Source organism: Kordiimonas lipolytica, from assembly GCF_001550065.1.
The window spans coordinates 169,770-226,462 of sequence record NZ_LRUB01000024.1; the positions used below are offsets into that span (position 1 = coordinate 169,770).

Sequence of the window (56,693 nt, forward strand, 5' to 3'; positions counted from 1 at the left end):
ACGCCGCCGGCGCTACTGCCAATGTTGAGGATAGCACCTGGCATCCTCGCTTCGGACTAAGTTTGCCTAGCCAATGCTTGTCCCTCGCTTTCACCGGGGACTTGACCTTCGATCTCACCTTTGACCCTGACTTTGCCTGATGCATATTCTATTTCTGACCGATAATTTTCCACCAGAAACCAACGCTCCGGCTAGCCGCACCTTTGAGCATGCATGCGAATGGGTGAAGGTCGGGCACCGAGTCACGGTAATTACCTGCGCTCCGAACTTTCCGAAAGGCCAGATTTTTGACGGTTATCGTAACCGTTTCTGGCAACAGGAAGAAATGGCAGGCATCCGCGTTATTCGCGTCTGGAGCTACGTGACAGGCAACGAGGGCTTCGTCCTGCGCACGCTTGATTTTATAAGCTTCATGCTTTCCGGGTTTCTCGCCGCGCTTTTTGTCAGAAAGCCGGACGTGATCATAGGCACCTCTCCTCAATTTTTCACGGCAGTAGCAGCTTGGGCGGCTTCTGCCGTGAAGCGCAAACCATTTGTTTTTGAGCTGCGTGACATCTGGCCGGAATCGATCCGAGCCGTAGGCGCAATGAAAAACAGGCGTATACTGGGCTTGCTTGAAAAGCTGGAGGTCTTCCTATATAGCCGCGCTTCAGCGGTGATTTCGGTTACCCACTCATTCAAGAGAAATCTGATGGCGCGTGGTATCGACGGCGATAAGATTTTTGTAGTAACCAACGGTGTCGACAGCCGCCGTTTCCATCCACTGTCCAAGGACCCCACTTTAAGCCAGAAACTTGGTATCGAGAACTGTTTTGTCGCCGGCTATATTGGAACGCATGGAATGGCGCATGCGCTAGACACGCTACTTGATGCGGCCGCAATCCTTATGAACGACCCAGCATCGGCAAATATCCGTCTCCTATTGCTAGGGGATGGCGCTGAACGCGAAAGATTGAAGGCACGAGCGAAACAGCTGGGTCTAAGAAATGTTATTTTCTGCGCTTCAGTGACAAAGGAAGAAGTGGTTCGCTATTGGTCAGTGCTAGATCTCGCAATTATTCATTTACGCCGATCAGATCTCTTTACTACAGTGATTCCTTCTAAGTTGTTCGAGTGCATGGGCATGGGCATTCCGATCATTTTGGGAGTTGAAGGCGAGTCTGCTGAAATCGTCCGTCAGGCCGGGGCTGGAATAACCATCGAACCAGAGAATGCCAAGCAGCTTGCAGACCAAATTAGAATCTTGGACAAAGAACCTTGCTCACTTCAGCAAATGTCTTCGGCGGGGGTTGCTTCGGCAAAGGGTTTTGATCGAGTGGCACTAGCTCAATCAATGCTGAACTTCATTCACAAAGTCGTTAAATGATTAGATCTCACTTTTATAAAATTTCTGGTAGTTAGAATCCGCAAGTAACACTGCTTTTTCCCTTCCTGCCCAATAGATCACATGGAGTTCCGCTTTCCTAGCCTTGTTGGGCAACCCTTGTGTACCCGCCCATAAATTAGAGTCACCAGCGACTTTTACTTCACCAATCGTTTTCAGCTGGCCACCTGCATCAAATCGATCAATCAGGAGGCGCTGCTAGCAACTGGGATCTCGTCGATACCGCGCCCATTCCTCAAGCTTACCCGCCGCTAGATGGCTGAACCTAGGGGTCACCGTATTCATGCGGTATCCGTCGACATAGAGAACGAACGCGGCCGTCAACCAACTTGATCAAGGCATGCTGACTACCTAGGTCACTGTGATTGTTAAAGCCACCTCCATATGCAGACCAGTTCCACCCTATACCCAGTGCGAACCAATAAAGCTGATCAGCATCTCAGTGGGCGCTCGAGCTCCATCTCGGCAAAATAGCAGGACCTTTTGGCTTGTCTCAGTTCTATGTTCTTGCTTTCAAGCACCTTCAGTCTGTCGGCAACCTTGGTCGGGAGACCAGATCTTTGGCGGCTATCAACCTCAGCCTACGTTATCTAACCATTCAAGGTTTGGGATACACGGCCAATCTTGCTGGAAATGAATACAATTGCTGCCAATAGGAACGAATTCTCGCCTTATGGCAAAAATACCATGAGGACCTGTATGATCACGGACTTTTGGTGCCTGCAAATCTAGCGGAGTGAGACAGAGACAAAATTTGTTTGGGTTTTGCCCATAATGGTCCTTCTTATTCAGAAGTTGGAGCTTCTAGCAATCCCAGGGCGGTTAAATTGATAGAGAGTGGGAGGAGACGCCGTTACTTAAAAAGGTATGAATAAGGGGAAGTACCGCTGATTTTCGTCGAAATGTGAAATGATTTTGCAGATAATTCGGTTGCATCTATTAGGAGACAAGCGATAGATGGATCGGATAAATGTAGTAGAGGTTCAAATGGTGCTTGGTAGTGGTGACACAAGTTGGTTTCTAGCACAGCTGAAACCAAACAGCTCCAAAATAGCCGAAAGGAATCTTAACCAACAAGGGTTTAAGACTTTCTTGCCAATGGAAGAACAAACACGGCAGTGCAATGGCAAGTTTGTCACCACTTTACGGCCTTTGTTCCCTGGTTATATCTTTGTGGCTTTTGATTTAACTCAGGGCCTTTGGCAGGCCGTTAATTCGACTTCAGGTATCACGAAACTAGTAAGGTTTGGAGAAAAACCAGCTGCAGTACCGCTAGATTTGGTCTCACAGCTCCTGCTTCGGTGTGACGACCAGGGAAAATTGCTACCTTTACAATCACTAACGCCAGGTGACCAAGTGACCCTTACTAAGGGGCCATTTGCTAACTTCCTTGCAGAGGTTGAAAAAATCTCCCCTAACCAGCGAGCTTGGGTTCTATTGGATGTTATGGGTAGCCACACCAAAGTTTCTGTAAGGTTGGATCATTTACGTTCAGCATGAGGGAGCAACAAAGCTGCTCCATGCACACAATTGGCAATCCATGCGCGTTCGAAGCTAGCGGACCGAAATCCGTTGGAGGGGGTGCCAAATAAATTCTTCTCTTGACTACAAAGGTTCAGTGGCAGTTAACTTGGGCTCGTTATGCGGGCAGCCTGCTATCATATATTTCAGAAAACAGACTGTTAGAATTTAGAATGAACCCTACGGCAGGTTAATAGGCCTGAATGCAAAAACATCAACAACTAGCTGACCTGAATAGTTCTTGTGATGCAATTTCTTTGTCTATTGTTAATACTTAGTCCCTTGCCCTTCGCAAGTGCCCGGCCAATTTGGCAATTGAGCTTTGTTTTACTCATGGGAATCACTTGTGTAATCTATTGCCTCTTCTTTAAGTCAACTGATGATCGCAAGTTGGCAAAGATATTCTACTTGCCAGTTGCTGCACTTCTTTGCGTGAGCTTCTGGGGTTGCGTGCAGGTCTTGTTTGGATGGTCCATTGCGCCCGAAAGTACGATCCGAACTACTATCTATTTGCTTAGTTATGTAGCTTTTTTCTTACTGGTTTTCTTAAAAATAAAAGGTACTTCTGCCGTGCCTATATTCTTCCGCTTTATAGGGCTGATCGTAACCGTTTACTGTCTTTATGGGCTAATTTTATATTTCACAGGCAATGAGAAAATATTATGGTATGATAGGTGGGCATTTAGTCAAGCGCTCTCGTCTACTTTTGTCAACAGAAACAGCTTTGCAGCGTACGCAGGCCTAGGACTGAATTGCTTAATAGCCTATTCTTTCTGGTTATTTAATGTGTCTACTCCCAAATTGTTTGGATTAAAGTCTAAACTCCTTGGCTTTTTCGCTCGACACCCGCATCAAGTTGTAATTCTCAGTCTAAGCTTGATAATTGTGTTTACTGCACTTCTGTTGACAGGATCCCGCGCGGGTATAATCAGTGTAGCTATAGCAATTATTTATCTTACGTTGAATCTGTCTTTTCGAGATATAGGCAAACGAGAACACATCGGTAACGTAAAATCCGTTAGCTGGGCTTTGCCGATTTTTTTTATAAGCTTCCTTGCTATTTTTGCGTTCAGCGGAGATATGTTCAAATACCGGATGAATGCAGGATTAGAAAATGACTATCGCTTCAAAATCTATCCTTTTCTGATGGAACTCACTCAAGAGGGCCCTCTCGTTGGGACCGGGCTTGGAACTTTTCCTGAAGTGTTTTCCGAGCACAGGAAGCCGGACCTTCATCGACATGTCGTAAGAGCTCATAATGACTATTTGGAAATTCTGTTAACCGCAGGCCCACTAGTTGGAGGACTGTTCATCATGCTTTTTTCTTTTTTTATTGTGAAACTAGCCTTCAATAGAAATATGTCTTTTACAATGGAGGTTTTCTCTGTTTGTTTTGTCAGTATAATGCTGCAAATAGCGCTCCATTCCAGTGTGGATTTTCCTCTGCAAATCCCGGCAATTGCTATAACCTTGTGCGGAGTTATGGGTGCGACAGCAGTGTTATGGTGCGAGCATCGACGTTAGAAGTACCCTAAAATAATTCTAGGCCCACTCTCTGGCCTAACTTGAGTTTTTTTAAAAGTGGCGGGAGCATTTGCGTACGGTTCAAAATATGCCACTGACCTCCTCCCCATAAATAGGGCCGTTTCTAAAGTTAGGATTTTCTGTAAAAAGATGATCAGGAGATCCCTTTATGAAGCGCAAAAGATTTAGCGAAGAACAGATCATTACGATCCTGCAGGAGCATGCTGCGGGGATGAAGGTTAAGGACCTCGTCCGCAAGCATGGCATCGCCGAGCAGACCTTTTACCGTTGGAAGTCAAAGTATGGCGGCATGGATGTGTCTGATGCTAGGCAGCTCAAGTCGCTGGAGGCGGAGAACGCTCGACTGAAGAAGTTTCTAGCCGATCAGATGCTCGACAACGCTGCCTTGAAGGAATTGCTTTCAAAGGAGTGGTAAAGCCCGCAGTCAGGCGCAAGCAGGTTCAGCATCTTGTCTCAGGCAAGATGCTGTCTGAGCGCCTTGCCTCTGGGCTTGTCGGCATATCAAGGTCGGCGGTTCAGTATAACAGCCGTCGTCGCTGTGATGCGTCCCTACGTCTGCGCCTCAAGGAACTGGCGGAACGTTACCCTCGCTATGGCTATCTGATGCTGCATGCTTTCCTCAAACAGGAAGGTCTGGTGCAGAATGTCAAACGGACCTACCGCCTCTATACGGAAGAAGGACTTCAGGTGCGGACGAAGAGGCGTCACAAGTTGCCGAACGTGCCACGCCAGCCGATGGCCCTACCATCACGGCAGTCTGAACGCTGGTCTTTGGGTTTTGTGTCAGATCAATTGGCGACAGGCTGGCGCTTCCGCACCCTCAATATTGTGGATGATTACACCCGCGAATGTGTCGGGCAACTGGTTGACACCTCCATCTCAGGCCAGCGTCTGGCGGGCATTCCTGGATGTCCTTGGCAATCAACATGGATTGCCACGGGAGATTGTTCTCGACAACGGCCCTGAGCTTACCAGCAAAGCCATGTTCCTATGGTCGCAGAGGACAGGCGTGAAGCTCAACTTCATCCAGCCAGGCAAACCTGTGCAGAACGCATTCTGCGAGAGCTTCAATGGTACCTTCAGAGACAACTGCCTCAACCAGCACTGGTTCATGAGCCTCAAGGAGGCCAGATCAGTCATCAATGAATGGAGAAGACACTACAATGAAGAACGGCCCCACAGCTCGCTCGGATACCAGCCGCCAGCGACCTTTGCAAAGCTACAGGCAAGGCGCTTCCAGTCGCCCCAAGAAGAGTCGCGGCTCCTTCCGCTAACTTGCCTGTAGCTGAGAAGGCTGTGGCATGATAGCCATCAAGTTCCTAACCTAGGAAATGGCCTCAATCCGGGGGAAAGGTCATGGTATGCTAGGGCATAAATATAGGTGCTGGATCGACTATAGGGATGGGGGCGATGGTGATCCGCCCAGATACCACCGTTATCTGAAATCCGGCCAAAGAATTGATTAAAAAGAAATAAAGTACATATTTCTTTGGGCCTTTACATCTACATCAAGGCGGTGTCCAATGATTGGACGGGCTGCAGAAGGCCAACGCCAATCAAAAACACAAAAAAGGTTCCACAGATAATCAGTTGAACCTAGGGCTCAGGTCATGCTGGAAGTGGCGTAGATTGATCGAAAAATGTTCTAACCAACTAGGTATTCCTTCATCTCGCTGTCTGGTTCCGACAGTATGGCCATCCATAAAATAAGGTCGTTGTCGCGAACATACTGGCGTAGCTTCTGCCTGTCCCACCTGTAAGCCATTCCGAGTTGGTCTTTAAGCAGGTCAACGTCTTCATCGGTCATATCCTGATAAAGGATGACACCCAAGTGGACACGCTGAATTAGAATGAAGGGTTCAAACCGCGCTGTGGCGATAGATGTTCGCCATGTATTTAGGCCTTCTGGGAAATTTCCGAGCATCACATTTGCCGTTGCAACACGAAACCAGGCGAATGTGTTAAGGGGTGCCATTTTGAGGCCTTTTTCCGAAACCTCTATCGTCAGGGCGGCATATTTTTGAGCTTCTTCAGGGTCAGCTGCTGAGCGTGCTCGGTAAAGGTATGAAGATCCCAAGTCCAGATAAGCATCAGGTAGTTCAATAATGCCAAGAGCATCGAGCCTGGAGTTTTCGAGAACCTCTAGGTCTTGCTCAGAGACAGTTTCGCCTGCATTCACCCGGTGCAAGATAGGCGTGCCGGGCACGAGCATCAATTCATGCAGAAAACGGGGTACGCCAATCACAATGAGTGTAATGCTAGACACCAGCATAAACCCAGGAATGAACCAGCGATTAAATTTATCTTTGATTGAGGTCATTGCATTTGAACCGGTATCTTAATGATACATCCCCTCAAGCGTGTCCCTGTATATTTCGCTCACTACATGACGCCTCAGCTTTAGGGTTGGTGTCATCTGTTCATTCTCGATGGTGAAGGCCTCGCCGGCAATCGCAAACTTGCGCACTTTCTCCAGGTTCGATAGGCGCTTGTTCACGCGCGCGACCGCTGCGTCCATCGCTTTCTTCAGGTCCTTGTCGTGCCGCAGCACATCAAGGCCGCCTTCCTTGCCATTTTCCTTCGCCCAGTCCCTGAGCCATTCCGCGTCTGGCACAATCAGGCCCACCAGGTGTGGTTTGCGGTCGCCGTAAACCATCGCCTGCGCGATCTCATCCTCAAGGGCCAGCATGCCTTCAATGCGCTGCGGCGAGACATTGTCGCCGCCGGCGTTGACGATAATGTCCTTCTTGCGGTCGGTGATCTCCAGGTGGCCGTCCTCGTCGAACCGGCCCACATCGCCGGTATGCAGCCAGCCATCAACAATGGTTTTGGCCGTGGCTTTCTCGTCGTGCCAATAGCCCTTCATTACCAGCTCACCGCGTACCAGGATCTCGCCGTCCTCGGCAATCTTGACTTCAGTGTTGCTAAGCAACGTGCCCACGGTGTGAATTTTTGGCGCGGCCGGTGGATTCACGGAAATGATCGGGCCGGATTCCGTCTGGCCGTAGCCCTGCAGGAGCGGCAGCCCCAGGCTCATGAAAAAGGCGCCCACGTCTGGCGCGAGCGGTGCACCGCCCGAGACGAGCGCTTTCAGGCGCCCACCAAACTGTTTCTTCACTTTGCGCCGCACCGTCAGGTCGAGGAACTTGTTTTCAAGCGTTTCCTTGAGCGTCAGGGGCTCTTCGCCTTTGAAGGCCTTGGTGCCAAGCTCAATCGCCCGGTTGAAAAGCGCTGCTTTCCGGCCGCCGCCCTTCAGGATGCCGCGGCTGATACGCGTGCGCAGCATCTCGAAAAGGCGCGGCACCACCACCATGACCGTTGGGCTGGCTTCCGCCATATTGGCCGCCAGCTTATCAAGGTTTTCGGCGTACCAGATTTCTGCACCGATCGTGAGCGGCCAGCACTGGCCAGCTGTGTGTTCATAGGCGTGGCTGAGCGGCAGGAATGACAGGAACGCGTTGTTCTTGAGCCCAAGCTCATCGAAGACGATCGCAGCGGCCTCGCTATTGTGCAGGATGGCGCCGTGGTGGATCATCACCCCCTTGGGCGCCCCGCCGGTGCCGCTTGTGTAAATGAGGCAGGCGATATCATGGCGCGACACGCTTTGCGCCAGGCTGCGGTATTTGGCGATATCCGGCGTTTGGGTGTCTACCACCTGGGCCCAGTGATGCACATTCACATTCACTGCCTGCTCAAGCTTCACCTCGTCGATGGTGATGCAGTGCTCAAGCTCGTCCGACTGGTGGGCGGCCTTGAGGAAGGTCCGCGCGAGCGCTTTTGTGGACACAATCGCCGCCTTGGCTCCTGAGTTTTCGAGAATGTGCAGATAGTCTCGCGCCGTATAGGTGGTGTAGGCCGGCACACTGACAGCGCCAAGCGCCATCACGGCAAAGTCAGCCATCAGCCATTCGGGCCGGTTTTCTGAAACAATCACCACCCGGTCGCCCGCACGTACGCCGAGCTCTTCAAGGGCGCTGGCCAGCTGACAGACTTTCTGGGCCACTTCGCCCCAGGTCTGGGTTTGCCACTTGCCGTCTTTCTTGGCGTGTAGAAGTGGCTTTTTTTCAAGCACACTGGCTTGGTCAAAAAACATTGCTGTCAGGCTTTGCCACTTTTTGATTGGGCATTCTGGTGCTGACATGGCGCGAGTCCCCTTTTTATTGTCCCCCCACAGGTAGCTCTTTGTTGCGCAAAAATTCTATTCCCGCAAGTCTGAACGGCCTCACATCGGCGTCAGAACAGAAGTGACAGCGTTGGCAAGCGGGCTGTTAACGAATAATCTACGAAAAAGTCGTCTACTGAGTCCGATCTTCCTTGCCAGCACAGATTTTGGGTGCCATTAGGGAGGGAACGGGCCGCTGCATATTGCAGGCGGTTTACCTTACGGTTTAGCGAATTGTTGGCCATGAACGGCACACGAAACGACATATCCGATAACGAGCCCAGCGATGCTGGCGTCCAAGACGACTTTCATGGTGAAAAGGGAGCCGATGGCGACGAGCGCCGTCTGCACCTCCGGGCGTTTGACTATTGGCATTCGCTGAAAGGCGATAGTGAGTTTCCCCTGTTCTCGCAGCTGACGCCGGAAGGCCTTGCCCCATACCGCAACAACAGTCTGCTTCTGGAATTTACCGAAGGCGGCGCCACCGTGCGCTATATCGGCAATAACGTGGGCCTGCTTTTGGAAGAACCTATCCTGAAGGGCACCAACCTGAACGCCTTCCCGGATTCCGCTTTTGCAAGCGCGCTTCTTGGCCAGTTCGAAACGGAAGAAGGCCGCACCCGCGCTGCTGAGTTTGAGTTCATCGAAGATCTTCTGGACTGCCGCGGCATCATGCTGCCTTTCAGCCATTCCGGCGATGTGGCGCATTTCGCCATGGTGGTGGTGAACTTCCGCCGCCGCGAAGGCGTGGAGCACGGCGAAACCTATGACATGAGCGAAGCTGTGGGTGCATGCGAGCGCGCAGCCAGCAGCGTCGCGCACCTGGATGGTGGCAGCCGTTCCAGCCTTTATGAAGCGCTTGCGGCCGCGCTCAAGCTCTATGAAGAAGGTCAGGCGCATCCGGATGCTTATACTGCCCTTCTGCGAGAGGCGGGCCTGAAGGCGCAGAAACGTGCGCCCTATACGCCGGCGCTCAAGATCACCTTCGGCAAGGACTATGACAAAACCCGGCTGACGGAATATGCTTCTGCGCTGGCTTATGCCGTGCGCCAGGGTGAAACGTCAGAAACCGTCGCAGCGTTCCTTGAGAATGAGCCCGGCGGCATCAAAGGATGTGTGCGGCGGGAACGTTCTGCCCGGCGCGGCCAGGTTGGCAGTGCCGCAGAGCGTAGGCAGGCGGAGGCCGCAGCCCTGGTGAGTAACGTCCGGGGGGTATCGCTTGATGACCTCTCTTCAGATAAAGAATTCAGCCTTGTGATAGCACGCCCAAAAGAAGGCGGCGGTCTAGAGGCGGTGGGCCTGGCGGATGTCGGGCAAAATACGGTGGACGCCATTATCAGGCGTTTTGCCGACAAAATAAAATAAGACCATGAAACCAGGCCCGGTAGGGTTGTGAAGGGACCAATATAGTGACTACGGATGAGCAACGCGCACAAGTCATGGCGGAGATCGGCCGTTTGGCCATGGAAACCATGCCCGGCGAATCCTTTGAAGAGTTTGAGAAATTTCTGACGGGCTTTTATGCCCAGGGTCCCGACGACCTGATGAGCGCGGATCCGGAGACGCTTTTTGCCATTGCCCACAGCATGTGGGACATGGCAGCGAAGCGCCCCTCAGGCACGCCGCTGATCAAGGTTCTGAACCCGCGCGGCAAGAAGGGCTCCTGGTCCAGCCGCAACACGGTGCTACAGATCGTCAATGATGACATGCCTTTCCTTGTGGATTCGATCACCGGTTGCCTTGCGGTTACGCTTCATTACCGCATCCATATGATGCATCACCCGATCCTGCAGGTTGCCCGCGACGATAAGGGCGTGCGCCTAGCGTCTGGCGAAGATGCTGCCAATGAATCCTACATGTTCATTGAGATCGACGCCCAATCGGATAAAGCTGCGCTGCAGGAAATTGAAGATACGCTCAAAGCCACACTCGCGGACGTGCGGGCGGCAGTGAGCGACTGGCGTGCGATGCTGGCGAAAATCGACGAGACGGTCGCCAGCCTGACGGTGAACCCGCCACCGATTGACAATGAAGAGGTCGAGGAAACTATCCGCTTGCTGCGCTGGCTTGGGTCAGACCATTTCACCTTCCTCGGTTTCCGCGAATACCGGTTTGACGGTGACCCTGCCACCTTCGACTTCAACCGGGTGGATGGGTCAGGCCTTGGTATCCTGCGTGACCCGGCGCGGAATGTCCTGCGCGACAAGGACGGCTTGACGCCTATGTCACCGGAAATCCGGCACTTCCTGACGCATCCTGAGCCGCTCATCATCACCAAGGCGAACGTGAAATCCACGGTGCACCGCCAGTCCCATATGGACTATATCGGTGTGAAAATCTTTGACAGCGAAGGCAGGGCCATTGGCGAACGCCGCTTTGTCGGTCTCTTCACTTCGCTCTCCTATAACCAGTTCACCACCGATGTGCCGATCGTGCGCAAGAAGGTTGCGAATGTGCTGGAGCGGTCCAAGTTTGCCCAGCGGTCCTATGCCGGCAAGGCGCTTGCCCATATCCTTGAGACATTCCCGCGGGACGAACTGTTCCAGGTGTCTGAAGACTGGCTGTTTGAAACATCCATGGGCATCCTGCAGCTGACAGAACGCCCCCGCCCGCGCACCTTTGTGCGCCCGGACAGGTTCGAACGCTTTGTCTCGGCGCTCGTCTATGTGCCGCGTGAAAACTATAACTCCGGCCTGAGGATCGCGATCGAGGAAATCCTGTGCAAGGCCTATAACGGTGAAGTCTCGGTTTATTATGCCAACCTCTCTGAGGAAGCACTGGCGCGCTGGCACTTCATTATCCGGACCCGCCCGGGCGAGGTGCTGAAGCCTTCCGAGGAAGACATCAACGCTGCGATCGCAGAGGCAGCACAAGGCTGGATGGACCGCCTTCATTCCGAGCTTGCGAACCGGATCGGTGAAGAGCAAGGGAACAAGCTGCATCACGAATATAAGAACCGCTTCACCGTTGCCTACATCGAGGCCTTCACGCCGGCACAGGCGGCTTATGACGTTCAGAAGCTCGAAGACGTGCGCGGCAAGGATGATGTGCGGGTTGATTTCTACCGTCACCTTGATGACGGCGCCAATCACTACCGACTGAAAATCTATCACGGCAGCCAGTTGATCGCGCTTTCAAGCTGTATGCCGGTGTTGGAAAACATGGGCTTCAAGGTGCTATCCGAGCACTCCTATGAAGTGTCTGGCAAGGTCACGAGCTATATTCATGATTTCGCGCTCGACCGCCCGGAAGGCAGCCCGTTCGGGCTTGAGCGCCTCAAGCCGCTGGTGGAAGACCTGTTCATCAAGGTTTGGCACGGCACCATCGAGGACGACGGCTTCAATGAACTGGTGTTGACCGCCGGCATGCGCTGGGACGAGATTGTGATCCTGCGGGCTTACGGCAAATATCTGCGCCAGCTCGGCATGGGCTATACCCCGGAATATATCGCTGACACGATGGTGGCCAATGCCGAAATTTCGGCTCAGCTAGTGGCGCTTTTCAAGGTGCAGTTCGACCCGGCTTACGAAGGCGCGGACCGCGAAACCATGGCCCAGAATATCGTGACCGACCTCAGGTCTTTGCTAGAGGCCGTCACGAGCCTGGACGCTGACCGCATCCTCAGGGCCTACGGCAATGTGATCCGGGCCACGCAGCGCACCAACTTCTATCAGGAAGGCGTTGTGGACCGTCAGGACGAGCGCGCGCTTGCTTTCAAGATCCGCTCGCGCGAGGTCAATGAGATGCCGAAGCCGAAGCCTTTTGCCGAAATCTGGGTTTATTCGCCCCAGGTGGAAGGGGTGCACTTGCGTGGTGGCCCAGTGGCCCGCGGCGGCCTTCGCTGGTCTGACCGGCGCGAGGATTTCCGCACCGAGGTGCTTGGTCTTGTGAAAGCGCAGCAGGTGAAGAATGCCGTGATCGTGCCGCAGGGCGCGAAGGGTGGCTTCTTCCCGAAACAGTTGCCGCCGATGAGCGACCGGGAAGCCTTCATGGCGGAAGGTGTGGCCTCATACCGGTCCTTCATTTCAAGCCTTCTTTCGGTCACCGACAACCTGAAGGGCGCCAAGGTGAAGCCGCCGAAAAGCGTGGTGCGCCGCGATGGTGACGACCCATACCTGGTGGTGGCGGCCGACAAGGGTACCGCGACTTTCTCTGATATTTCGAACGGCATTTCCGAAGGCCAGGGCTTCTGGCTTGGGGATGCTTTCGCGTCCGGTGGTTCGAACGGCTATGACCACAAGAAGATGGGCATCACCGCCAAGGGGGCCTGGGAAAGCGTGAAACGCCATTTCCGCGAACTGGGTGTCAACACCCAGAAGGATGAGTTCACGGTTATTGGTGTGGGCGATATGGCGGGTGACGTATTCGGCAACGGCATGCTGCTGTCGAAAACCATTCGCCTGCAGGCGGCCTTCAACCATATGCATATCTTCCTGGACCCCAACCCGGGTGACGCGAAGGCCAACTGGAAAGAGCGCAAGCGTCTGTTTGACCTGCCGCGCTCAAGCTGGGCGGATTACGATACGAAGCTTATTTCCAAGGGCGGCGGCATTTTTGAGCGATCGGCCAAGTCCATCTCCCTGTCACCAGAGGTGAAAGAGTGGCTGGGCGTTGAAGCGGACGCCATGACGCCGACCGACCTGATCAACCGTATCCTGAAGGCGGAAGCCGACCTTCTGTGGTTCGGTGGGATCGGCACGTATGTGCGTGCCACGACCGAGAACAACGCCCAGGTGGGCGACCGCGCGAACGACGGGCTCCGCGTTTCAGCGGATGAGCTAAAGGTGCGGGTGATCGGCGAAGGCGGCAACCTGGGCATGACCCAGAAAGCCCGGATCGAATTTGGTCACAAGGGCGGCCGCCTTAACACCGACTTTATCGACAACTCGGCTGGTGTGGACTGTTCGGACAAAGAGGTGAACATCAAGATCCTTCTGGCCGATGCGATCGCCCGCGGCAACCTGACCCGCGAAGATCGTGACGACCTCTTGGTTTCCATGACCGACGAAGTGTCAGACATTGTCCTCTCGGACAACTATTTGCAGACTCAGGCTATTTCGCTTGCGGAAGTGAATGCCCGCAATGCCCGCGAATATCATCTGGGCCTCATTCGGGCGCTTGAGCGCGATGGTGGGTTGGACCGCGAGATCGAAGTGCTGCCGTCCGACGAGGGCTTTGCGGAACTGGCCGCCAACGACCGCGGCCTGACCCGACCCGAGATTTCGACCCTGATGGCTTACGCCAAGATGTCACTCTTCGATATCCTGGTGAAATCCAAGCTGATTGACGACCCAGTGATGCAGCCAGAGCTTGAGTGGGGTTTCCCGACTGTGCTGCGCGACAGGTTCGCCACCGAGCTCAGTGAACATCGCCTGCGCCGCGAGATTATCGCAACCGTGCTGGCAAACGAAGTGGTCAACTGGGCGGGCCTGACCTTCGTTTACGAAGTGAAGGAAGAAACAGGCCTGGGTGTGGAAGATATCGTTGCCGCCTTTGTGGTGGTGCGCGAAATTTTCGGCCTCAGGGATCAGTGGGAAGCCATCAATGACCTGGACTATAAGGTTACGGCAGGCACGCAGTATGACATGCACCAATCGGTGTCCGACAGCCTGAAGACACAGGTAATGTGGGTGCTCAGGAACATGCCGCGGCCAATCAACATCAGCGAAATGGTTGAAGCCTTCAGGGAGCCGGTCAAGGACCTGTTTGCGATCAACCAGTCGATCCTTTCTGAACCTGCACAGGAAGCTTTTGTCTACCGCCGCGATGCCCTGAAGGCCATGAAGGTGGGTCACGATCTGGCGACCTTCGTGTCCGGTTTTGAGGTGCTGGTGTCTGGCCCGGATATCATCCAAGTGGCCAAGAAGGCCAAGAAGCCGGTTGATTATGTGGCTGCGGTTCACTTCGCGCTCGGTGATGAGCTTGGCTTCGATTGGCTTCGCCAGCGGGCTGACCGTATCACGCCGGAAGATCACTGGGACCTCTTGTCCATCCGGTCCGAGCTTGAAGACCTGTCTGACCAGCAGCGTGATCTGGTGAATGCTGTTTGCATGGGTGCGGGCGATATGACAGCCAAGCAGGCCACCAAGGCCTGGGCCAAGGATCAGCAGACCCGGATCATCCGCGCCAAGCGCCTGGTGGAAGATCTCAGCTCATCTGGTGGCCTGACGGTTGCGAAACTCAGCTTCGCGACCCGTCACCTGCGCTCGATCCTCAGGTAACAGGGCACATAGAGAAGCAAGAAAAAGGGGCTGCCGGTTGTTCCGGCGGCCCCTTAGTTTTCAGCGGGGATATCAGCAGCCTTTGAAGGAAGCGGTGCTGACCTGCTGAGGGAAGTGGTATCAATTGGGGTTCAGGAATCGTCCTTTTCCCCAATCCTCCAAAGTATTCAGGATTTCTTCACGCGTGGTCATCACGAACGGGCCATAGCGCGCAATGGGTTCCCCAATGGGGGCGCCTGCAATCATCAGGAAACGGGCACCCGGCCGGCCTTTAACTGTGACGCTGTCGCCGTCCGATAGGATCGCAAGCGTGCGCGTGGGGAACGATTGCCCTTTGACCGACAAACCACCCTGGATGCCATAGAGAAAGGCTGTGTGGCCCTTTGGCACGGGCAGGGTTGCCTCTTCGCCGGTCAGTGTGATGTCCCCGTAAAAAGGCTTAACCGCAATATCGCGCACGGGGCCCTCATGGCCGTTCAGGTCGCCGGCAATCAGGTGGGCTTCATAGCCGTCGCCAGATACAGTCGGGATCTCGTTCTTCGAGACATCCTGATACCGAGGCGGGATCATTTTTTTCGCCCCCGGCAGGTTGACCCACAGCTGGAAGCCGCGCACGTCCTCGCCGCTTGCCACAGGCATCTCCGAATGGACAATGCCGCGACCGGCGGTCATCCATTGGGCATCGCCCGGGCCGATGACGCCGCTGTTACCGCTTGTGTCGCCATGCCTCATCTTGCCCGACAGCATGTAGGTAACTGTCTCGAAACCCCGATGGGGGTGTTCGGGGAAGCCCGCACCCCGCGCGTCTTTCGGCAATTCCATTTCATCAAGCAGAAGGAAAGGGTCCAGGTTCATCAGACCCTTGCGGCCGATGCTCCGGTGAACTGTCACGCCCTGGCCTTCAGCCATGGCCACGGCCTCAAATAGTGTTTTGATCTTGCGATTCATCGCTTGTCTCCCAGGCCTTCGTTATAATCAGGCCTTCGTTATAGCCAGTCACGGCCATGAGGGGCCGAGAGGTCAATTTCGGGGCCCACGGGCACGATGCCAGTGGGGTTGATGGTTTTATGGCTGGCGTAATAGTGGGTCTTGATATGATCCATATGCACGGTCTCGCGCACGCCTGGCATCTGGTAGATCTCCCGTACATAGGCGGACAGCTCCGGGTATTCCTTCAGCGTGCGGATGTTGCATTTGAAATGCCCCACATAGACGGGGTCGAACCTTACCAGCGTGGTAAAGAGGCGAATGTCAGCCTCGGTAAAGCTGTCGCCGGCCAGATAGCGGTTCTCCGCAAGATGGCCTTCAAGCCAGTCCAGTGTCTCAAACAGCGGTACCACAGCCTCTTCATAGGCTTTCTGCGTTGTGGCGAACCCGGCCTTGTAGACGCCGTTGTTGACTGTGTCATAGATGCGGTCGTTGAGGCTGTCGATCTCGGTCCGTAATGCATCTGGGTAATAGTCGCCTTCCGCCGCACCAAGGCCGTCGAACGCGGTTGAGAACATGCGGATGATATCAGCGCTTTCGTTCGATACGATGGTCTCATTCTTCTTGTCCCACAGCACAGGGACCGTCACCCGGCCGCTGTAGGCAGCGTCGGCGCGGGTATAGATCTGGTGCAGGAAGTCTGCGCCATAAAGCGCGTCGCCCGTGCTGCCGTCACTTCCATCAAACGTCCAGCCGTTCTCCAGCATGGTCATGCCCACAACGGACACGTCGATCATGTCTTCAAGGCCTTTGAGTGCGCGAACAATCAGCGTCCTGTGCGCCCACGGGCAGGCGTAGGATACGTAAAGATGATAGCGCCCGGCCTCTGCCTTAAAGCCGCTATCGCCGGTGGGGCCTGCGGCACCGTCGCTGGTGACCCAGTTCCGGAACTGGCTCTCGCTGCGCTTGAATTTGCCGCCCGTTGATTTGGTATCATACCATTTGTCGTGCCATTCGCCGTCGATCAGAAGTCCCATTTTGTGCCTCCATTGTTGTTAGGGCAAAGATAGGGTTTTCGGTGCATGCCTTGTAGGAGGCTATCGCCCAAGGCAGCGTTGCAAAATTGCGAACGCCGCTGAGGTTGAATCACGGGGTTTAATCATGGGGTTTAACCATGTTCAAAGGATTGCCTGTTAGGTTATGCTGCTGTGATCACATGATAGGGAAGGATGCCTGTGGCCGCATTGTGCCGAAATCTGATCCTGGTGCTGTTGGCCTGGGCCTTTTGTATGCCTTTGGCTTCGGGCGCGGCGCAGGCAGACACTTCTTGTCTGCGCATGGGCGTGATCTTCAGGGCGGAAACGGTCTTGCAGGTCAAACAGGCGGCCCAGCGAATTTTCGACAAGGCAGGCCTGTGCCTGGAGCTGGTTGAAATGCCGGTACGGCGTGCCGAACAGATGGTCCTGCATGGAGGACTGGACGGCGAAATACTGCGCACCGCCCTGTGGGTAGAGCAGCACAAGGAAGATGTTATTGCCGTCCCGACACCGTTTTTCGAAGACCATATGATGGCAATAAGCCTTGAGGCGCGGCAGCTTCAAATTCAGGAGATGAATGACCTGCGGCCCTACAAGGTGGTGATTGCGGGTGGTCATCGCTGGGCGGAAGCAAAGCTGGCGGCGCTGGGCATTGAGCCGGTGAAAACAAGTTCCGCCAGCCGGTATCTGGAGCTTTTGCACATTGGCCGTGTAGATGTAGGCTTGATGGAAGAAAGCCTCGTGGCGCTCATTTCCAATAAGCAGGGCATTGCCCTGCAGCGTCTGGAGCGTCTGCCCTACTATACGGTGCTGCGCCGCGACCATGAGGCATTGGTGCCCCGGCTCGATGCGGCGCTCAGGTGGGCGCGGGGGACCTCACAGTCTGATGCGCGGGATCAAACCTCGCAGTGATTTTCAGGGTCGGCGAACCAATCGGCCATGAAGTCGATGAACAGCCGCACCTTGAGCGGTAGCAGGCGGCGTTCGGGGTAGAGTGCGTAAAGGAATGATGGGGCCCTTGGGACGTCCTCAAAGAGTTTGACCACCTTGCCGTCCCGGACGGCGTCTTCAAGGAAGAAATCCGGCAGGGTTGCGATCGCCACACCTTCAATCGCCGCCGCGAGTTGCATGAGGCCGGAATTCGATGTCACCTGCCCGGTAACGCGTACGGCGCGGGCATCACTGCCTGTGCCGAACCGCCACTGTTTGGCCGCCTCCACGTTCGAATAGAAGACACAGTTATGGTCCTTCAGGTCTTCGGGTGTTTTGGGCGTGCCGTGTGCCTCAAGATACGCGGGGCTTGCCACCACATGATGGCGAATATCGCAGATATTGCGGGCGATCAGGCTGGTGTCTGAAAGCTCTGGCGCGATCCTGAGGCCAAGATCAAACCCGCCCCCAATGATATCCACCCGTTCGTCGGTCAGGCTCATCTCAAGCTTCAGGCCCGGATGCTGCCGGGCAAAAGCCATCAGCGGGGAACCCAGCTTGAGGTCGGCGAAACTTCTGGGGGCTGTGAAGCGGAGCGTCCCCACCAGATTGTCGCTGGTGTGCTTCACCGCCTGGGCGGCGTCTTCCACATCATCCAATATTCGGATGCCGCGTTCATAGAACAGAGCGCCCTCGTCTGTGGGCGTCACGCCCTTTGTGTTGCGCGCCAACAGCTTGACGCCAAGCCCGTCCTCAAGCGACTGGATGCGCCGGCTCGCGACCGATTTGGTGATATGCAGCGCCTTGGCGGCGGCCGTCAGGTTACCTGCCTCAACGGCGCGGCAGAAGGTGCGGATGGCTTGCAGGTCCATGATGGTCTCGTTTGTTATTGCGAAACGATTTGCTTCTGATGGTGCAGAAATGTTGCGTACGGCGCAACAACAAACCCGGTTGTCGGGGAAGAATTATTGAGAGGCTTTCTTGCTGCTATAGATCGCAAGACCTGCAAACAGGCCAGCGACCCCAAGTGCCGCGAGGGCCGCACCGATGCCCACCAACATCTGATTGCGGTTGCCGAGCCTCTCCGTGCTCTCGTGGGTGAAATCATATCGCCGTCTGCCACCTTCCACGGGGACTACAAACATCGTGCCGCGCCGCTCGATTGTTTTGATGAAATCATAGTCGAGGCGTGCCGATATTTCCGAAATGTTATAGACGGTTTGGTCTTGATCCCGAAAAGCATAGTCGAACAGATTGAGCGACTCCCCGTCCCGGATAACGCCGTAGGACCGGTAGTGTTGGTAATGATAGGTAATTGTCTCAGGCGCTATCAGTTCATGGGTGATGAGCCCGGTGCCAATGGCTAGTGCTGCAGAGGCTGCAATAGCAACATGCATGGCCAGCTTGGATTTGCGTCTTGTGTGCTGCGCTAATCTGTCCCGTACCTGCTTGATCTCTTTCAGGCGCAACAGCTCTGCATCATCGACCTCACTACACAGGGTGGAAAGATCGATAGCGTAGACCTTTAGGATGGCATCGAAGACATCCTCTGCTGGATAGTTCCGGCCATTCTCCAGTTTAGACAGATAGGACTGTTCCACACCGATCGCTTTGGCAGCCTCCGGCTGGGTCCAGTTCAGCCGATCCCGTGCGACTTTGATATAAGCACCGAATTTCATTGTTTCCCCCAATCGATAACATCATGAAAATACGGCCTTATTCTTCCGCAGTCGTTCCATGAATGCGAGGCGAATATAGACGAATTACCATGCATAATCCAAGAAAGCTGACGGCTATCCGGGGCGGGATACAAAAAAACCGCCCCGGATGAGGGCGGTTTTCTGAATTCTTGGGACTGGAAGGTGCGCTTACTTGGGCGCGATCACCATGATCATCTGACGGCCTTCCATTTTTGGCCGCGCCTCGATCTTGGCTTCTTCTTCCATCTCACCGGCTACCTTGTTGAGGACTTGCATCCCCAACTCCTGGTGCGCCATCTCACGGCCACGGAACCGGATGGTTACTTTCACCTTGTCGCCCTTGGCGATAAACTGGTGAATCTTCTTCATCTTGGTTTCATAGTCATGGACATCGATGCCGGGACGCATCTTGATTTCCTTGACTTCCTGGGTCTTCTGGTTCTTCCGTGCAGCGTTAGCTTTCTTCTGCTGCTCGTACTTGAACTTGCCGTAGTCGAGAACCTTACATACAGGGGGTTCCGCATTTGGCGAGATTTCAACCAGGTCAAGCCCGCTGTCGCGCGCGATATCCATCGCCTGCGCTGTTGAAACAACACCGTGGTTTTCACCTTCTGCTCCGATCAAGCGTACTTCGCGTACCCGGATTTGATCGTTCACGCGCGGCCCTTCCTGTTTGGGTGGCGCCGCAAATTGCCCTCTACGTATGGTCAGTTCTCCTATATCTCGTTAACCATTCATGTAACTTTGGCGAGCCAGGATGACTCGCCAATGTCGCTATTATAGCTCTTCTTTTATGTCCTGCAAAGCCTTGAAACGCTTAGCGTTTGCTAATCAGGCCTTGCCAGACGGCATTTCTGCCTCTGCCGTCAGGCCTGCGACAACTTCCGCAAGCGGTGCAACCGACTGATCGTTCGACCCAAGGCGCCGCACGCTGACGGTCTTCTGTTCCGCCTCGCGGCCACCAACAACAAGGATTGCAGGCACTTTTGCGTGGCTGTGCTCGCGGACCTTATAGTTGATCTTCTCGTTCCTCAGATCCAGCTTTGCGCGGAGACCTGCAGCTTCGAGCGCATCAAACACTTCTTTTGCATAGTCGTCTGCATCGGACGTGATCGGCGTCACTACAGCCTGCGTTGGCGCGAGCCAGAGCGGCATCCGGCCGGCGTAATGCTCGATCATGATGCCGATGAAACGCTCCAGCGTGCCAAGGATCGCGCGGTGCAGCATCACAGGACGGTGCTTGTTGCCGTCTTCGCCAACGAAGCTTGCGTCCAGGCGCTCAGGCAGCACGAAATCAAGCTGCAGCGTGCCGCACTGCCAGGTCCGGCCGATGGCGTCACTGAGGTGGAACTCAAGTTTCGGCCCATAGAAGGCGCCTTCGCCCGGTGCGTAATCATACTCAAGGCCTGCGGCCTTCAGCGCCGCCTCCAGCGCACCTTCGGCCTTGTCCCAGGTTTCGTCTGTGCCGGCGCGGGTTTCAGGCCTTGTCGCCAGCAGCACCTTGAATTCCGGGAAGCCGAGGTCGCGGTACACGCTTGCCAAGAGGTCACAGAAAGCCACGCTTTCAGACGTGATCTGGTCTTCGCGGCAGAAGATGTGCGCGTCATCCTGCGTCATCTGGCGCACGCGCATCAAGCCGTGCAGCGCACCGTGCGCTTCGTTCCGGTGGCAGCAGCCAAACTCGGCGAAGCGGATCGGCAGGTCGCGGTAGCTTTTGATGCCTTGCTTGAACACCTGCACGTGGGCTGGGCAGTTCATCGGCTTCAATGCCATCAGCCGCGCGTTTGCGGATACAACAGGCGCGTCTTCTTCCGTCGACGGGATCTCGTCCGGCACCACGAACATATTCTCGCGGAACTTGGACCAGTGGCCCGACTGTTCCCAGAACTTGCTGTCCAGAAGCTGTGGCGTCTTTATCTCGTTATAGCCCGCGCCCTGAAGGCGACTGCGGATGTATTTCTCCATCTGCAGCCAGATGGTGTAACCCTGCGGATGCCAGAAGACGCTGCCTTGCGCTTCTTCCTGCAGGTGGAACAGGTCCATCTCGCGCCCCAGCTTCCTATGGTCGCGTTTTTCCGCTTCCTCCAGCCTGTGCAGGTAGGCTTTCAGCTCTTTCTTGTCGGTCCAGCAGGTGCCGTAGATGCGTGTCAGCATGGCGTTCTTGCTGTCGCCGCGCCAGTATGCGCCCGCCACCTTCATCAGCTTGAAGGCATCGCCCAGTTTGCCGGTGGACGGCAGGTGCGGGCCACGGCACAGGTCAAGCCATTCGCCCTGGCGGTAAACCGTGATCGGCTCACCTTCCGGCAGGTCGGAAATAATCTCGGCCTTATAGTGCTCGCCAATCTTCTTGAAGTAGGCGATTGCCTCGTCACGGTCCCACACTTCGCGGGTGATGTCTTCATCGCGCGCCACAATCTCGTGCATGCGCTTCTCGATCACCGCCAGATCATCTTCGGTGAAGGGCTTGTCGCGCGCGAAATCATAGAAGAAGCCGTCCTGGATGTTCGGGCCGATGGTGACCTGGGTGCCGGGGAACAGTTCCTGCACGGCTTCGGCCATCACGTGCGCGCAGTCGTGGCGCAGGATGTCGAGCGCGTCTTCCGTGTCGCGCTTGGTCACGATGGAAACATCGGCGTCGGCTTCGATCTCGCGGGTCAGGTCCCACATCTCGCCATTCACTTTGATGGCAAGCGCGGCCTTCAGGAGACCAGGGCCGATATCGGCCGCGAGTGTGGTGCCGGTCACCGGGCCATCAAACGTGCGCACGCTGCCGTCTGGCAGGCGCAGGTTGACCGGGTTTTGGACACTCACATTCTCGTTCATTGTTCTGGTTTCCTTGAGATAAAAAAATAGTGAAGTGGCGAGTTAACTACGGTCCACGCGGAAGTCAAGCAAAGCCTAGGCTTTTGTGTACTTGAGCGCGAAAAAGAGGCCTGCTAGGGTCACCCAAACGTCACAGCGTCTTATCCGGGGGAAATTTTCCATGACACAGCCGTCCTTCCTGAAATCCGATCATGGCACCAGGATCGCCTATCACAAGAGCGCGGGCTTTGGCCCCGGCGTAGTGTTCCTGGGCGGCTTCATGAGCGATATGGAAGGCGGCAAGGCGCTCGAGCTTGAGGCCTACTGCCGCCGTGTGGGGCGGGCGTTCGTGCGCTTCGATTATCAGGGCCACGGCCAGTCGTCCGGCGAGTTTGCTGACGGCACCATCGGCCTGTGGCTCAAGGACGCGCTCGCGGTGATCGACTGGCTCACCGAAGGCCCGCAAATCTTGGTCGGCAGCTCCATGGGGGGCTGGATATCCTTGCTGGCGGCCAAGGCGCGCCCGGGGCGGGTGAAGGGGCTGGTGGGCATTGCCGCCGCACCGGATTTCACCGTCTGGCACTGGGACGCCATGACGGAAGAAGAGCAGAAAACCATCATCGAAGATGGCCGGCTGGAGGTCTATTCCGATTATGGGCCGGACCCCTATGTGTTTACCAAGGAGCTGTTCGACGACGGTTGGCAGAACCGCATCAACAACGGCCCGATCCATCTGGATATCCCCGTGCGGCTCATTCAGGGCACTGATGACGCGGACGTGCCGTGGCAGACAGCCATGAAGATCGCCGACAACATCACCGGCGAGGACACGGAAGTGATCCTGGTGCCGGGCGGTGACCACCGGCTGTCGCGCGACGTGGACCTGAAGCGCCTTGTGCGCGTGGTCGATAGCCTCGCGAGGGACATCTGATGGCCGGGAAATACAGCAAGCTGAATCGTCAGCAGATTTTCGAGTTTTTCGCACGATTGGCGGAAGACAACCCGAACCCTGAGGGCGAGCTTGAGTATGTGAATGACTTCACGCTGCTGGTTGCCGTGGTCTTATCCGCGCAGGCGACCGACGTGGGGGTGAACAAGGCCACGCGCAGCCTGTGGCCGGTGGCCGACACGCCGGAGAAGATGCTGGCGCTTGGCGTTGACGGCCTGAAGGAGCATATCAAGACCATCGGGCTTTATAACTCCAAGGCCGAAAATGTGATCAAGCTGTGCCGTGACCTGATCGACAAGCATGGCGGCAAGGTGCCCCAGACGCGGGAAGAACTGGTCGCGCTCGCGGGCGTGGGCCGCAAAACCGCCAATGTGGTGCTGAATATCGCTTTCGGTCAGCCCACCTGCGCGGTGGACACGCATATTTTCCGCGTGTCGAACCGCACCGGCCTCGCGCCCGGCAAGAATGTTGACAAGGTTGAGGAAGCGCTGATGAAGGTGATCCCCGATCCCTTCAAGCTGCACGCTCACCACTGGCTGATCCTGCTGGGCCGCTACATCTGCAAGGCCCGAAAACCCGACTGCGCCAAATGCAAACTGACGGATATTTGCCTTTATAAGGAGAAGACCCTGTGAGGTGGCTGATTCCAGTTCTGGCGATGCTGCTGTCCAGTTGTGCAGCCAAGCCGGCTTTGCTCTGGCAAGAAGCGATAGACGGCAGGGTAGGAGAGGAAGCAGATGGGCTTGCTCGATACTTCAGCGATGATGGGTATGGAAGTACTGCGGAGTTTCTATTCCCTGGCGGCAGAGGTGTCTCGCAATCCAGTTTTCCAATGCCATCCAAAGTCTGGAAGGCCAAGGATGCAAGCTTGTGGCAGGAAATTGCGGCAATTGTTCGCGAATTTGGCGGACAGAACATTGAAAAAACAGAGACATGTGGGCCGGAATTGCGCATGAGCCACGATTATTCAAACAGTTTGTACATCAAAGTTGGCGAGGGTCGGGGCTTTATCTCCAGTGGAGCATCTGGCGAATGCCATTTTGGCGAAAGCGACGAAGCAGGTCGAAGAGTGCAGGCCTTGCTACGCGAAAAGAAGTGGTAGGATTAGGCGCCACTAATTTGACGGGCGTAGAATGTGCTTTAGCTTCCATATGAAATTCGCAAGGGGGGAACGGTATGCGTATTTTGGGATATCTGGTTGTGGGCCTTGTGGGGCTCGTCATCTATATGGTGGCGAACACGATGGCGATGCTGCCGGCGGGAGAGGCAAAAAGCCTGAAGCCCGCTGAATATGACGCCGCAGACGCCCGGCGCATGGCGGAAAACCTGGCGGGCGCGGTGCGGTTCGAGACCGTGTCCTACAGCCTTGACCGAGCGCCCGATGACGCAGCCTTCAAGGGCTTCCACGATTATCTGGTGACCACTTACCCGAACGCCCATGCGGTGCTCGAGCGCGAAATCGTCTCGGATTACTCGCTGATGTACCGCTGGCCCGCAGCCTCAAGCACGGCCAAAAAGCCCATCGCGCTGGCGGCCCACATGGATGTGGTGCCGGTGCCCGAACGCGGGCTTGCTGATTGGCCGCAACCGCCGTTTGCAGGCGTGATTGACGATAACGGCATCCTGTGGGGGCGCGGTACGCTGGATGACAAGGGCATGCTGATCTCCATCATGGAAGCGGTGGAAAAGCTGGCGCGCGCGGGCTTCGCGCCTGACCGCGACATCTATTTTCTGTTCGGCCATGACGAAGAGCTCGGCGGTGATAACGGCGCTGCTGTTATGGCGGGAATCCTCAAGGATCGCGGCGTACAGCTTTCGTGGCTGATGGACGAAGGCTCCGCCATCCCTGACGGCATCATCCCCGGTGTGAAAAGCCCTGTGGCGCTGATCAGCCTTGGGGAGAAGGGCTCGGTCACGCTCCGCTTCTCCGCCACCGATGATGGCGGGCACTCATCCGCGCCCAAGGATTTCACCGCCGCCTCCCTCGCGGCCAAGGCAGGCGTTGCCGTCACGGAAAACCAGTATCCGCTGGTGCTGGATGAGCATCTGGAGGCCTTCCTCAAGGCCGTGGCACCAGAGCAGCCGTTCCTCAACCGTTTCATGATCGCCAACCTGTGGGCGACAAACGGCGTGATGGCGGGGGAGCTCGCCAAAAGCCCCACGGTGGCGGCCTTCATGCACACCACCACGGCTTTCACCATGATGCAGTCGGGCACCAAGACCAATATCCTGCCGCAGTATGGTGAGGCGGTGGTGAATTACCGCATTCACCCGCGCGATACGGTGCAAGGCGTGATCGACCGCGCGCGGGACGTTGTGGCCGATGACCGGATCAAGATCGAAAACCTGGGCGGCGGGCGCGAAGCCACCAGCCTGTCTGACCCATCGGGCGAAGGCTATCAGGCGATCGCACGCGCCGTGAAAGCCGAGTTCGGCGATATCCCCATCGCCCCCACGCTGACGGTGCAGGGCACCGACGCGCGGCATTATGACGGCGTCGCAGATGGCGTTTACCGCTTTATGCCGCTCGTGGTGGGCAAGGATACCCTCAAACAGATCCACGGCACGGCGGAGCATATTTCCATTGAAGCCCTCGCCCGGCAGGTGAGCTTCTTCGAGACGCTGATCAAAGGGACGGTAGGATGATCGACCAAGTTTGGCTCGTAACATCTCCGAAAAAGAAGACAATTTTCTGGATGTTGGTCGGCAATTTGGCTTTGGTGGTTTTTTTTCTATTCGGGTTTGTCTTCATCAATAGCAGTACTATTCACCATGGGGCACCGATGGGTATAGGTTATTCGCTCTTCTTGCGTTTGATGATGTTTGGGCTGATAAGTTACTTATTGTTTGGTAGTTGGCTTTTGCTGCGGAATTGGTTTCAACAAATTTCCGTTTGCATAACGCCTGAGGCGATCCGGATTAAGTCCCGCTCAGGTACACAGGTATTTCCATTTGATCAGATTGCCCGGATACATATTTACAGAGTTGGAAACCTTTTCTGGTCAGGGGCGCAGGTTTCGGACATGCGGTGTTTCGACCACTCAGGGATAAGGCTGACACTAAGGCACATGTGTTTAGCTTGTGGTACACCAATAGATGACGCACTCGCAGCTTCGGAAAAAGTGAAGCAGAGGTATCCTCATATCGAAGTTAAAGAGCCACTTATTTAGCGCGGCTGGTGACACTCCATGATTACCAGCCGTTCGCCGGGCACTTTCGCGAGGTCTTCGCCGACCTCTAGGAAGCCGAGCGTCCGGTAAACATGCCGGGCGCGGTCGTTCTTCTCGTAAACATCCAGCCACACCACCTCGGCCTTGTGCACAGTGAAGAAATAGTCGAGCACAGCGGCCATGAAGGCTTTGCCGATGCCATCGCCCCGGCGCGCCACGATGATGCGCCGCCACTCAACGCGGCCCGGTGTGTTGTCCATCAGGATCGCATAACCAAGCTGGTGGTCTTCAATGTCCACTGCGATGAAATAATGAAAGGCGGGGTCGGCAATATTCCGCCGGTGCGTGGCCTCGTCCCAGCTGTGCACGAAGGTGTTGGCTGGGTCCATCTCCAGCGAGCGGATGAAAAAGATGTCATCCTCGGTCGCTTTGCGAATATGATCGAACCTATAGATGGCCATGTCCCCCATAACCCAAGCTTGAGGCACCGAGTATGACAGACTTCACCCTGCACCCGCAACTGGCAAAGGACACGGTGTTCGTGACCAAGCTCAAGCTCTGCCGCGTGCTTCTGATCACAGATGCCACCTACCCCTGGCTGGTGCTGGTGCCAGAACGCAAAGATATCCGCGAAATCCACCAGCTGGATGACGACGACCAGCAAAACCTGATGCGGGAAATCACCCGTGTGGCCGAATGCCTGGAGGCGCTTGTGGGCGCCGACAAGATGAATGTGGCGGCGCTCGGGAACATGGTGCCGCAGCTGCATGTGCATATCATCGCGCGGTTCGAAGGCGACCCTGCCTGGCCCGGCCCCGTGTGGGGTGCGGTGCCCGCCACGCCTTATGAGCCACACCAGCTGGACGCCACCGTCTCCAGCATACGGGACGCGCTTGAGCACGGCTGATTGGGTTTGCAGCAGGGAAGTAAAAAGGCCGGAGCGGATGCCCTGGCCTTTTTTGGGCTGCAGCAGTCCGCGAGTTTGGCCGGCCTTGGAGGGTTACATAAACCCTGGCTTGCGCTATTCTGGGGGCACATCCTTGAAAGGGAGAAGCCTATATGATCTTGCGCAGGCTGGCGGAAGCCATAAGGGGGCAGAACTGGTTCACGGTTCTGATTGAGGTCGCCATCGTGGTTGTCGGTATCTTCATTGGTCTACAGGTCGACGACTGGAACGAGAACCGGAAGCAAAAAAATATCGAAGCTGAAGCATTGGCGCGGCTCCATTCAGAGGCCGTCGCCACGGTCGACTATTTCAAGCAACATGTAAGTTACCGCATGAAAGCCATTATGCGGGCCGACAAGGTTTTTCAGGTGTTGTTTTCAGGTGAGCCTATGGAATCATCGGAAGATACATCTGATGCCATAGCGAGCCTTAGGTTTTATCCGACCATTGCGCCACCCGTGACAGAATATGCAGATTTGCGTAGTGCCGGCGTTTTGTCCAAGATCACATCGCGGCCTGTTCGGCAGGCGATATCCGAATATCACCAAAGGCTGGCATACATCCAAGGGCAACTGCCAGGCTTCAAGGCTGATACCGACCAATTTCAACTGACGCCCGAAGAAGGGGAATATCGTGTCTATGATCCAACGTCTGCGGTGCGGTCAAGAATCGTGCTTGAAATCGAGAAGGCGTTTGGGAACAAGGCTTACCAGTCCGATATTCTTAGCGAGTACCGAAACTTTATACGCTTCACCCAATATTTCTTGAGAGTTTTGCAACATGCACACGAAATGTGCGTGGCATTGGAGCCATTCGGCACCGAAAAATGCCCGGGCATTGATGAAGAGTGGGCACTGTACCGCCAGTTTAATCCTGAGCGCACACAGCCTGCGGCGGCACCGAGAGATTAGGATAGCTGAAGGCAAAGAAGAAAAGGCCGGAGCAGATGCCCCGGCCTTTAAAGTGTCAGGTGTTCGCCTGCCTTAGTGGCGGAAGTGGCGCATGCCGGTGAAGACCATGGCAAGGCCTGCTTCATCGGCGGCTTTGATCACTTCATCGTCGCGCATGCTGCCGCCCGGCTGGATCACTGCCGTCGCACCCGCTTCGGCTGCGGCCAGCAGACCGTCCGCAAACGGGAAGAAGGCGTCACTTGCGACCACGCTGCCTTTCGCGAGGCTCTCGGCATCACCGGCCATTTCAGCCGCTTCACCCGCGCGGATCGCGGCGATCCGGCTGCTGTCCCGGCGGTTCATCTGCCCCGCGCCAATGCCCACGGTCATGCCGTCGCGCACATAAACAATGGCGTTTGATTTCACGTGCTTGCCAACCTGGAAGGCGAACAGCATGTCTTTGAGCTCCGCGTCGGATGGCGCGCGCTTGGTGACAACCTTCAGGTCATCCATTGTGATGCGACCGGTGTCGCGGTTCTGCACAAGGAAACCGCCCGCGACGGTTTTCACCATCTTGGCTGGCTGGCTTGGGTCAGCGAGGCCGCCGGTGGTCAGAAGGCGCAGGTTCTTCTTGGCGCCGATGATGGCTTTCGCCTCATCCGTCACGCTTGGGGCGATGATCACCTCAGTAAACACCTTGATGATCTCTTCCGCTGTCTCTGCGTCCACGGTGCCATTGAGGGCCACAATGCCGCCGAACGCGGAAACCGGGTCACACTTCAGCGCTTTTTCATACGCTTCCTTGAGCGTCGCGCCCTTGGCCACGCCGCACGGGTTGGCGTGCTTGATGATGGCAACGGTCGGAACCGATGGGTCGAACTCACTCACCAGCTCAAACGCTGCGTCAGTGTCGTTGAGGTTATTGTAGGAAAGTTCCTTGCCCTGGTGTTGCACGGCGGTGGCGATGCCCGGACGGTCCTCACCGTTTTTGTAGAAAGCGGCAACCTGGTGTGGGTTTTCGCCGTACCGGCACTCCTGAACCTTGGTGCCCGCGAACGTGCTGCGGTCAGCAAAGGTTACGCCGTTTTGTTCGGCGTACCACTGGCTGATCGCCGTGTCGTAAGCGGCGGTGCGGGCGTAGGCTTTTGCCGCCAGCTTCTTGCGCATCTCATGCGTGGTACCGCCTTCAGATTTGATCTGCTCGATAATTTCTCCATAATCGGCAGGGTCGGTCACGATGGTGACGAACGCGTGGTTCTTGGCTGCAGAGCGCACCATGGCGGGGCCGCCGATGTCGATATTCTCGATGCATGTGTCGAAGTCAGCGCCAGACGCCACGGTTGCTTCGAACGGATAGAGGTTCACTGCCACCAGGTCGATGCCGCCGATCTCATGCTCTTCCATTGCCTTCAAGTGCTCAGGGTTGTCGCGCAGCGCCAGGAAGCCGCCGTGGATTTTCGGGTGCAGCGTTTTCACGCGCCCGTCCATCATCTCGGGGAAGCCTGTGTGGTCTGCCACTTCCTTAACCGGGATGCCGGCGTCGCGGATTACCTTGGCGGAGCCGCCGGTTGACAGGATTTCAACGCCCTGATCCGCAAGCGCCTTTGCGAGATCAACCAGCCCGGCCTTGTCGGAAACCGACAGAAGGGCGCGTTTGATGGTGACTTTGGTCATAGTTCACTAGCCTTCAATTCGAAGCTTCCGCGCCCGCAACCCAACAGCAGGCTGGTCAGAAGCTCATTTCACTCAAAACCCAGTTTAAAGTGGGTTGCTCGTTCCCCTCCCGTGCCATCGTCACCACAATCTGGCGTGACGGCACCGGATGATCGGGGCGGCTGAGATAGAGGCTTTCCTCAATCTCGGCTTCCCCGCCATCAACATCGAAAATCCAGGTCTTGCCCGCCCGTGTCTCAAGCGTGATGCGGCCGTCCGAGGCCTTCAGCGCACTGATGTTCGGATGCAGGTGGAACCTGAGAAGTATTTCCTTGCCCGCAAGCTTCTTCATCTTGGGGCCAAACAGTTTGTCGCTGCCCTTCAGGCGCGTACCGTCGGCTGACAGATCAAGCGACCGCTCGTGCTTCACGCCGAAACGCTTCAGGTATCCGTTATGGCTGTGGCGAATGCGCGTGCCGTCTTCCGTTTTTTCACGGATGGTCAGCGTTTCCGATACGCCGGGGCCCATGCGGCCACCTTCAAGAAGGCGGCTTGAGTTGCGGTCAGCGATAATCAGGGTCGAATGCGCGGCTGTGGTGCGGGCCAGTTCCGCCAGCGCCGGGATAGGCCCGCGCTTTGAGGCGTGCCCCACATTGACGATCAGCCGCTCAAGCCCGGTGGAGAATTCAAAAGCCGCCGTGCCCGCGTGCGCCTTGCGGCTGTAGGCGGTGGGCGGCGGTGCGCCCGCATCCATGATCAGCACAGAACGGCCTGTTTCTATGCGCTGGAAGCCGCTGTGGGCAGCATTCTCGATCGGTTTTCCCTTGGCTTCGCTGGCGGCAAGGACGGCATTGGAGCCATGGCCGCCTTCGGCAGACGTGCCCCCGAACTGGGCGAAATTGCCGTCGCCGTGGCGCATGGCGCGCACGAACGGACCGATTTTGTCGAGCGTGATCTGTACCCAACCGGGCAGCTCTTCGCCGCGGGTGGTATAGGCGTCGCGCACCAGCACCAGAAGCTGCATGGTGCGGATGGCGTCAGACGTGTTGCGGCTTACTGGGCCGCCGTCAGCCAGAATGAAGGTGGAAAGCGTGCGTTCAAGCGCGCGCGATCCTTTGGCCAGCAGGGTATCGGACGACGGCAGCAAGAGGCCCGCGAGCGTCAGTGCCGCAGCGGTGTAGACGCGCGGCAGGCCTTCATCCGTATCGTTCAGAACACGGCTCAGGTGACGGGCCTGCTTGGCCAGCGAAGTCAAAACCTTGGACCGGTAAACCAGATCAGACGACGACAGGATGAGCGGTGCATGGGTAAACCAGTTGATGATGCGCCGCGCCAGCGTTTCAGCCGCCCAGACATCCTTGAACCAGTCTTCGCCAAAAGGCAGCCACCAGGAAAGAATAGTCTCTGCAGCATCGCGCGCCTTGGCCTGGTCATTCACCTGTGCCAGGTCCTGCAGCCAGTGGAAGCTGTGGGCATAGGCCTGAAACTCAGGGGACGCGTTCTCAAGCCGAACCCAGAAATCCTCGCTCAGGGCATGTTGTTCGCCTTCAAACAGCATGTCACCGCCAAAGATGGCGGATCCCATTGTTGCATTGCCGGGGGCAGGGTCGTCCGGGCTTCCCAGAAGCTGCATCGGGTGCCGACCCTTCAGCCGGTGCGCATAAAGCGGCGAGGCATAGCCCCACTCGCGGACTGTGCGACCCATTTTCCGGAGCGTGCGGCTCACAAGATGGCTGCTTTGATCGCGCCTCAGCGTTGAGCGCGACGTCGGCGCCGTGGCTGCATATTCGGCAATTTGATCAAAGGCCGCGTTCATCGCCGCCTGCTCCCTTGTGGTCTATAGGTTTTTCAGTGCCGCGATGTTCGGTGCGTACATGTCCGGGCCGCCTTTGAAGGTGGCGCTACCGGCCACCAGAAGGTCTGCGCCCGCGTCCACCACCCGGCGAACAGTTGCTGCATTCACGCCGCCGTCGACTTCAAGGTCGATATCAAGGCCCAGTGCATCAATGCGCTTGCGGATATTCTCGATTTTCTTCAGCTGGCTTTCGATAAAGCTCTGGCCGCCGAAGCCCGGGTTCACGGACATGACGAGGATCAGGTCCAGGTCTTCATAGAGATAGTCGATAACCGTCTCGGGCGTTGCCGGATTGAGCGAGATACCGGCCTTCACGCCTTGCGCGCGGATCGCCTGCAGCGTGCGGTGGATGTGCTTGCCCGCTTCGGCATGCGCCGTGATGATATCGGCACCAGCAGCGGCGAAAGCCTCAATATAGGGATCAACCGGGTCGATCATCAGGTGCACATCGAACGGCTTTTTTGTGTGGGGGCGAAGCGCCTTCACCACATCGGGGCCGATCGTGATATTGGGCACGAAATGACCATCCATCACATCAATATGGATCATGTCGGCGCCTGCGGCGTCAACGGCTCTGACTTCCTCACCCAGTTTGCTGAAATCTGCAGACAGGATTGAGGGGGCTATTCTGACTGGCTTTTGCATGGGGCCTCCATATCAGGTTGCCCCTTGTCCCGCAAGCGCCAGATGGCGCGGCATGCGAGGGAAGCGGGGCTTATTTTGTCTTTTTCAATCGGGCGGCGAAAAATCCGTCTATCCCGCCTTCATTTGCCCGTTTTGAGGGCAGGCACAGAAGGTCGCCTTTGTCGGTTACAAGTTCACTCATGCCGCCGACCTCTGTCGCATCCACGGGCACCCGTTCAGCAGTAGCTTCGCGGCTCAGGAAGGCTTCGACCTGATCAACCCCTTCACTGGCTTCAAGGGAGCATACACAGTAAACCATCACGCCGCCAGCAGGCAGTAATGAGAAAGCGTGGTCAAGAATGCGGGCCTGCAGGTTCGCGAGCTTTACCACGTCCTCGGGCGCTTTGGTCCAGGTGACATCCGGGTTGCGGCGGAGCGTGCCGGTGGCTGAGCACGGCGCGTCCAGAAGAATGGCATTCACAGGTTTGTCCGGCGTATAGGTCGCAGCGTCTGCCGTGATGACTGTGGCGTCAAGGCCCGTGCGCTCAAGGTTGGCGCTCAGGCGCTTTAACCGGTTCTTGTTGCGGTCAACGGCGGTCACCAGCGCGCCCCTTGAGGCCAGCTGCATGGTCTTGCCACCCGGGGCCGCGCACAGGTCAAGCACATGCTTGCCCTGAATGTCGCCCAGAAGCGCGACAGGCAGGCTGGCGGCGATATCCTGCACCCACCAGATGCCGTCCTCGTAGCCCGGAAGCTTGGTCACATCCGTGAGGCCGCGCCTCAGCGTGCCATTGGGCATGATTTTGGCGTCCAGACGGTCAGCCCACAGGTCGGGGTCTTCCCCCGGCTTGAGCGTGATATCAAGCGGCGGGCTCGACTGCAGCGCGCGGGCGATATGCTGCATCTCGTCATGACCATAGGTTTTGGTCCAGCTTTCAGCGAGCCAGGCGGGCAGGTCATCCTGCGGGGTGCTGTTCAGCCGCTCAAGGAGCGCGCCCTGTTCGCGCGCCGCGCGCCTCAGCACTGCGTTCACGAGGCCCGCGAACCCCTTTTCCTTGCCCGGCAGGTCCTTGATGAGCGTGACTGTCTCATTGACTGCGGCATGGTCTGCCGTGCGCATCAGGAGTATTTGTGCAAGCCCTGTCAGGATGGCAGCTTCGGTCCAGGTGGCGTTCCTGGGCAGGCCGCGGTCCAGGAGGCGGCCCATAAGCGCCTTCAGGCTGCCGAACCGGCGGAGCGTCAGCATCACCAGATTCATGACGAAGGCACGGTCGCGTACGTCAAGGTCTGCACCTTTGGTGATCTCATCCAGCGCCGCATCGAACGGTCGGTTTTTCAGCGTTACGGCCATCAGAATCCGGATGGCTGCCTTGCGGGCCTTGAGGCCTGTATTTTCGCTCTCGTTGCTCATGCCGCTTCATAGCCTTGTTCCTGCCCCAAAGGGAAGGGAAAACCATTCTTGGCCAACCAATGATGCGCTTGCGCGGGCGCCCATTGCCGCCTACTAAGGAATGAAACAAGGGGAGCAGAAGAGACATGATCGAGCAAGTAACGATCGACGCCCGCTATAAAGGCCCGCCAAACAGCGGTAACGGCGGCTATTCATGCGGTGTGATGGCGCGCCATCTGGATGGTATTGTTGAGGCCAGCCTGAGGTTGCCGCCACCCCTTGATACACCGCTTGAGATTGTCGCGACTGACGAGGGTGTTGTGATGCAGCACGGCGAGACGCTGGTGGGCATTGCAAAACCCGCGACGCTTGATCTGGACGTGCCTGTGCTTCCCGACCCGCTGGTGCTGGGGGGTGATCCGGTTGACGCGCCGGGCAGGCCCAAGAAATTCACGCCTTTCGGCACCTGTTTCGTTTGCGGCCATGACCGCACGCACCCTGACGGCCTGTGCATCCATTCCAAGCTTGTGGAGGGGCATGAGGGCCTGGTCGCGAGCCAGTGGGGCCTTGATGGGGATTATGCGGACGAGAGCGGCAATGTGGCACCGGAATTTATCTGGTCCGCCCTTGATTGCCCCGGCTACTTCGCTTGCGCGGCTGGGGAGGCGGCGCTCCTTGGCCGCCTGACGGCTGAAGTTTTGGCGCCTCTCAAGGCTGAAGGCGAAGCAACCGTGATCGCCTGGGATCTGGGCGGTACAGGGCGCAAGCGCAAGTGCGGCACGGCGATTTATGCATCTGATGGCACGCTTGTGGCCAAGGCCGAAGGGCTGTGGATCATTGTCGACCCAGAGAAGATCAAGGCATGACGGAAACCGTGCCAGCGCAGGCGCTGCCAATTGGCCAGCGAATTGGCCGTTTGTTTCTGACTTTTCTCAAGAAGCCGCTTCTTGGCGCTTTTCTTCTGGGCATGACGTCGGGGTTTCCGCTGACCATCATTCTCGGAATCATGACTACATGGCTCCGTGAATATGACATCGATAAGTCGACAATCGGCATCTTCACCTGGGCTACGCTGCCTTATGCGCTGAAGGTGCTTTGGGCACCGCTTCTGGACCGGTTGCAGCTTGGCGCTCTCTCGTCCCGTTTCGGTCGCAGACGTAGCTGGATTCTGTTGGTTTGTGCTGCAATGGCGCTTGCGATCTGGGGGATGTCACAGTTGACGCCCGAGAGCCATCTGGCCGCGATTGGGACTTTGTCTGTATCCATCGGTTTTCTGTCGGCCAGCCTCGATATCCTGATTGACGCCTACCGAATTGAAGTGACGGAAGAGAAAGACCTGGCGCACAGCGCGGGCATGTATCAATGGGGATACCGCATCGCAAACCTGATTGCGGGCGCTGGGGTGTTCCTGGTTGCCGATCAATTGGGCTGGTCTTTTGCTCTCTCGCTGTTGCCGCTTCTCGTGATACCGGGGCTGCTGGCGATCTTGTGGCTTGGCGAACCCAAAGTCTATGAAGATGAGTTCCTGCGCGACGAGCGTGCGGCCCACAGTCATTTGTCTCCCTATCAGCTGCAAATATATGAAGCTGTGGTTTTGCCGCTTAAGGAATTTATCCTGCGCCAGAACTGGTACTGGATTTTGCTGTTTGTCGTTCTGGTGAAATTCGGTGATGTGATGGCGTCGGTGATGACAGGGCCGTTCCTTGTTGATCTCGGGTTTACGCTGACAGAAATGGCCATCGCGAACAAGACAGTCGGTGCGATTGCCGCAGCTGCCGGTGGCGGCGCGGGGATTTTTGTCTGGTGGTGGTTTGATACCTTCAGGGCCCTTCTGATCAGTGTGATTTTCATGATGGTCACCAACCTTGGGTTTGTGGTGCTTAGCATGATTGGGCCGGACACTACTGCCCTTGCCGTAACCGTTGGACTGGAGAACTTCGCCACTGGTGTGGGTGGCACGGTCATGATCGCCTACTTCGGTAGTCTGTGTAACCTCTCGTTCACAGCGACCCAGTACGCGCTGTTGTCCACGCTTTCGAGTCTGGCGCGCGGCTTCTTTGGCGGCTTCACCGGCTTCGTCGCGGACGCGATGAATTGGACCGAATTTTTTCTGGTATCGACAGCAATGGCAGCACCAGGTCTGATTGCGCTTCTCATTCTGTGGAAAAAGGATATAAGGGCGCGAAATCTTGAAAATGTTACCAGAAATGGCGACATGTGATGTCATGATGTGGTCAGATTGTTGTAATAGAGCTGCAACCTACCGCATCTATTAGGATGGTCTTATGAAAAGATATGCTCGCATTCGCCCCCGTGTCGCCGCGGCCCAAGCCATGGCTGGCGCTCCATCATATGTCCGACAAGGCAGCCTTGAGGTGCGTCTGGCGCGGTCCTTCAAGGAAATCAAAGCGGCGCAAAAACTGCGCTACAAGATTTTCTATGAAGAAATGCACGCCAAGCCCGACTGGCGCATGCGCATGACAAAACGCGACATCGACCCGTATGATACGGTCTGTGACCATCTGCTGGTGATCGACCATGACCGTCCGAAGTCGAAGCGGATCGTGGGCACATACCGCCTTCTCCGTCAGGAGGTAGCCGAGCGCAACAACGGTTTCTATTCGGCGGGCGAGTTCGATATCACCCCACTGATGAGCGACAGCTTCAAAGAGCAGATGGGCGAAGGCCGCCAACTTCTGGAACTTGGCCGCTCCTGCGTGCACAAGGATTACCGCGCCAACAGCACCATCAACATGTTGTGGAAGGGCATCGCCGAATATCTGAAAGAACACAAGATTGCTTACATGTTCGGCTGCGCGAGCTTCGAGGGCACGAACCCTGAAGAGTTCAAGGAAGCCTTCTCGTATCTCTACCATAATCATCTTGTGCCAGACGACTTCCATGTGAAGGCGCTCGATGGCCAGTATATCGAGATGAACAATATCGGCGAGAGCGATTTGGATGTACGCATGGCGCGCCGCGCGCTGCCGCCGCTTGTGAAAGGCTACCTGCGGATCGGTTGCTTCATCGGTGACGGTGCGGTGGTGGACGAACAGTTCGGTACTACTGACGTGTTTATCCTGTTGCCGGTTGAGCGGATCGCCAAGCGCTATTCCAAGCATTATGATGTAGGCGAGCTTGCGAACGACAGCACAGAGACAGAAGCAGCCAAAGCAGCCGCCAATTAACCGGCCTTCTATGTGTGACAGACCGAACGCCCTGCAGCCTGCGGGGCGTTTATTTTTTGAATACCAGCGAGAAATTGTTGGCGGGCATTGGGATGATGTCCGGTGCGCCAAATCCTGCGTCCCTGGCCAATTCCACGACCGCTTCCATATCCCTGACGCCCCATGACGGGTCACGTTCCTTGAGTGACGTGTCGAAGGCCTCATTGGATTCGGACGTATGGGCGCCTTCCCGTTTGTAGGGGCCATAAAGATACAGGGTGCCGCCCGTATCCAAGACCTGCCCAGCGCCGGACACCAGTGCTTCCGACACTTCCCATGGGCTGATGTGAATAAGGTTCGCTGCCATCACGGCTATCAGGGGCTCGGGCAGATGGTCAATCGGCCAATCGCCTTCCAGAAGGTTGAAATGCCTGGCTCGCAGAATGTTGCCCCGCCCAACATGCTCGCGCCAGGCGTCGATGCTATCCAGATGGCGCGGGTCGATATCGGTTGGTTGCCAGTGAAGGTTTGGGAACTGCGGAGCAATATGGGCCGCATGCTCGCCTGTACCCGCCGCGATCTCAAGAAGGCTGCCGGTTTCCGGCAGGTGAGCCTTGAGCACATCCAGGATCACATCCCTGTTACGGGCTGTGGCAGGCGCGTGGAGGCGCGCATCGGACGCCGCGTCCTCATGTTTGCCTGGGTTGAAAAAGCGCGTCATCCGCCTCGCCGCCGGTTCTTGAACTGCATAATGAAATATATGGGCACGACGATGGTGGCGCCGAGAAGCACATACTGAAGACCGCTGCCGACCAGCCAATCCCAGAGCGTGGCAACTTTATTGGCGATCCAGCCATATACGTCGCCTGGGCTCCACTCGAGCCAGTACAGCAAAAGCCCGACCAGGAAGCTCCAGATCAGCAGTTTGATGATGACGCCGGCATTGAACTGCATGTGTGTCTCCCTTCGAGCCGCTTTCTGATCACCTTATTTGTCAGGCCATTGGCCATTCGGCAAGACTTTCATAAGGCAGGCCTGTGTATCTGTGGTCCTGCCGTCCCGACCTCGCGCAGCTATATGATGTGCCTGGAAATATTCGTTTTGGCTGGGTTCGCGGAAAACCACCTCAAACACGCAAGTCTCATTTTCAAACAGCATGACCTGTATGGCCCCGTCCCGGCGAACAAGCGATGGATCACCAAGAAGCGCCATTACTTCACCAGGGTTCATGCCCTGCAGTCGCTCAGGTTCAGGCGGTGGCGGGGCAGGTTGTTGGATATCTTGGGGCAGGGTTTGTTTGGCCTCAATAGGTGGTTCAGGGGCCTGCGGCTGTGGCGGTTCCACACCGGTGGGGCCGCAGGCGGCCAAGAGGCCGCTGGCGGCAATAAACAGAAAGCTTTTGCTGAAACTCTTAACGGTCAAAGACACGGCCATCCTCATGCGCAAGGAAATGGAAGATATGGGTCATCATCGCGGCACCAAGGATAGGCGCCAATAGATTAAGGAAAGGTACAGCAAAAAGTGCTGCAATCATGGCACCGCCCACAAAAATTTTGCCCCCATAAAGGCGGCGCATGCGGTTGACTTCGCGCATGGGCATGTGTCGGATGGCAACCATTTCGAAATATTCCCGGCCCAACAGGAAGCCGTTGACCGCAACAAACAGCAAGAGTGTTCCAATACCGGTGAACAGCAGCACCACATAAGGCACAAAGGCGATGATATTCACCAGAATCACCAGAAGGGTCAGCTTGAGCGCCCCGAAAATGACATCGGCCAGGGATACCTTCCGCATGCCTTTTCGGTTCGGGTAATATTCCTCTTCGACCGCATCGGCGATCGTGTCGACCAGGAAACCCATCACCATGGTCACAAGACCAGGGAACAGGATGTAGGACCCGATGATGGACATGGTCCAGAAACCAGACTGGTCCAGCCAGTCGATGCCGGTGGTCCAGTCTTCGGGCCAATAGATATAGAGCGCATAGTTCAATCCGATCAGCGTTAGTGTCGCTGCAATCAAGGATATCAGGAACACGCTCCTGAATTTTGGGTGTAAGAGTTGCTGCCAACTTCGATTAATGGCCTGCCCGATCATGATCTATCCCCTCGCGTCTGTATTTCTGGCAACTGAAGTGCCTGTTGTTATCCTAAAAAGATAGGGACAAGCATCAAGGCTTGCAATGCTGCACATGTTTTCTATGGTGCGCCTAAGGAAAAAATCCGGGGCCAGGCCCCGCCCGCAAGGAATTACATATGTCGGAAAAATTTCAGGTATTGTGCATCGGGAACGCGATTGTTGACATCATCGCACGCGTGGATGACGCTTTTCTCGAAAAGCATGATCGGATCAAGGGCTCGATGATGCTCGTGGATGCAGACACCAGCGCGCGCATCTATGACGACATGCCGCCCGCGGTAGAACGGTCCGGCGGTTCGGCTGGTAACACGGCGGCGGGTATCGCGTCTCTGGGCGGCAAGGCAGCCTACATCGGCCGGGTTCATGATGACCAGCTGGGTATGGTGTTCCGCCATGACATTCGCGCCGTCGGCGTGTCATACGAGACCGCGCCCGCGTCTGAAGGCGCCCCAACCGCTACCAGCATGATCCTGGTGACACCCGATGCCCAGCGCACCATGAGCACCTACCTGGGTGCCTGTGGCGAGTTGAGCCTGAGCGATATTGATGAAGACGTCGTGGCGAATTCAGCCGTGACTTATATCGAAGGCTATATGTGGGACCGTGATCACCAGAAAGAAGCGGTGCTTCATGCCATGGATGTGGCGCGCGATAACGGCAAGCTGGTTTCGATTTCGCTGTCTGACAGTTTCTGCGTAGACCGGTTCCGCAGTGAATTTGTGGACCTGGTTGAAAACAAGGTTGATATCCTGTTTGCAAATGAAGCCGAGATCACGTCGCTCTATCAGGTGGATACCTTCGAAGAAGCCATGGAACGCCTACGCCCCCATGTGAAGCTGGCGGCCTTGACGCGGTCCGAAAAAGGATCTGTGATCCTGACGGCTGACGAGATGGTGACGGTTCCAGCCCATCCGACCACCGTTGAAGATACAACGGGCGCCGGTGACCTGTATGCTGCTGGGTTCCTGCATGGCTACACAAGCGGCAAGGACCTGGAGACCTGCGCCAAGCTTGGCGGTCTGGCGGCTGCGGAAGTCATTTCGCACCTGGGCGCGCGCCCGGAAACCAACCTCGCAGACCTGGCGGCAAAAGAGGGGCTGTAAGTCAGCCCCTTAATCCCTTAACCCCAAGGCCCCCGGCGGGATGACCCACTGTCAGGGATGCCGGAAGCACCGGGTGATGCTGCAGGCGGCCTATGGTTGGCCAGCGCCTGAAGCCGCGCTATGCGCTCTTCCATGCGCGGGTGCGTGGAAAAGAGGCTGTCAAACGCCCGGCCATGCAGCGGGTTCACAATGAACATATGGGCGGTGGCTGGGTTGTCCTCGGCCGCTTCATTGATTGTTCGGCTGGCACCAAAGTGCAGTTTCTCAAGGGCGCTGGCGAGCGCGAGCGGCTCGCCGCTGATTTCTGCTCCGGTCTTGTCGGCTGCAAATTCCCGTGTGCGGGAGATGGCCATCTGCACGAGCATAGCGGCCATGGGCGCAAAAATCATCACCAGGATCGTACCGATCAGCCCAAGCGGGTTATCGCGCCGGCCCCCAAAGAACAGGGCAAAATTGGCCAGCATGGAAATGGCACCGGCAATGGTGGCTGTGATGGTCATGGTCAGCGTATCGCGGTTTTTCACATGCGCCAGCTCATGCGCCATCACGCCTTCAATCTCGGCGCGGTTCAGTGTTTTCAGAAGCCCTGTTGTGGCGGCAACAGCCGCATTCTCCGGGTTGCGGCCTGTCGCGAATGCGTTGGGCTGTGGATTGTCGATGATATAGACCCTTGGCATCGGCAGGTCTGCGCGGCGCGCCAGTGTGGCCACCACCGATACAAGTTCCGGCGCCGTGCGGGCATCCACTTCGCGCGCCCGGTGCATGGAAAGCACCATCTTGTCGGAATTCCAGTAGGCGAAAAAATTCATGACTGCTGCGATCATAAAAGCGATCGTCACGCCGTCTGTCCCGCCAAGCATATAGCCAATGGCGAGGAACAGGCCGGTCATTGTGGCCATCAAAAGGGCAGTTCTGGCAAAACTCATCATAGCTCACTCAAACGTCGTTCCGTCGCAACCATATTGCGCATCCCTTAATATTTGGGCAGCGTGAACTTTGGTTCAAGATGTGCGCCTTTCACTTATAAAGGCGACCAAAATTCGCTAAGACAGATGTAGGGCGAACGGGAAAAGGGAAGTTTCATGTCTGAAAACAGGCAGATAAATGTTCCGTCAGCGGATATGGTATCGAAAGCTATCGCGCTGTTTCTGGTGCTGACGGCCATATTGTCTGCAGGCGCATCCCTTCTGGTAATCGAAATGGGGTTCAAGCGTCACTATGTGGCCATCATGATGTGGACCCCAGGCATTTCGGCGCTTCTTGCCTATAAATTCCTGAAACTGGATATTGCCTCCTTTGGTTGGGCCTGGGGGCGGCCGAAATGGCAGATATTGTCATTCGTAACGCCCATCATATACGGCCTGGTGGCATATGGCATCATCTGGGGCTTCGGCTTTGGCGGTGTGCTGGACCCGAAGTTTGTTGAAGAAGCCGGGTATCACCTTGGGCTGGTCGGCTGGTCGCCTACAGCCACTGTGGCCATGGGGGTCTTGATCTTTGGTGCCGTGGGCATGATCTGGCACATGGCGACATCCCTGGGTGAGGAAATCGGCTGGCGCGGCCTGCTGACGCCGCTCCTTCTCCGGAAGACTAGTTTCCCGGTTGCTTCCCTTGTGACTGGCCTTGTCTGGGCCGCCTGGCACATGCCGCTTATCTATTTCACCAAATATAATGCCGGGCCGGTGGATCTTCATGTCCAGTTTGCCAACTTTGCCCTGATGACGGTGGGTATTTCCTTTATCATGACCTATTACCGGATCAAGTCCGGGAACCTGTGGACAGCGACCGTTTTGCATGCCGCGCACAATGCTTATATCCTGTCGATCCTGCAGCCGATGACCGTGCAGTATGAAGAAACCTGGCGGTATGCCAATGAATTCGGTTTCATTCTGCCTCTTGTTATTGCGTCGTTCGGCCTCTATTTCTGGTATCGTGCCCACCGCGAAGGGCTGACGAAAGCTGGGTAAGCTATGGCCTGGGAGCCTGGTGAAAGAAAGACTGGCGAAGGAATGTGTGATGAGTGAAAAGACAGAGACCGGCGCTGGAAAAGCCAAACCTGAATCTGTTGCCGAACAGGCAACAACCGATAACCAGAAGCCGCCCAAAGAACTTGGCGGCCGCAAAGGGCCTGAGCCAACGCGCTACGGCGACTGGGAAAAGAACGGCCTTATTTCCGATTTCTAGAAAGCAGTGTTCAAGCGGTGATCAGGCGGTCCCCGTCTGATTACTGTCGTCTGACGCCGCAGCATCTTCGTCATTAATGTCGGTTTCTTCGATGCTTTCCTCTTCGGAGGCGGTTTCTTGCGGTGGCTTGGTAATCCCGGCCTGCTCCAGAAGCAGCCGGAATGACATCAGTTCCATTTCAGCGGCCTTGCGGTCGAGGCCCGCGATCAGGCCTTCGGTAAAGCCCGGCTGCTTCATGTAAATGCGCACCTGATGCTCGGCCCTGTCCCGGCAGTCCCCGGTCGTGAAGAAATCGTCCGCCAACATGTTCAGGATTTTCTTCGACTTTTCCTGCAGGCTGATGTCCAGGCCGTGGAGCTTCTTAAGCACCTGTGTATTGTCCAGGATGGCACGGCAGAAGGCATCCAGCTTTTCGGCAATCTTGCGCCTGTGCATTTCCGTGAGGTCGGCTTCGTTGATCCGCTTTTGAAGCTTGGTCAAATCCCCCATGCGCTGGATCGGCTGGTGGTTGTCCAGCCCGACGAAAACGGATTCATACTCGGGCCGGGTCAGGATCGGTAGCATGAAGTTGGCTACCATCCTCTTGTTGCCGTGCCCGATGGTATATTTCTCCAGATCCAACAGCGCGTTCATCTGGTCGATCGGGCTTTTCATCTCAAACAGTGTTTCGCCAACGGCCTGGCTGTTGAGAAGCCGCGCAGACCTTTTGGACAGGGCTTCTTCCAGCCCTTCAAACTGGCTCATGTCGCTCACCAGCGATTCAAGGGTATCCCGAATGTCGTTCAACCGCTTCAGCTGGTCTACCAGTCCCTGGTCGCTGATCGGCTTGGCGGCCTCGATTTCTTCCTGTAGGCGCGCAAGCAGAACGCGGGCCGTCTGGGGCATCTGGCCTTGCGACAGGAAACCATTCAGCCGCAGCACTTCATCGCTGAAGCAGGGCGAGTGTTCATTTTCGCCCATCATGCTCAGTTGGCCGGCCTGCAGGTGGGCGAGCCAGATAATGAATTGTGCCCTGTCTTCAGGTTCGCCAAGAAGCTGGAAGGGTACAGATTTGTGCTGCATCAATTCCGCGATGAACTGGTCCAGAATTTCGATCACCCAGGCTGGTCTGTCCGCAGCCAGAAGGATGATAGTCCGGCCGATCTTGTCGCTGAGCGTGACCGCCGGGCGCAGGTATTCTGTGATCGCGGAAATCAGGAGAAATCGCTTGTTGGACTTTTCCTTGAGCTGTTCGATGATTGGCTTCAGACGTCCCATCTCCAGCGATGGAATTTTTTCCGCATTGCCTTTCATGATCTCGATCGACTGATCGATGATCTTGTAGATCTTGCGCATCCGCTCCTGGATGGAGCCCTGCTCTTCCTCAAAGGACACAGCGGTCCGCTGCACCGCGTTCTGAAGCTTGGTGCCGGCGTTATAGAGCTTGTAATAATGCTCCAGGCTGTGCAGGAGCTCTGTGGGCGTGATCATCCAGTCGGCAAGAGTGTTGCCAAGGAGTTCCCAGATCGAACGCCTGCCATCCGGGCTATAGAGATCGTCAGGGGTCAGGCACGGTGAGATAGTGCCGCTCTGGTCATACTTCGACTGTTTGCGCTGGGCACCCCGTGAATAAATCTCGATCGACGAGAATTCATTGTTGGCTTTGTCGTAGCTCTCCTTGGAGACTTTGATTCCGGTGTACCTGCGGCTGCCCCAAAGCTCCTCGGCTTTTTCAACGGCAACTTTCCGGTCTTTGATTACTTCCAGAATGGTCCAACTGCTGCCGCGTCGCCCCACAATCTCGTAATGGACGCTCTGGCCTAAGGACATTGTGCCTCCTATCTCACTCCACGCCTCCAATTGTTGATCGTATCGTTCACCAATTCCTCAAGGCAGTCAACATCTTGCCGCCAGCTTTCGTGAAACTCCGGATCATTACTTGCAGGTCTGCGGTGTTCATCAAGAAAATCGAGCCGCACCCGGATCGGGCACCCGACCCCTTCGCCGGCGACGACGCATTCCCTGTTCTGGAGACTCGGCAGAGCCGCCAGGAAGCTCTCACCGCCCTCGGGCATGGCGTCAGCCACATAGGAGCGGTCCTTCTCGTTGTTCATGCGCATTGACACAATGGTGCCGCACTGGCTGAGCACCGCTTCAGACAGGTCGGAAGGGCGCTGGGACACGAGCCCTAGTGACACGCCATATTTCCGGCCCTCCTTGGCAATGCGCTCGAGCGACTTGCGCGCTGCGTGAATGCGGGTATCGCTTGATGCGTGGGGTACGTACCGGTGGGCTTCTTCGCACACCAACAGGATTGGGGTGGCGCCTGCGTGTCGCCGGCTCCACATGGCGAAATCGAACACAAGGCGGCTCAGGAGAGAGACTACCACATCGACGATGTCAGACGGCACGCCAGAGAGATCAAGCGTGGTCACAGGGCGCCCGTCAACAGGGAAGCGCAAAAGCTGGGATACCAGGCTGGTCAGGTTGTCCTGCATCAGCATGCCGGAAAACATGAAAGCGAAGCGCTGGTCGCCCCGAAGTTCCTCGATCTTGTTCCTCAATCTCAGGAACGGGCGAACTTCTTCTGCCTTTTCAAAGCTTCCAAGCTCGTCATCGATGGTTTTAAGGAGGTCAGTCAGCTTATAGGGGATGGGTGTATCCACCGTCAGTTTTGTAAGTTGGTAGCTTGGCCCAGATATCTTGCGCGCGGCCAGCAGGCACCGTTTCAGGATATCGACTTCCGCTTGCCGGTTGTGGGCATCGCGGCCGACAAAAACCTCCACATGCTCTTCGAAATTCATAAGCCAATAGGGCAGCTTAAGATTGTCGGTAGAGACATGAACACCGTTGCCGGAAAATGCACGGGCATATTCATTGTGGGGGTCCAGGATCACGATATGAGCGTTTGGGCACCGCTCCACCAGCCGGTGGATCATCAGGGAAACCGTGCTTGATTTCCCCGTGCCAGTACTGCCCAGAACGGCGAAATGTTTGGACAGCAGCTTTTCCACCAAAAGATTGGCCGGGATCGTGCCGCTCGGGTGCACCGTCCCGACACGGATAGAACCGCCGCTTCTGGGGGCATATATTTTTTCCAGATCGGATTCCGTTGCCGCATAAGCCGGGTTGCCGGGAAGCGGGAATGTCCGCACCCCCCGGGAGAACTGCTTTTCGCTATATTGGCCCAGAAGATCGACTGTCAGGTTCAGGGCGCCAGACTGACCGGCCGTGACCTTGCGGATCACACCAAATAGCTGGTCCTCCCCGACGGGGAGCCTGAGCGTTGCACCGATGCGAAGAAAATCCGATAGGGACCCATCGCGGGCGAGGGTAGGTTCGACTGCCAGCGTGAAACCCGCAGCATCAACGGCCGCTACATGCCCGAGAAGTCGGGCTTGACGGCTATTATCCTGCACGCCGGGGCCTGTACCGGTGGGCAGGGGAGATGGGAGAGGCATGAAGACCTCCTATGTTGCCTGATCGACTCAATTCATTTGAGTTTTTTCCAGCCTGCGCCTATCTGCTTAACAAGGTTTTAAATTTCCAATTTGCTTAAAATCCGCACTAGCGTGACCTTCTGGAGCCCGACATATGCCCTTCGCGAAAAATGACCTGAAACTCCTTGCCTTTGGCTTTGCGGTGGCGGTCTTTTCAAGCTTCGGGCAGACCTATTTTATCGGTGTTTACCGGGAGCCGATCTCTGTGGCCTTTGGCCTGTCTAACAGTGACTTCGGCCTATACTATATGATGGTCACCATCGGCAGTGCCGTGGGCCTGAACCAGTTTGGTCACCTGATAGACCACATGCCGCTCAGGCGCTATGCCGCCTGGCTTGTCATGTTGCTGGCGCTGGCATGCTTGTTCATGGGGCTGGCAGGGCCTGTTTTCTTGCTGTTTGGTGCGATGGTGCTGGTGCGGCTTCTGGGACAAGGCATGATGGTGCATGCGGCCATGACCACCATGTCCCGCTATTTTGACCGAAACAGGGGGCGTGCGGTTGCTATCGCAGGCCTTGGCATGCCCGTGGGGCAGGCTGTCTTTCCGCCGCTTGCGGTGTTCCTGATGACACTCATGACATGGCAGTCCAGCTGGTTGGTTTTTTCCGGCATTTGCCTGGCGGTCGCCTTGCCGCTGGTTCTTTACCTTCTGCGGCATCATGAAAAGCATCATGCAGATTGGTTGACAGCTACAACGGCCGCCGGGCAAACGGATGGGGCTGTCGGCGGCAAGGTCTGGCGCCGCCGCGATGTTGTCCGGGATTATCGCTTTTATCTGATGCTGCCAGCGCTGATCGTCACGCCTTTCTGGATTACCGCAGTGTTCTTCTTTGCGGCAGAGATAGCGGACTCCAAGGGCTGGACCATGCAGGCCTTTACGGGATTTTACTGGCTGTATGCCTTGGGGGCGGGGGTAACGCCTCTTCTGGGTGGGGCGCTTGTTGACCATTTCGGAGGGCGCCGGTTGCTGCCGTGGTATCCGCCGGTGATGGCACTGGGTCTCTATGTGGGGCTGATCAGCACCGGCAGCGCTGGTATCGGGCTTTTTCTTGCGCTCATGGGTCTTGTGCTTGGGGCTGCTGGGCCGGTGAACAATGCCATGTGGGCGGAGATTTACGGCACCCGTTATCTGGGTGAAATCAAGGCGCTGGCCACATCCCTTCTTGTGCTCTCAACGGCGCTGGCGCCCTACCTTATTGGGCTTTTTCTCGACAGTGGCGTGGCGTTCGAGACGCTTCTGGTGGCAGGTATCATCCACAGCCTTGTCAGCAGCCTTCTGGTGCTGCCTGTCGCAAAGGGGCGCTAGCCTATAGCCGCCCCTGCTCGCGCAAGTATTCGATGCTTTCCTTCACCGACTGTTCCAGCGGCACTTCGCGGTAGTCCAGTTCTGCGACTGCTTTCTCGCAGCTTGCCGCCACGGTCTCTGCCGCGAAATAGGCTTCTTCCGGTGTGATCATCGGCCGTTTGCCGGTAATAGCTGAAACCACCGACAGCAGGCGGGAGAGAACCTTCAGCATAATGGCGGGTGTGGGCTTTCCTGGTGCAGGTTTGCCAAGTTCCTGCGCGGCGAGGGACAGGAATTCGCGCATCGTCGCATAGGGTCCGCCCAGGATGTAGTTTTCGCCCTTTTGCCCTTTCGTAAAGGCTGTGACGATGGCTTCTGCGACGGCCCGCCCATTGGCGAAATTCCCGGCCCCGGGAGGCACGCCCGGCAGCGTGCCCTCATTCAGCATCTGTATCATGCGCGACCAATTATGATCGTCATAGCGGCCAACGATATGGGTGGGGTTCAGGATCACGGCGTCAATACCACGGCTGACAGCGTCAAGCACGCGCCGCTCGGCAATGGCCTTGGTGCGAGCATAGGAAACCCAGCTGTAGATGCCTTTTCTCTCACTTGCCTCTGTCACGGTGTCTTCGTGGATGCCGTAGACGGATGTGGAGGATACATGGACGAAGCGGTCCGCCTTCAGTTCCTGGCATAGCTGCAGCATGGATTCTGTGCCGCCAATATTGATGGCGGCCTGTTGGCTTGCATCCTTTTTCCAGGTGCTGGTGTCGGCGGCGACATGGAAAATGCAGTTGATGCCAGCAGGAAGTTGGTTTTTGCAGGCGGTTACATGCAGCAGGTCACCCTGCACGAAGGTGATGCCGTCCCCGATCAGTTTACGAGCCCGATCCTCATTGCGGACCAGGGCATAAATTGTCCAGCCCTGTTCGCGCAGGACATCAACGATATGTCGCCCAAGGAATCCTGTGGCGCCGGTAATGAATGCTGCAGGCATGATTATTCCCCCTTTTAGGCCGTTGAAGGCTTGTCTTTTTCCCGCTGTAGGGCTAAGTGACTGCCCAAATATCCCCGATTACCGAAGGACTATGGCCTTGATGACGACGTTTGGCAAACACACACTCCGACTGGCGGCGCAAATTCTTTTTGCCAGCACCCTTCTTACCGCTTCTGTGTCTGCAGACGGATCGAAGGGGTATGACAAACTTCTGGAGACGGCTGTAACCAGTGGCGACAAGGCTACCTTCGATGTGATCCTGAATACTGCGCTGACAACCTGGCCCGATGACCGGGAAGCTATCCTTGCTTTTGCCAAAGGCCTGAAGGCCGACTGGATGGAGCCAGCACAAATCGAGGAAGTGGAAGAAGCTGAAGCGCGGAAGATTGCAGCTGAAGAGGCGTCCAAGGCGCGCGGCATCATCTATTATCTCGACCCGGCCTTGTGGAACGGGCAGGCCGAACTGGGTGCGACATCCTCTACTGGTGATTCTGACGAGCAATCCATTTCCATGGGCCTCAGCTTCCGCCGTGATTTCGGCAAACGCTGGTCTCATGACCTTGATCTGAATTTTGATCTGGCCCGCAGCAGCGGCGCGACCACCCGCGAGCGCTTTCTGGCCAAATATGAAACAATCTGGCGTCCGTGGAACGGAACCTATGCGGTGAACTATACAGAATTCGAGATGGACAAATTCTCAGGCTATGATTACCGCATCATTGAGAATATCGGTATCGGTTACCAGCTGTTGGATACTGAGCGGCACAAGCTCCGGATTCAGGGTGGTCCGGGCATCCGGATCAGTCGGGTGGAGGCAACATTCGACGATGTGGGCGCGATGCTGTCGCCAGCCACGACAGAGAGCGAATTTCTTGGCCGCATTTCCAGCACCTATGAGCTGAAGCTGAGCGATAGCCTCACCTTCAGGGACCGGGCATCTGTCCTTGTGGGCGTTGACATGACGACGGTGGAGAATTGGATGGAAATGACTTCCCGCATCAATGCGCATCTTGCGGCACGTGTGTCGTTTGAAGTGCGCTATGAATCTGCCCCACCGGTTGGTACAGCGGCCTGGGATACCATTACCCGTGCGGCGTTGGTTTACGACTTCTAGGAAACCGCAGTTTCTTTATTTGCCTGTCAGGTGGCACACAACACGGCGCGTGTGACCCATGCGCCGGTGTTCCAGGACATAAATACCTTGCCAGGTACCAAGGGCGGGCCTGCCGCCCGTAACCGGAATGGTCAGCGACACATCTGTCAGTGCTGCTTTGACGTGCGCGGGCATATCGTCCGGGCCTTCACAGGTGTGGCGGTATAGCCGCGTGTCCTCTGGCGCAAGGCGCTCAAGCGCATCGGTCAGGTCTGCCTGGACATCTGGGTCGGCATTTTCCTGAATGGTAAGTGATGCACTTGTATGCTGGATAAAAAGCGTTAGCAGGCCGGTCTCAATCCCGCTTGCCGCGACAAATGCCCCAACGTCCCGCGTGATCTCGAAGCACCCTTGCCCAGAAGTGGAAACCTGAATTGTCGTTTGATCCTGCCGCATCAGTATCAGCTGATCTTGATGGTGCGGATGGTTTCCTGTTGCTCGGGTCGCGTCAGGTCGATGTGCAGGAGCCCGTGTTCCATCGATGCATCGCTGACTTCCATGCCGTCTGCCAGCACGAATTTGCGTACAAACTGGCGGGCTGCGATACCCCGGTGCAGATAGGCCCTGTCGCTGCTGTCGTCGGTCTGTTTGCCGCGAATGATCAGCTGATTTGCTTCAAGGGTGATCGAAAGGTCGTCACGAGTGAAGCCTGCAACCGCGAGTGTAATGCGGATGGCAGTGTCACCGATATGCTCGATATTATAGGGGGGATAACCCTCGCCTGAATTTTTCGAAACACTGTCCAAAAGTTCCTCCAGTTGGTCAAAGCCCAAAAGGAACGGACTGTTGAAAATCGACATGCGGGACATGAGCCTCTCCTTGATCAAGCGAATGGCACTATCATACCGCCCAAGTCCCCTCTGACGTCTTCGGCGCCCTTCCCGGAAGCGGCGCGGGGCTCAATGGCGCCTTAGGCGGATACAGAAAAAGGATGCCATGGTCTGGCATCCTTTCTAATTCTGGGTATTGCGGCGCATCCGTTCAAGAGGAAAAGCGCAACTGACAGACTTTATTGGCTGACTTTGATCAGCCCAAGCTGGCTGTCTGGGTTGTTGTTGCCGATGGCTTCTTGGTGGCGCTGGTTTCTTCAGGCAAGCTGCCTTCGGTTTTCTCCGGCGGCCTGATCCAGCAGGACGTGCCGCGGGCCCGCAATTCCTTGCACAGGTCTTTCGCCTGTTTCAGGGTCTTGAGCGGCCCGGCGTTAAGCCGGTAATAGAAGCCTTTCGGGTCTGTGTCCCGGTCTCCGAAATCCACTTCGGACCGACGTGGCGGAATATCCTGCAGCAAGTCGCCGCTTTGGCGGTACAGGATGGTCCAGCCGCGCATCAGGTTTTCGATCGTGCGATACGCGCCGATCTGCAGCGCCCAGCCCTCCGGTTCTACCAGGGGCGGAATTTCCGTCAGCTCATAATCGGCCTGTGCGACGACAGGTTCTGTTTCTGGCTCTGGCTCAGGTTCTGGTGCCTTGGCCATCATGACCGGCTTTTCCATAAGCCGTTTGGCGGCTTCCTGACGGTCGGTCGAATCGGCTATCTGCAGGTTTGCAGCCTCGTCACGCGTCCAGGACGGGTCGATGGTGCCGGTGACCAGCGCCTGCATGCGCTCGCTTGGCGCCAGGCTTGAAAGTGACCGGTAAAAGGTAAAGGTGTCACCAATGGTCTCAGGGTCAAGGTCCAGGCGTGCAATCTTGAATGCGTCCGATTCGCGGCCATCAAGGAGATAGGCCATTGCCAGGTTTTGTCGGCCCTGAGGGCCCAGCATGCCGGCCTTTACCATCGGTTCCAGGATGCTTACCGCAACTTCTGGATGACCGGTGGTGGCATAAAGGAGCGCCCGGTTCGATAGCCCTGTTGGGTCTGCGACCACGGCCAGCGTGTTCATGGCGTCACCGGTGCGGCCCAAGGCAGCTTCCGAGATGGCAAGACCAGACAGAATCTTGGTGTCGCCTGGTGCATAGGCGCGGGCCTGGTCAAACGCGCTCAGCGCGTCTTCGAATTGGCCTAACGCCAAATTAGTCTTGCCGAGAGTATACCAGCTGTTGCCGTCCATCTGGCCGCGTGCCCCGAGGGTCGTTAGAATGCGGACCGCTTCTTCGTGCGCACCGCGGGCAGAAAGGCTGTTCGCCAATGCGGACAGCACTGCAGGGTCGCCTGATCTGGCACCTAGGTGCCGATACAGCGGTATGGCTGCTTCATGCTGCCCGTTGGTCGCCAGATCATCCGCGATAGCCTTAAGTCCGCCGGCTGATTGGGCACGGCTTGCGGAAAAATCCGATGCGACAGGGGGCATATCGGATGCGCTTTGGTAGCTGCAGCCCATCAAAGCGATGGTGCTGGCGCACATAAGAAGTGGCCTGATATATTTGTAACTGTTCATATAACGCTCACTTGTAAGCGTGGTTTTGCCTGATAAATTCAGGTCATACCCTATGATAAAGACGTGAAAGAAGGTTTAATCTTCCAAAATGCTTTTAGGCGTTTTTTCGCTTAATTTTATCTAAAATCCCGTTAGGTTCAGGGCATGAGAATGTTGCGAATATGGTTAATCACTGGGCTGTTGCTCGGCTACATCGCGGGCGGGGGAAATGTCGTGTCCGGTTTGCAGGAGACGCCATCCGAAGATGACCGGTTGGGCGACGGCATCAGAAATGCGCTGGAGCTGATCCGGGAAGACCAGGTAAGCGCTGCGATTGATATGCTGCGCCGCCTTGGCGAGCTTGGTAACGCAGAGGCTTTTTTCCACCTCGCTGAAATCCACCGGATTGGTGTGGGGCGCGAGCCAGCACCCAAAATCGCATTGATGTATTACCGGCTTGGTGCCCAGATGGGCAGCAAGCAGGCGGCTCTTAATCTGGCAAATATCCTGTTTTTCGAAGGTGACCGAGATGAAGCATTGGTCCAGGAGGCCATGGCCATCTGGCAGCAATATGCGCTTCTGGGTGACGTTGAAGCCATGTACCTTCTGGGCATGGTGTACTGGAACGGCGAAGGCGGTTTGGTGCCTGACCCGATCAGGGGCTATGGGCTTGTGTGGCGGGCCGCAGGCGCAGGGTATGACCCCGCGACAGAGACAGAGCCGGCAATGCAGCAGCAGCTGAAGCCTGAGGCCATCCAGGCTGCGCATGACTATGCAGGGGACCTTGAAGTCAAGGGCTTCGACCGCAAGCCGCTGGATCTGCATCTGGTGACCGACGCCGAAATAGATCTGCCTGACGACGATCCCGCGTCACTGAAACCTGAAAATTGGGAGGCAGTCTGGCGGCTGGAGGTCGGGTTTGCCATGGGCGAAGAGGACACGCGCCTCTTGGAAACGGAAATCCTTGCCAAAAAGGCGGATACAGTGGGCGACCTTTATCATGAAGTGATTGAAGCGCCCAATAGGCCGGGCCTTTACCGGCTGTTGTTTGGTCCGGTTGGCACGATGCAGGATGCGGTCAGGCGCTGCGTGTCTTTGAAGCGGTCTGGATACGACTGTTTCGCCAAACCGCCGCGCTAGAGCATAGGGAAAACGGTGCACGGGGGAACAGCCGTTTCAGCTGCTCCCCCGCTTGCTCCTCCCAAAGAGCCAGGACTTGGGAGGTGCATCCCCATAACCCTGGTAATCAGGCAAAGCTTATTTTTTTGAGCCGCAAATGCAGCTATTGCCGCGTGTTTCTGACTTCAACAGGTCCCGGATCGCTTCTTCCATCAGGGCTTGTTGGCTGGTGCCTTTTCGGGCGGCCAGAAGACGAAGCTGCATGTCCATGTCTTCGTTCAGCCTGAGCGTCTTGTGCTTGCGCGTGTCGCAGGCCGTCTTCACCTTCGTGGCTTTCGAGGTTCGTACCACCCCGTCCGTTTGCGCCATCAGTGTATGCCGTGCCTCAACGGGGGCTAACAAAGGACGAGGTGGTGTCTGCTCGGGTGCCTTGTGAGGAGGGGCCGAGCAAATCGGTTCATTTACAGCTTCAGGCTTGGCCTTCAGTGATGGTGTGTTTTCCAGTGCCGTCGGCTTTTTCCTGGCCGGCGATTGCCAGCCCTTTTCCGCCGGCATGTCCGGGGCAAAAATATCCCGCGCCGAGGCGGAAGGTTGCGCATGGCCCTTTCTGGCAAGCAATGATGCGGTCAAAGATGCCATTGTCATGGTGCGTTCCTTTCTTGTCTCGGCGACTTAGCTGATGTGCTGCACGTTGCCAAAGCTTGGGCGATTGCCAAACGGTGACCGTCCCGATGCAACAGTCTTGAATGTTGCCCGAAGCGGCAAGCGGGCGATACGGTCTGCCACATAGGCCCAAAGTTCTGAAATCTCAGTGTGCGACTTGCCGCCTGTTGCGGCTTCCATCACGGTTCGGCCGTCAATCATGCTGGCGGCAAAATCCTGCCGGTTGTGGACGACAGTGGGTGCCACGGTACCGTGCTGTGACAGCGCAATGGCTGCCTCGCCAGTCAGCCGTGCGCGCGCTGTGGCGCCGTTTACGACAAACATCAGCGGTTTGCCTGCGCGCTCAACAAGGTCCACGGTGGCACCTGCCGCCCGCAGGTCATGGGGGCTTGGGCGTGTCGGAATGATGACAAGGTCCGACCGGCTCACGACAGCCTGGATCGACCGGGTGATGGCCGGGGGCGTATCGATGATGGCCAGGCGGAACCCCTGTTCCCTCAGGAGATTGAGGTCCTGCTCCAGTGAGCCGATAGCTGTTTGGGCGAAAGCGGGGGCTGTTGCTTCCCGTTCGTTCCACCATTCGGCAAGGCTGCCTTGGGGATCCGTGTCGATGAGGGCGACGGGGCCCGCGCCAGCGCGTTCTGCTTCTACTGCGAGGTGGCCTGAAAGCGTGGTTTTGCCTGAACCGCCCTTTTGCGAGGTAACGGCGATAATACGCATTATATGTCTCCATTGTGCCTGATGGGGTTTTCCCCATTAAAGACTCACCCTAGAGACGCGGCGTAAAAATGACCTTAAGGATTGCAGCAAGTTCGATTATAAATGATTGATAATATTGATAAAATTTTATCGTATGTAGTTGGTGGTGTTGGTAAGCATCTGTAGAAAATGAATTTTTTGTTGTTGTCTTGATCGCGTTTGCGATTGTCCCTAAAGACAGTCGGATGTCGCCAAGGGGGCGAAAAAAGGGTGAATCGGTGAAATATCTGATCGTACATGACGCGGCTCCGGGTCAGTTTGTTCATATTTACAAGCATCTCCTGAAAGCGGGCGGGCATGACATTATCGTTGCCAGCCGCAAGGGATCGACGCTTCGTCTGCCGGTCAAGCAGGTGGTCTATGACTTGCCAAAGGATGTCGCCGGGCCGGATGTTGGCATTATGGACAAGGCGGTCGCGCTTGGCCTCAACCTTTATCGTGAGCTGAAGCCGTTGGCGATTGGGGGGTGGGCGCCTGATGTGATCCTGTCGCATGCGTCGCGCGGGGCCTCTTTCTTCCTTAAGGACCTTTTCCCAGGCGCCCGCATGATCAGCCTGTTCGAATGGTATTATGGAATGCCTACTCCAACAGACGTCAGGACCGGCGCAGAGCTACGCCAGAAGTGCCGCAATGCGGCGGCGACCAATCTGCCCATACTGAGGGATTTCGAGCAGATGGACGCAGGTTATGTGCCGACTGAGTTCCAGCGGGCCCAGTTCCCTAAAGGATGGCAGGGCCGACTGGAGGTGCTTCATGACGGCGTCGATACCAGCTTTTATCGCCCTGCCACCAGCCTGACACTGGAGGTTTCCGGCAAGCGTTTCAAGAAGGGCGACGAGATCGTCACCTACGCTGGGCGCGGCATGGAGCCGACCCGTGGATTTATGGAATTCATGGCCGCCGCCGCCCGCGTGCAAAAGGTGCGGCCTAACCTTCATGTACTGATCGCTGGCGCAGACCGCATCTGTTATGGCGGCAAGAAGGGCCCGGGGCTGAAAGCGCGGGCTGAGGAAGAAATCCCGTTTGATAAAGACCGTATCCATTTCGTTGGGCTGTTGCCTGAGGCCAAGTTTGTCAGCTTCCTTCAGGTCTCCAGCCTGCATGTCTATCTGACGCGCCCGTTTGTGCTGTCATGGTCGATGCTGAACGCCATGAGCGTTGGTGTACCGGTACTGGGCTCCGACACTGAACCCGTGCGCGAGGTTATCCGCGACGGCGAGAATGGCCGCCTTGTAGATATGGACGATGCCGATGCCCTTGCAGACACAATGGACCGCATGCTTGGCGACCGGGCTGGGTCAGCAGCACTCGGCAAGGCTGGGCGGGCCACAATTCTGGAAAAATACGACCTGAAGAAATGCCTGAAACGCCAGCTTCAGTTGATGCACGAGGGCTAGCTGCTGCTAAGCCTTTTCCCCAATTTGCCGATCTGTGCTATTGAGGCTGTCATAAAGATAAGACAGCGTAACCAAGACAGATAGCGAGGAATAACATGAAAGCTTTATTGGTCGCACTCCTGCTGGCAGGGGTGCCTTCTGCTGCGCATGCGCAGGAATCCACGGAAAGTGATCTTTTCAAGGCACTGAAGGAACTTGATGATATTCTGTTCGAACGGTCTTTCAACCGGTGTGAATATTCGGTGCTCAACCAGATTGTGTCAGACGATTTCGAATTCTACCATGACAGCGGCGGGTTTGAGAATTCTAAGGCTTCCTTCATTCAGACGGTTCAGAAAAACATCTGCGGCAACCCCGCCATAAAGCCGATCAGGAAATTGGTGGCCGGTAGCCTGGAAGTGTTTCCGCTATATGAGAACGGTGCACTCTACGGCGCCATCCAAAGGGGCGAGCATGAATTTTTCCTTCGGCAGGAAGGGGTGCCGCTCAGGCACACGTCGACTGCCCGTTTCACCCATGTGTGGATAAAAGAAGGCGACAGCTGGTTGCTGAAAAGGGTGCTCAGTTATGATCATCATTCGCCGGACGAGGGTGGCCGCTAAGGCTTGTCCTGGAGACGACAAAACCCCGCCCGGTCAGGCGGGGGTTTTCATGGGTAGGAGCCGAACGGGCCAAATGGCGCATCGCCGAAGGCGTCGCCGGAATCGATCCTGCTGAAAAGACAAAACCCCGCCCGGTTAGGCGAGGGTTTTCATGGGTAGGAGCCGAACGGGCCAAATGGCGCATCGCCGAAGGCGTCGCCGGAATCGATCCTGCTGAAAAGACAAAACCCTCGCCCGGTCAGGCGAGGGTTTTCATGGTGGAGCCGAACGGGATCGAACCGTCGACCTCTACACTGCCAGTGTAAACCGATCTAAAGATGTGATTTGGTGAGACGAGATATTAATCGGCATTATAAGACTAAAATATTGAAAAACAACAAATATAGTGAATATCTATGTTGCCCCAATGACATCGACTGACACCGGTTGAAGTGGGGCCAAATAAAAAACTTATCCAAAATGGTCTCAAATTTTTATAATAAAAGTCTGAAAATTTTTCGACACATGACACCTATCTGAAGCGTGTTTTAGAGCCGTATTTCTACGTATTCAGATGTCGATTTCGCAGATTTTGAAGTACG

At 56.3% G+C, this 56,693-nt stretch carries 53 protein-coding genes and 1 pseudogene (2 of these 54 cut by a window edge); 27 read left to right on the plus strand and 27 right to left on the minus strand.

Translation table 11 applies throughout. The annotated features are described in order from the left end of the window. The 5 genes and pseudogenes from KORM41_RS12585 to KORM41_RS21575 form a co-directional block, all read left to right on the plus strand. Positions 1-140: the final stretch of a heparinase II/III family protein gene (locus KORM41_RS12585; protein WP_197421109.1), read on the plus strand. 1,336 nt of this gene lie to the left of the window's left edge; 140 of the gene's 1,476 nt are visible here — the last part of the coding sequence; the start codon falls outside the window, past its left edge; its stop codon occupies positions 138-140. Then, positions 140-1,366, plus strand: a complete 1,227-nt coding sequence (locus KORM41_RS12590) for a glycosyltransferase family 4 protein (RefSeq protein WP_068148430.1) — start codon at positions 140-142, stop codon at positions 1,364-1,366. The genes KORM41_RS12585 and KORM41_RS12590 overlap by 1 nt, the downstream gene beginning before the upstream one ends. A gap of 975 nt (positions 1,367-2,341) precedes the next feature. Then, positions 2,342-2,884 carry a transcription termination/antitermination protein NusG gene (nusG, locus tag KORM41_RS12595; RefSeq protein WP_197421111.1) on the plus strand — a complete coding sequence of 181 codons (543 nt, stop codon included), beginning with the start codon at positions 2,342-2,344 and terminating at the stop codon, positions 2,882-2,884. Positions 2,885-3,220: 336 nt separating this feature from the next. Beyond that, a complete protein-coding gene (locus KORM41_RS12600; protein ID WP_231727259.1) occupies positions 3,221-4,429 on the plus strand; it encodes an O-antigen ligase family protein in 1,209 nt (402 codons plus the stop codon). A 169-nt stretch (positions 4,430-4,598) separates the two neighbouring features. Then, positions 4,599-5,735 (plus strand): annotated as a pseudogene (locus KORM41_RS21575) (IS3 family transposase). Positions 5,736-6,095: 360 nt separating this feature from the next. Here KORM41_RS21575 and KORM41_RS12615 read toward each other — a convergent pair. Then, entirely contained in the window at positions 6,096-6,770 is a 675-nt protein-coding gene (locus KORM41_RS12615; RefSeq protein ID WP_068148438.1) for a tetratricopeptide repeat protein, read from the minus strand. 18 nt (positions 6,771-6,788) lie between these two features. After that, positions 6,789-8,591: an AMP-dependent synthetase/ligase gene (locus tag KORM41_RS12620; protein ID WP_068148442.1), complete on the minus strand. Its 1,803-nt coding sequence runs from the start codon at positions 8,589-8,591 to the stop codon at positions 6,789-6,791. A gap of 264 nt (positions 8,592-8,855) precedes the next feature. Here KORM41_RS12620 and KORM41_RS12625 point away from each other — a divergent pair, with 264 nt between their 5' ends. Together KORM41_RS12625 and KORM41_RS12630 are read left to right on the plus strand one after the other, a co-directional pair. Beyond that, entirely contained in the window at positions 8,856-9,977 is a 1,122-nt protein-coding gene (locus tag KORM41_RS12625) for a PAS domain-containing protein (protein WP_068148445.1), read from the plus strand. Positions 9,978-10,021: 44 nt separating this feature from the next. Continuing rightward, complete coding sequence (locus tag KORM41_RS12630) at positions 10,022-14,833, plus strand: NAD-glutamate dehydrogenase (RefSeq protein WP_156431973.1); 4,812 nt, start codon at positions 10,022-10,024, stop codon at positions 14,831-14,833. A 120-nt stretch (positions 14,834-14,953) separates the two neighbouring features. Here the strand turns inward: KORM41_RS12630 and KORM41_RS12635 are convergent, their stop codons facing one another. Together KORM41_RS12635 and KORM41_RS12640 are read right to left on the minus strand one after the other, a co-directional pair. Continuing rightward, on the minus strand, positions 14,954-15,781 hold the full coding sequence (locus tag KORM41_RS12635; protein WP_068148450.1) for a pirin family protein: 828 nt from the start codon (positions 15,779-15,781) through the stop codon (positions 14,954-14,956). 38 nt (positions 15,782-15,819) lie between these two features. Continuing rightward, complete coding sequence (locus KORM41_RS12640; protein ID WP_068148453.1) at positions 15,820-16,797, minus strand: glutathione S-transferase family protein; 978 nt, start codon at positions 16,795-16,797, stop codon at positions 15,820-15,822. Positions 16,798-16,995: 198 nt separating this feature from the next. Here KORM41_RS12640 and KORM41_RS12645 point away from each other — a divergent pair, with 198 nt between their 5' ends. Next, entirely contained in the window at positions 16,996-17,709 is a 714-nt protein-coding gene (locus KORM41_RS12645; RefSeq protein ID WP_231727260.1) for a substrate-binding periplasmic protein, read from the plus strand. Here KORM41_RS12645 and KORM41_RS12650 read toward each other — a convergent pair. The 4 genes from KORM41_RS12650 to thrS all read right to left on the minus strand — a co-directional run bounded on the left by KORM41_RS12650 (position 17,694) and on the right by thrS (position 22,250). Continuing rightward, on the minus strand, positions 17,694-18,599 hold the full coding sequence (locus KORM41_RS12650) for a LysR family transcriptional regulator (protein ID WP_068148460.1): 906 nt from the start codon (positions 18,597-18,599) through the stop codon (positions 17,694-17,696). The genes KORM41_RS12645 and KORM41_RS12650 overlap by 16 nt on opposite strands. A 93-nt stretch (positions 18,600-18,692) precedes the next feature. Beyond that, positions 18,693-19,406, minus strand: coding sequence for a helix-turn-helix domain-containing protein (locus KORM41_RS12655; protein ID WP_068148462.1), 714 nt, complete (start codon positions 19,404-19,406; stop codon positions 18,693-18,695). 189 nt (positions 19,407-19,595) lie between these two features. Next, on the minus strand, positions 19,596-20,084 hold the full coding sequence (gene infC, locus KORM41_RS12660; protein ID WP_231727261.1) for a translation initiation factor IF-3: 489 nt from the start codon (positions 20,082-20,084) through the stop codon (positions 19,596-19,598). Positions 20,085-20,258: 174 nt separating this feature from the next. After that, positions 20,259-22,250: a threonine--tRNA ligase gene (gene thrS, locus KORM41_RS12665; protein WP_068148467.1), complete on the minus strand. Its 1,992-nt coding sequence runs from the start codon at positions 22,248-22,250 to the stop codon at positions 20,259-20,261. 160 nt (positions 22,251-22,410) lie between these two features. Between thrS and KORM41_RS12670 the strand changes: the two genes are divergently transcribed. The 5 genes from KORM41_RS12670 (at position 22,411) to KORM41_RS12690 (ending at position 26,348) form a co-directional block, all read left to right on the plus strand. Further along, positions 22,411-23,160: an alpha/beta fold hydrolase gene (locus tag KORM41_RS12670; RefSeq protein ID WP_068148469.1), complete on the plus strand. Its 750-nt coding sequence runs from the start codon at positions 22,411-22,413 to the stop codon at positions 23,158-23,160. A gap of 20 nt (positions 23,161-23,180) precedes the next feature. Beyond that, on the plus strand, positions 23,181-23,813 hold the full coding sequence (gene nth / locus KORM41_RS12675) for an endonuclease III (RefSeq protein ID WP_068148651.1): 633 nt from the start codon (positions 23,181-23,183) through the stop codon (positions 23,811-23,813). After that, positions 23,810-24,280: a hypothetical protein gene (locus tag KORM41_RS12680; RefSeq protein ID WP_068148471.1), complete on the plus strand. Its 471-nt coding sequence runs from the start codon at positions 23,810-23,812 to the stop codon at positions 24,278-24,280. Before nth ends, KORM41_RS12680 begins: the two co-directional genes overlap by 4 nt. A gap of 74 nt (positions 24,281-24,354) precedes the next feature. Then, positions 24,355-25,824 (plus strand): M20/M25/M40 family metallo-hydrolase, encoded by a 1,470-nt coding sequence (locus KORM41_RS12685; RefSeq protein WP_068148473.1) that lies wholly within the window; start codon positions 24,355-24,357, stop codon positions 25,822-25,824. Further along, positions 25,821-26,348, plus strand: coding sequence for a hypothetical protein (locus KORM41_RS12690; RefSeq protein ID WP_068148477.1), 528 nt, complete (start codon positions 25,821-25,823; stop codon positions 26,346-26,348). Before KORM41_RS12685 ends, KORM41_RS12690 begins: the two co-directional genes overlap by 4 nt. Here the strand turns inward: KORM41_RS12690 and KORM41_RS12695 are convergent. Beyond that, positions 26,345-26,809: a GNAT family N-acetyltransferase gene (locus tag KORM41_RS12695; RefSeq protein ID WP_068148480.1), complete on the minus strand. Its 465-nt coding sequence runs from the start codon at positions 26,807-26,809 to the stop codon at positions 26,345-26,347. The genes KORM41_RS12690 and KORM41_RS12695 overlap by 4 nt on opposite strands. Positions 26,810-26,841: 32 nt before the next feature. On the opposite strand from KORM41_RS12695, the gene KORM41_RS12700 reads away from it, so the two are divergent. Both KORM41_RS12700 and KORM41_RS12705 read left to right on the plus strand, forming a co-directional pair. Continuing rightward, complete coding sequence (locus KORM41_RS12700) at positions 26,842-27,255, plus strand: HIT domain-containing protein (RefSeq protein WP_068148482.1); 414 nt, start codon at positions 26,842-26,844, stop codon at positions 27,253-27,255. A 152-nt stretch (positions 27,256-27,407) separates the two neighbouring features. Continuing rightward, positions 27,408-28,205: a hypothetical protein gene (locus KORM41_RS12705; RefSeq protein WP_068148485.1), complete on the plus strand. Its 798-nt coding sequence runs from the start codon at positions 27,408-27,410 to the stop codon at positions 28,203-28,205. Positions 28,206-28,277: 72 nt separating this feature from the next. Here the strand turns inward: KORM41_RS12705 and purH are convergent, their stop codons facing one another. The 4 genes from purH to KORM41_RS12725 all read right to left on the minus strand — a co-directional run bounded on the left by purH (position 28,278) and on the right by KORM41_RS12725 (position 33,727). Next, a complete protein-coding gene (gene purH / locus KORM41_RS12710) occupies positions 28,278-29,858 on the minus strand; it encodes a bifunctional phosphoribosylaminoimidazolecarboxamide formyltransferase/IMP cyclohydrolase (protein WP_068148488.1) in 1,581 nt (526 codons plus the stop codon). A 55-nt stretch (positions 29,859-29,913) separates the two neighbouring features. Next, the gene (locus KORM41_RS12715) at positions 29,914-31,653 is read right to left on the minus strand and encodes a heparinase II/III family protein (protein WP_068148492.1); all 1,740 of its coding nucleotides are present in this window, start codon (positions 31,651-31,653) and stop codon (positions 29,914-29,916) included. 21 nt (positions 31,654-31,674) lie between these two features. Beyond that, a complete protein-coding gene (gene rpe / locus KORM41_RS12720; RefSeq protein WP_068148495.1) occupies positions 31,675-32,337 on the minus strand; it encodes a ribulose-phosphate 3-epimerase in 663 nt (220 codons plus the stop codon). 70 nt (positions 32,338-32,407) lie between these two features. Beyond that, positions 32,408-33,727: an RsmB/NOP family class I SAM-dependent RNA methyltransferase gene (locus KORM41_RS12725; protein ID WP_068148498.1), complete on the minus strand. Its 1,320-nt coding sequence runs from the start codon at positions 33,725-33,727 to the stop codon at positions 32,408-32,410. Between the two features lie 125 nt (positions 33,728-33,852). Between KORM41_RS12725 and KORM41_RS12730 the strand changes: the two genes are divergently transcribed. The 3 genes from KORM41_RS12730 to KORM41_RS12740 all read left to right on the plus strand — a co-directional run bounded on the left by KORM41_RS12730 (position 33,853) and on the right by KORM41_RS12740 (position 36,894). After that, on the plus strand, positions 33,853-34,572 hold the full coding sequence (locus tag KORM41_RS12730; RefSeq protein ID WP_068148502.1) for a hypothetical protein: 720 nt from the start codon (positions 33,853-33,855) through the stop codon (positions 34,570-34,572). Further along, positions 34,569-35,927: an AmpG family muropeptide MFS transporter gene (locus KORM41_RS12735; protein ID WP_068148505.1), complete on the plus strand. Its 1,359-nt coding sequence runs from the start codon at positions 34,569-34,571 to the stop codon at positions 35,925-35,927. The genes KORM41_RS12730 and KORM41_RS12735 overlap by 4 nt, the downstream gene beginning before the upstream one ends. A gap of 64 nt (positions 35,928-35,991) precedes the next feature. Further along, positions 35,992-36,894 carry a GNAT family N-acetyltransferase gene (locus tag KORM41_RS12740; RefSeq protein WP_068148508.1) on the plus strand — a complete coding sequence of 301 codons (903 nt, stop codon included), beginning with the start codon at positions 35,992-35,994 and terminating at the stop codon, positions 36,892-36,894. Positions 36,895-36,943: 49 nt separating this feature from the next. On the opposite strand, the gene KORM41_RS12745 is transcribed toward KORM41_RS12740, so the two are convergent. From KORM41_RS12745 to KORM41_RS12760, 4 genes are read right to left on the minus strand one after another with little or no spacing between them, the layout of a single operon-like run. Then, positions 36,944-37,594 (minus strand): DUF938 domain-containing protein, encoded by a 651-nt coding sequence (locus KORM41_RS12745; protein ID WP_068148511.1) that lies wholly within the window; start codon positions 37,592-37,594, stop codon positions 36,944-36,946. Next, on the minus strand, positions 37,591-37,827 hold the full coding sequence (locus KORM41_RS12750; RefSeq protein ID WP_068148514.1) for a DUF6460 domain-containing protein: 237 nt from the start codon (positions 37,825-37,827) through the stop codon (positions 37,591-37,593). The genes KORM41_RS12745 and KORM41_RS12750 overlap by 4 nt, the downstream gene beginning before the upstream one ends. Positions 37,828-37,860: 33 nt before the next feature. Then, entirely contained in the window at positions 37,861-38,301 is a 441-nt protein-coding gene (locus tag KORM41_RS12755; RefSeq protein ID WP_156431974.1) for a hypothetical protein, read from the minus strand. Further along, positions 38,285-38,971 (minus strand): EI24 domain-containing protein, encoded by a 687-nt coding sequence (locus KORM41_RS12760; protein ID WP_082719907.1) that lies wholly within the window; start codon positions 38,969-38,971, stop codon positions 38,285-38,287. The genes KORM41_RS12755 and KORM41_RS12760 overlap by 17 nt, the downstream gene beginning before the upstream one ends. Positions 38,972-39,129: 158 nt before the next feature. Between KORM41_RS12760 and KORM41_RS12765 the strand changes: the two genes are divergently transcribed. Beyond that, positions 39,130-40,116 (plus strand): adenosine kinase, encoded by a 987-nt coding sequence (locus KORM41_RS12765; protein ID WP_068148524.1) that lies wholly within the window; start codon positions 39,130-39,132, stop codon positions 40,114-40,116. A 17-nt stretch (positions 40,117-40,133) separates the two neighbouring features. Here KORM41_RS12765 and htpX read toward each other — a convergent pair whose 3' ends face one another. Then, entirely contained in the window at positions 40,134-41,042 is a 909-nt protein-coding gene (gene htpX / locus KORM41_RS12770; RefSeq protein ID WP_068148527.1) for a zinc metalloprotease HtpX, read from the minus strand. 156 nt (positions 41,043-41,198) lie between these two features. Here htpX and KORM41_RS12775 point away from each other — a divergent pair, with 156 nt between their 5' ends. Together KORM41_RS12775 and KORM41_RS22265 are read left to right on the plus strand one after the other, a co-directional pair. Further along, positions 41,199-42,083 (plus strand): CPBP family intramembrane glutamic endopeptidase, encoded by an 885-nt coding sequence (locus tag KORM41_RS12775; RefSeq protein WP_068148531.1) that lies wholly within the window; start codon positions 41,199-41,201, stop codon positions 42,081-42,083. A 49-nt stretch (positions 42,084-42,132) separates the two neighbouring features. Next, positions 42,133-42,300: a DUF1674 domain-containing protein gene (locus KORM41_RS22265; protein ID WP_082719916.1), complete on the plus strand. Its 168-nt coding sequence runs from the start codon at positions 42,133-42,135 to the stop codon at positions 42,298-42,300. A gap of 21 nt (positions 42,301-42,321) precedes the next feature. On the opposite strand, the gene KORM41_RS12785 is transcribed toward KORM41_RS22265, so the two are convergent. Beyond that, positions 42,322-44,109 (minus strand): hypothetical protein, encoded by a 1,788-nt coding sequence (locus KORM41_RS12785; RefSeq protein WP_068148537.1) that lies wholly within the window; start codon positions 44,107-44,109, stop codon positions 42,322-42,324. Positions 44,110-44,117: 8 nt separating this feature from the next. Beyond that, positions 44,118-45,740, minus strand: a complete 1,623-nt coding sequence (locus KORM41_RS12790) for an ATP-binding protein (RefSeq protein ID WP_068148540.1) — start codon at positions 45,738-45,740, stop codon at positions 44,118-44,120. Positions 45,741-45,873: 133 nt separating this feature from the next. On the opposite strand from KORM41_RS12790, the gene KORM41_RS12795 reads away from it, so the two are divergent. Beyond that, positions 45,874-47,085 carry an MFS transporter gene (locus KORM41_RS12795; protein ID WP_068148543.1) on the plus strand — a complete coding sequence of 404 codons (1,212 nt, stop codon included), beginning with the start codon at positions 45,874-45,876 and terminating at the stop codon, positions 47,083-47,085. A 1-nt stretch (position 47,086) separates the two neighbouring features. On the opposite strand, the gene KORM41_RS12800 is transcribed toward KORM41_RS12795, so the two are convergent. Beyond that, entirely contained in the window at positions 47,087-48,064 is a 978-nt protein-coding gene (locus KORM41_RS12800; protein WP_068148546.1) for an NAD-dependent epimerase/dehydratase family protein, read from the minus strand. A 100-nt stretch (positions 48,065-48,164) separates the two neighbouring features. Between KORM41_RS12800 and KORM41_RS12805 the strand changes: the two genes are divergently transcribed. Continuing rightward, entirely contained in the window at positions 48,165-49,178 is a 1,014-nt protein-coding gene (locus tag KORM41_RS12805) for a DUF481 domain-containing protein (RefSeq protein ID WP_231727266.1), read from the plus strand. 15 nt (positions 49,179-49,193) lie between these two features. Here KORM41_RS12805 and KORM41_RS12810 read toward each other — a convergent pair whose 3' ends face one another. From KORM41_RS12810 to KORM41_RS12820, 3 genes are all read right to left on the minus strand, one after another. Next, entirely contained in the window at positions 49,194-49,613 is a 420-nt protein-coding gene (locus tag KORM41_RS12810) for a secondary thiamine-phosphate synthase enzyme YjbQ (protein ID WP_197421120.1), read from the minus strand. 5 nt (positions 49,614-49,618) lie between these two features. Further along, entirely contained in the window at positions 49,619-50,026 is a 408-nt protein-coding gene (locus KORM41_RS12815) for an Hsp20 family protein (protein ID WP_068148555.1), read from the minus strand. Positions 50,027-50,243: 217 nt separating this feature from the next. Continuing rightward, the gene (locus KORM41_RS12820; RefSeq protein ID WP_068148558.1) at positions 50,244-51,593 is read right to left on the minus strand and encodes an SPOR domain-containing protein; all 1,350 of its coding nucleotides are present in this window, start codon (positions 51,591-51,593) and stop codon (positions 50,244-50,246) included. Between the two features lie 213 nt (positions 51,594-51,806). Between KORM41_RS12820 and KORM41_RS12825 the strand changes: the two genes are divergently transcribed. Further along, positions 51,807-52,712, plus strand: a complete 906-nt coding sequence (locus KORM41_RS12825; protein WP_156431975.1) for a tetratricopeptide repeat protein — start codon at positions 51,807-51,809, stop codon at positions 52,710-52,712. A gap of 117 nt (positions 52,713-52,829) precedes the next feature. Here KORM41_RS12825 and KORM41_RS22270 read toward each other — a convergent pair whose 3' ends face one another. Beyond that, complete coding sequence (locus KORM41_RS22270; protein WP_231727263.1) at positions 52,830-53,093, minus strand: ribbon-helix-helix domain-containing protein; 264 nt, start codon at positions 53,091-53,093, stop codon at positions 52,830-52,832. A 73-nt stretch (positions 53,094-53,166) separates the two neighbouring features. Between KORM41_RS22270 and KORM41_RS22275 the strand changes: the two genes are divergently transcribed. Next, positions 53,167-53,367 carry a hypothetical protein gene (locus KORM41_RS22275; RefSeq protein ID WP_068148565.1) on the plus strand — a complete coding sequence of 67 codons (201 nt, stop codon included), beginning with the start codon at positions 53,167-53,169 and terminating at the stop codon, positions 53,365-53,367. Here the strand turns inward: KORM41_RS22275 and KORM41_RS12840 are convergent. Next, positions 53,364-54,074, minus strand: a complete 711-nt coding sequence (locus tag KORM41_RS12840) for a ParA family protein (RefSeq protein WP_068148568.1) — start codon at positions 54,072-54,074, stop codon at positions 53,364-53,366. The genes KORM41_RS22275 and KORM41_RS12840 overlap by 4 nt on opposite strands. Before the next feature lie 257 nt (positions 54,075-54,331). On the opposite strand from KORM41_RS12840, the gene KORM41_RS12845 reads away from it, so the two are divergent. After that, positions 54,332-55,510, plus strand: coding sequence for a glycosyltransferase (locus tag KORM41_RS12845; RefSeq protein WP_197421122.1), 1,179 nt, complete (start codon positions 54,332-54,334; stop codon positions 55,508-55,510). 95 nt (positions 55,511-55,605) lie between these two features. Further along, entirely contained in the window at positions 55,606-56,112 is a 507-nt protein-coding gene (locus KORM41_RS12850; protein ID WP_068148572.1) for a nuclear transport factor 2 family protein, read from the plus strand. 549 nt (positions 56,113-56,661) lie between these two features. Here the strand turns inward: KORM41_RS12850 and KORM41_RS12855 are convergent. Beyond that, a protein-coding gene (locus KORM41_RS12855) for a hypothetical protein (protein ID WP_156431977.1) crosses the window boundary here: on the minus strand, positions 56,662-56,693 show its 3' portion. Its footprint extends 250 nt past the window's final position; the window shows 32 of its 282 coding nt (coding positions 251-282); its start codon lies off the right edge, out of view — the gene reads right to left on this strand; it ends in the stop codon at positions 56,662-56,664.

Bases quoted from the DNA above. Each gene is read 5' to 3' on its own strand.
- KORM41_RS12590 (WP_068148430.1), top strand. From the start codon at position 140: ATGCATATTCTATTTCTGACCGATAATTTTCCACCAGAAACCAACGCT.
- nusG (WP_197421111.1), top strand. From the start codon at position 2,342: ATGGATCGGATAAATGTAGTAGAGGTTCAAATGGTGCTTGGTAGTGGT.
- KORM41_RS12615 (WP_068148438.1), bottom strand. From the start codon at position 6,770: ATGACCTCAATCAAAGATAAATTTAATCGCTGGTTCATTCCTGGGTTT.
- KORM41_RS12620 (WP_068148442.1), bottom strand. From the start codon at position 8,591: ATGTCAGCACCAGAATGCCCAATCAAAAAGTGGCAAAGCCTGACAGCA.
- KORM41_RS12625 (WP_068148445.1), top strand. From the start codon at position 8,856: ATGAACGGCACACGAAACGACATATCCGATAACGAGCCCAGCGATGCT.
- KORM41_RS12635 (WP_068148450.1), bottom strand. From the start codon at position 15,781: ATGAATCGCAAGATCAAAACACTATTTGAGGCCGTGGCCATGGCTGAA.
- KORM41_RS12640 (WP_068148453.1), bottom strand. From the start codon at position 16,797: ATGGGACTTCTGATCGACGGCGAATGGCACGACAAATGGTATGATACC.
- KORM41_RS12650 (WP_068148460.1), bottom strand. From the start codon at position 18,599: ATGGACCTGCAAGCCATCCGCACCTTCTGCCGCGCCGTTGAGGCAGGT.
- KORM41_RS12655 (WP_068148462.1), bottom strand. From the start codon at position 19,406: ATGAAATTCGGTGCTTATATCAAAGTCGCACGGGATCGGCTGAACTGG.
- thrS (WP_068148467.1), bottom strand. From the start codon at position 22,250: ATGAACGAGAATGTGAGTGTCCAAAACCCGGTCAACCTGCGCCTGCCA.
- KORM41_RS12670 (WP_068148469.1), top strand. From the start codon at position 22,411: ATGACACAGCCGTCCTTCCTGAAATCCGATCATGGCACCAGGATCGCC.
- KORM41_RS12685 (WP_068148473.1), top strand. From the start codon at position 24,355: ATGCGTATTTTGGGATATCTGGTTGTGGGCCTTGTGGGGCTCGTCATC.
- KORM41_RS12690 (WP_068148477.1), top strand. From the start codon at position 25,821: ATGATCGACCAAGTTTGGCTCGTAACATCTCCGAAAAAGAAGACAATT.
- KORM41_RS12695 (WP_068148480.1), bottom strand. From the start codon at position 26,809: ATGGCCATCTATAGGTTCGATCATATTCGCAAAGCGACCGAGGATGAC.
- KORM41_RS12700 (WP_068148482.1), top strand. From the start codon at position 26,842: ATGACAGACTTCACCCTGCACCCGCAACTGGCAAAGGACACGGTGTTC.
- KORM41_RS12705 (WP_068148485.1), top strand. From the start codon at position 27,408: ATGATCTTGCGCAGGCTGGCGGAAGCCATAAGGGGGCAGAACTGGTTC.
- purH (WP_068148488.1), bottom strand. From the start codon at position 29,858: ATGACCAAAGTCACCATCAAACGCGCCCTTCTGTCGGTTTCCGACAAG.
- KORM41_RS12715 (WP_068148492.1), bottom strand. From the start codon at position 31,653: ATGAACGCGGCCTTTGATCAAATTGCCGAATATGCAGCCACGGCGCCG.
- rpe (WP_068148495.1), bottom strand. From the start codon at position 32,337: ATGCAAAAGCCAGTCAGAATAGCCCCCTCAATCCTGTCTGCAGATTTC.
- KORM41_RS12725 (WP_068148498.1), bottom strand. From the start codon at position 33,727: ATGAGCAACGAGAGCGAAAATACAGGCCTCAAGGCCCGCAAGGCAGCC.
- KORM41_RS12730 (WP_068148502.1), top strand. From the start codon at position 33,853: ATGATCGAGCAAGTAACGATCGACGCCCGCTATAAAGGCCCGCCAAAC.
- KORM41_RS12735 (WP_068148505.1), top strand. From the start codon at position 34,569: ATGACGGAAACCGTGCCAGCGCAGGCGCTGCCAATTGGCCAGCGAATT.
- KORM41_RS12740 (WP_068148508.1), top strand. From the start codon at position 35,992: ATGAAAAGATATGCTCGCATTCGCCCCCGTGTCGCCGCGGCCCAAGCC.
- KORM41_RS12745 (WP_068148511.1), bottom strand. From the start codon at position 37,594: ATGACGCGCTTTTTCAACCCAGGCAAACATGAGGACGCGGCGTCCGAT.
- KORM41_RS12750 (WP_068148514.1), bottom strand. From the start codon at position 37,827: ATGCAGTTCAATGCCGGCGTCATCATCAAACTGCTGATCTGGAGCTTC.
- KORM41_RS12760 (WP_082719907.1), bottom strand. From the start codon at position 38,971: ATGATCGGGCAGGCCATTAATCGAAGTTGGCAGCAACTCTTACACCCA.
- KORM41_RS12765 (WP_068148524.1), top strand. From the start codon at position 39,130: ATGTCGGAAAAATTTCAGGTATTGTGCATCGGGAACGCGATTGTTGAC.
- htpX (WP_068148527.1), bottom strand. From the start codon at position 41,042: ATGAGTTTTGCCAGAACTGCCCTTTTGATGGCCACAATGACCGGCCTG.
- KORM41_RS12775 (WP_068148531.1), top strand. From the start codon at position 41,199: ATGTCTGAAAACAGGCAGATAAATGTTCCGTCAGCGGATATGGTATCG.
- KORM41_RS22265 (WP_082719916.1), top strand. From the start codon at position 42,133: ATGAGTGAAAAGACAGAGACCGGCGCTGGAAAAGCCAAACCTGAATCT.
- KORM41_RS12785 (WP_068148537.1), bottom strand. From the start codon at position 44,109: ATGTCCTTAGGCCAGAGCGTCCATTACGAGATTGTGGGGCGACGCGGC.
- KORM41_RS12790 (WP_068148540.1), bottom strand. From the start codon at position 45,740: ATGCCTCTCCCATCTCCCCTGCCCACCGGTACAGGCCCCGGCGTGCAG.
- KORM41_RS12795 (WP_068148543.1), top strand. From the start codon at position 45,874: ATGCCCTTCGCGAAAAATGACCTGAAACTCCTTGCCTTTGGCTTTGCG.
- KORM41_RS12800 (WP_068148546.1), bottom strand. From the start codon at position 48,064: ATGCCTGCAGCATTCATTACCGGCGCCACAGGATTCCTTGGGCGACAT.
- KORM41_RS12805 (WP_231727266.1), top strand. From the start codon at position 48,165: ATGACGACGTTTGGCAAACACACACTCCGACTGGCGGCGCAAATTCTT.
- KORM41_RS12810 (WP_197421120.1), bottom strand. From the start codon at position 49,613: ATGCGGCAGGATCAAACGACAATTCAGGTTTCCACTTCTGGGCAAGGG.
- KORM41_RS12815 (WP_068148555.1), bottom strand. From the start codon at position 50,026: ATGTCCCGCATGTCGATTTTCAACAGTCCGTTCCTTTTGGGCTTTGAC.
- KORM41_RS12820 (WP_068148558.1), bottom strand. From the start codon at position 51,593: ATGAACAGTTACAAATATATCAGGCCACTTCTTATGTGCGCCAGCACC.
- KORM41_RS12840 (WP_068148568.1), bottom strand. From the start codon at position 54,074: ATGCGTATTATCGCCGTTACCTCGCAAAAGGGCGGTTCAGGCAAAACC.
- KORM41_RS12850 (WP_068148572.1), top strand. From the start codon at position 55,606: ATGAAAGCTTTATTGGTCGCACTCCTGCTGGCAGGGGTGCCTTCTGCT.